Raw genomic sequence first — 51,955 nt, forward strand, 5'->3', positions numbered from 1 at the left:
CGAATAATAGCCTCCATATCTAGCTTTAAAACAAAATACCAGCTCAACTACAGCCTCTCAGCGGTATAGCATATTAACAAACGCGATTCAATTTTAAAACATAAAAAAAGAGGATGCCGTAATTTTGGACACCCTCTTTTAATATATCGAATTAAAATTCTTATAGTTTACGACTTACTTCAACCTCTTCGTAAGCTTCTACAATATCGCCTACTTTAATGTCGTTGTATTTCTCAATGTTCAAACCACACTCGTAACCATTTGCTACTTCTTTCACATCGTCTTTAAAGCGCTTTAAAGAACCAAGTAAACCAGTGTAAACAACAATGCCTTCGCGAATCAAACGTATTTTATTCGTTCTCTTAATCTTACCTTCTCTAACCATACAACCTGCAATCGTTCCAACTTTAGAGATTTTAAAGGTTTCGCGAATTTCAATAGTTGCAGTGATTTCCTCTTTAATTTCAGGAGATAACATACCTTCCATCGCCGATTTAAGTTCTTCAATGGCATCGTATATAATTGAGTAAAGACGAATATCAATTTCTTCTTTCTCAGCAATTCTACGCGCTGTTATTGATGGACGAACCTGGAATCCGATGACAATCGCATTTGAAGCGGTTGCTAACATGATATCCGACTCTGAAATCTGACCAACAGCTTTGTGAATTACATTCACTTGAATTTCTTCTGTTGATAGTTTAATTAAGGAATCAGATAATGCTTCAATAGAACCATCCACATCACCTTTCACAATCACATTCAACTCCTGGAAATTACCAATTGCTATACGACGACCAATTTCATCAAGCGTAATATGCTTTTTGGTACGCATACCCTGCTCACGCTGTAACTGCTCACGTTTAGTAGCAATATCTTTCGCTTCACGCTCATCTTCCATTATATTGAAACGCTCACCAGCTTGTGGTGCACCATTTAAACCAAGCACTAATGCTGGTTCTGATGGACCTACTTCTTCAACCTTTTGGTTACGCTCGTTAAACATGGCCTTAACGTGACCATAATGCGAACCTGATAGAATCATATCTCCAACACGCATTGTTCCGCTCTGAACCAATAATGTAGTTACGTAACCACGACCTTTGTCAAGTGATGATTCAATAACACTACCTACAGCTCGTTTGTTAGGATTAGCTTTTGCTTCTAGTAAGTCAGCTTCTAATAATACTTTCTCAAGAAGCTCTTCTATATTAACTCCATTCTTAGCTGATATTTCCTGACACTGGTATTTACCACCCCAGTCCTCAACTAAGTAATTCATTTGTGCAAGTTCTTCCTTAATACGATCTGGATTAGCACCTGGCTTATCGATCTTATTAATTGCAAATACAATAGGTACACCTGCCGCTGCAGCGTGATTAATCGCCTCTTTCGTCTGAGGCATCACGTTATCATCAGCTGCCACAATAATAATAGCAATATCGGTAACCTGTGCACCACGAGCACGCATGGCCGTAAAGGCTTCGTGACCTGGTGTATCAAGGAAAGTGATCTGACGACCATCTTCGCGAGTTACGTTGTAAGCCCCAATGTGCTGGGTAATACCCCCTGCCTCACCAGCAATTACGTTCGCACTACGAATGTGGTCAAGTAATGAAGTTTTACCGTGGTCAACGTGTCCCATTACAGTCACAATTGGTGGACGATCAATTAAATCTTCCTCACTATCTACTTCCTCTTGAATTGACTCAACAACTTCGGCACTTACGAATTCAATCGTATAACCAAACTCTTCGGCAACTAATGCAAGTGTCTCAGCATCTAATCGCTGGTTGATTGACACAAACATACCTAAGCTCATACAGGTAGCAATAATCTGGTTTACCTGCACCTCCATCATGTTTGCCAATTCATTTGCCGTAACAAATTCTGTTACTTTCAAAATTGACTTTTCCTGATCTGCTTTTTCAATCTCAGCTTGTTGACGCTGTGATTGAGCTTCACGTTTTTCACGACGGTGTTTAGCACCTTTGTTTTTACCTTTTGAGGTTAAGCGTGCTAAAGTATCTTTAATTTGCTTTTGTACATCTTCTTCGTTAACCTCTGCCTTAATCGGACGTTTTTTAACACGTGCAGGGCGCACTCTCTGACGAGTATCCTTACGGTCTCCTCCTGCTCCTGCTGGCTTCTTATCACCTCCTTGTTGTGGCTTCAAGGTTAAATCAACCTTCTCCTTATCTTTCTTAATACGCTTACGCTTACGCTTCTTGTTAGCGTTTTTGTTAGCATCTTTATTATCTGAAGATTTAACAGGGGCTTTAGGTAATTCGATTTTTCCAATTACTGTGGGGCCAGACAACTTTTTAACCTGAGTAGGTCTAAAGGCATCAGTTCCTTCGGTTTTCACCTCTGGTTTTTCGCTAGCTTCTGTTTTTTCTGGCGCTGCAGATTTTACAGGAGCTTCTGGTGCTTTGGGAGCTTTTGGTTTCTCAACTTTCGTTGGTTTCTTTTCACTCGCCGGTTTATTGGCTTCCACGGGCTTTGGTGCTTCTTGTTTTTTTGGCTTTTCAGCAACCTTTTTAGGCTTGCTTTCCAAATCAATCTTACCAACCACTTTCATATCCTCAACAGGCTGAACCTTTGTTGGTATATGTTCTGGTTTTTTAGCAGGTTTCTTTTCTACCTTTTTCTCTTCCGCCACCGTTGCTGGAGCGGCTTTAGGTGGAGCAACAACCTTCTCTTCTTTCTTTTCGACTTTTGGCTCTACCTTTTTCTCGGCAGGCTTAGCGACTTCCTCTTTCTTTTTAGGCTTAAGGGCTTCTAAATCCACTTTACCTACAACTTTAGGGCCACTCTCGTCCTTGGCAGTCGGCACATCTGCCGCCTTCTCTTTTTCTTTTTCTGGCTCGATATCATCTCTAATATCTGATAATGAAATCGACTCTTTCTTCGATTTCTCTTTCAGTTTAGCCAGTTTTTCCGATTCCTTTTTAACATGCGAATCGCCACGATACTCCTGAGAAAGAAGTGAATACATCTCTTCAGAGATTTTTGTATTCGGATTGGTTTCTAGGGAGAAACCTTTCTTTTGCAAGAATTCCACAATGGTGTGGTGTCCAACATTGAACTCTCGTGCTACTTTACTAAGTCTTTTTCCAACTGCCATATAACAGGACTCTTCTTATCGTTTTATTTTGTTCGGATTCAATTCTTTGCGGGCAAATATAGCGAATTATTCAAATTCAGCATTTAATACACCCCTAACTTCGCGAATTGTTTCCTCTTCTAAATCAGTTCTTTTAACCAGATCCTCTACCGATAGATCTAGTACAGATTTTGCTGTATCACAACCGATTGCTTTAAGTTCATCTAACACCCAGCTTTCGATTTCATCAGAGAATTCATCCAAGGTAACATCTTCATCATCCTCATCTGCCTCGCGATAAACATCCAATTCGTAACCTGTTAACTGACCGGCTAGCCTGATGTTTAAACCACCTTTACCAATTGCTAAAGAAACCTCTTCAGGGCGAAGATAAACTTCTGCTCTTCCTGTTTCTTCAACCAATTTAATATTAGTGATTTTGGCTGGATTCAACGCTCTTTGAATAAATAATTGCGTATTGGCTGTGAAATTAATCACATCAATATTTTCATTTTTAAGCTCACGTACAATTCCGTGGATACGTGATCCTTTCATACCAACACAAGCTCCAACAGGATCAATGCGCTCGTCATAAGATTCAACAGCTACTTTAGCTCTTTCACCTGGAACACGTACTATCTTTTTAATTGTAATTAATCCATCAAAAATTTCAGGAACTTCCAATTCGAATAGTCGTTCTAAGAATACTGGAGATGTTCTTGATAAAATGATTAGTGGATTATTGTTGCGAATTTCAACTTTCACAACAACAGCTCTTACATTATCACCCTTTCTAAAGAAATCAGATGGAATCTGCTCGGTTTTAGGTAAGATTAGTTCATTACCCTCGTCATCAATAATTAGAATCTCACGCTTCCAAATTTGATAAACTTCGCCTGTAACAATATCTCCAACCCTATCTTTATATGCGTGGTAAATATTATCTTTTTCAAGTTCTAAAATACGTGCAGAAAGGTTTTGGCGAAGGCTTAGAATAGCTCTACGTCCAAAGTCAAGAAACTTAACTTCGTCGGTCACTTCTTCTCCTAGCTCATAATCTTCGTCAATTTTCTTCGCTTCTTTAAGTGAAATCTGAAGATTCTCATCTTCTAAGTCTTCTTCTTTCACCACTTCGCGATTACGCCAAATTTCAAAGTCTCCCTTATCATCATTAATGATGACATCGAAATTCTCATCTGTACCAAAACGCTTAATTAATACGCTTCGAAATGAGTCTTCCAACACACTGATCATGGTTGCACGATCAATATTTTTGAGTTCTTTAAACTCTGAAAACGTATCTATCAGATTAATATTTTCCATACTCTAAGGAATATTTAAAAAGATATAATGTCTTTTACCTGTTTTACTTCTTCAAATTTACAATTTACCTTGCGCACCTGCAATTCCTTGCGTTTCTTCCCCTCAACTTTCACTTTCTCTTCAACTTCAACGCTAAAATCGTGCTCTTTAACTTCAACAAGTTTACCTTTGAATTTAATGCCTTCAGTTGTTAAAACTTCAACTTCACGATTCAAATTCTTGATGTATTGCTGCTTCACTTTAAAAGGCTGTCCTATTCCTGCAGAAGCTACTTCTAATTCAAAATCTTCAGCTTCGCGATCTAAACCAGCTTCTATCGACTTGCTTAGCTCAATGCAATAACTAATAGGTACTCCATTAAAATGATCAATAATGACTTGTATTTTATTACCGAGTTCCACTTTTAGTTCGACAAGATACATCTCATCGGCCTGAAGCTTATCGTTAATTAATTCTTTTATTATTGATTCTGTAATCATATTTTAGTCTAATAAAATAGGGGACTAATGTGCCCCCTAAGTCATTCCCTTCGGTAAATCAAGCGCAAAGATAGTTATTCAGGTGCATTATTCCAAATAATATAAGCGAATGCTACACTAGCAAAAAACACCAATTTCCTATAGCTTATCAAACACTTATCCAGCAAATTATTGAGTAAATAGCTGTATTTAAACTTCTCTAAGTAAATGTATTTTGTATATTGCCTGTGACTAATACTGTACAATTTTGAATAAAAGAAAAATAATAAACGATCCCGTTCATGGATTTATTAAAGTACCCTTCGACTTACTCTACGACTTAAGCGAACACCCTTATTTCCAGCGATTACGAAGGATCAAACAATTAGGTTTAACTCACTTAGTATATCCTGGAGCCATGCACACGCGTTTTCAACACGCCTTGGGTGCAATGCACTTAATGAGTTCGGCCGTTGAAACATTACAGTCGAAAGGACACGAAATAACTAAAGAGGAATCTTTAGCAGTACATGCGGCAATTTTACTTCACGACATTGGACATGGCCCCTTCAGTCATGTGCTTGAACACTCCCTTGTGGAAGTTTCGCACGAAGAAATATCACAAATTTTTATGCAGAAGTTGAATGAAGAATACAATGGTCAACTTACGATGGCTATTTCCATTTTCAACAATTCATATCCAAAAAAATTCTTGCATCAACTTGTATCTAGTCAATTAGACATGGATCGTTTGGATTATTTAAAACGTGACAGCTTTTTTTCAGGTGTTTCTGAAGGCGTAATTGGTTCTGATCGCATTATTAAAATGCTAAATGTAGTAGATGACAAATTAGTGATAGAATCGAAAGGCATTTACTCAATTGAAAAATTTCTAGTCGCAAGACGATTAATGTATTGGCAAGTATACTTGCACAAAACTGCAATGGCAGCTGAACAAATGCTGGTACATCTTTTAAAACGTGCAAAATTTTTAATCTCTAAAGGAATTGATGTATTCGCACCTCCACATTTAGCATTTTTTATTGAGCGCAAACTAAGCATTGCAGATTTCGACAATAACATTGAAATACTAAATAACTTTGCTCTTCTGGATGATGATGACATTATGTGCTCCATTAAAGTATGGACTAATCACAGTGATCCTATATTATCGGCTCTTTCGAAAGGATTTATCAACCGACAACTATGGCGAATGAGAATTGAGAACAAACCATTCAAACCAGAAACATTAAAGAAAATTAAAACATATACGAAAGATGAATACCAACTAAAAACCGCCAAAGAGCTTGATTACATGGTATATTCCAACACAATTACCAACAACGCTTATAGTATTAAAGATGATAAAATAGAAATCTTATTTAATAACAATGTTTTGAAAGATATCTCACAAGCATCAGACATGCTTAACCTATCGGTTTTAGGAAAAACAGTTAGAAAACATTACGTATGCTATCCAAAGTGCATCGATGACAAATTACAAAGCGACGAGTCACTTTTCTAAAGCAAAATATATTTACTAGATTTGCACCAAATTTTTTGACGTATAGCTCGTTAATCATCTAAATTACTTAATACATTATTATTAAGCAGATGCATTCACAAAGAGCTGACTAACAAAGCAATGTAATAAATGGAATTTACTGCCAGTCAGATTGCCGAATTATTAAACGGCAAAGTAGAAGGAAACGAGGATGCGATTGTTAAAAATGTATCTAAAATTGAAGAAGGTAAACCTGAGACGCTTACCTTTTTAGCCAACCCTAAATACAATCATTATATATATACTACAAAAGCAGATGTAGTAATTGTTAATGAGTCCTTTGAAGCCGAACAAGAAATTAACACAACACTTATACGTGTACCAAATGCCTATGAGGCGCTAGCTCAATTACTTGAGATGTACGAGCAAAGTCAGCCACAAAAAACAGGCATTGAACAACCATCGTTTATTGATAAAACAGCCAAAGTTGGAGATTTTATTTACGTTGGTGCTTTCGCTTACATTGGTGAAAATGTAACTATTGGCGATAATGTAAAAATATACCCACAGACCTACATTGGAGACAATGTGAAAATTGGGGACAATACAACGATACATCCTGGTGTAAAGGTTTATAAAAACTGTAGTATTGGACAGTCCTGCACAATCCATTCAGGCGCTGTTATTGGAAGTGATGGCTTTGGCTTTGCCCCAAGTGCGAGTAATGAATATAAAAAAGTTGCACAAATTGGTAACGTAATCCTGAAAGACTACGTAGAGATTGGCGCTAACACCACTGTCGACAGAGCAACAATGGGCTCTACAATAATACAAAAAGGAGTTAAGTTAGATAACCTCATACAAGTTGCGCATAATGTTGAAATTGGTGAGAATACAGTTATTGCAGCCCAAACCGGCATAGCCGGATCTGCCAAACTTGGTAAAGACTGTATGATTGGTGGCCAGGTTGGAGTTGCAGGCCATATTACACTAGCCAATGGCACAAAGGCTGGAGCGCAAACAGGCATAAGTAAAACAATAAAACAAGAGGGAGCAGTATTATTTGGCTCGCCGCATATGGAAATGGGAGATTTCCACCGTTCGTATGTTGTATTTAGACGCTTACCTGCGTTGAAAAAGCAAATAGACGAACTAAATAAGCGAATTGAGCAATAAGGTATATTTGCTCATAAACGATTGATTGAAGAAGCACAAGAGAATGACTGAAAAACAAAGAACCATAAAGGATTCGGTTACCTTATCAGGAACCGGTTTACACACAGGAGTAAAAGTAAATTTTACATTAATGCCAGCTCCTGTTAATCACGGTTATAAATTCAAACGAATTGACCTAGAAGGGCAGCCAGTAATTGATGCATTAGCCGATAATGTAGCCTTTACACAAAGAGGAACAGTACTTCAAAAAGGTGATGCTAAAGTAAGTACCATTGAACATTGCTTAGCTGCTCTTACCGCTCTTAAGGTTGACAACTGCTTAATTGAGGTAGATGGACCTGAAGCGCCAATACTTGATGGTAGTTCAAAATTCTTTTTAGAAGCCATTAAAAAAGTAGGAACAGAGGAACAAGATGCCGAGCGCAAATACTTTGTTGTCAAAGAAAAAATGGTATTTGAGGATAAAGAACGAGGCATTAAAATCATGGCTTTGCCTGATGATGAGTTTAGTGCTGATGTTAAGATATCATTCGACAAATCGCTGATCTTATCAAATCAGTTTGCTACACTCGACAATTTAGATGATTTTGAGAGTGAAATATCGGCATGTCGTACTTTTGTATTTTTACATGAGTTAGAGCCCTTATTAAAAAACAACTTGATTAAGGGTGGTGATTTAGACAATGCCATTATCATTATTGATAAAGAAATTAGTCAGGAAGATCTAAACAAACTAGCTGACTTATTTAACAAACCTCACGTAGAGGTACAGCCAACTGGCATCTTAAATAATGTTGAGTTAGTTTATCCTAATGAACCAGCCCGACACAAATTATTGGATGTTATTGGCGACTTAGCGCTTTGTGGTCTCCCCATTAAAGGGCGCATTATAGCGAATAGACCTGGACACATGGCTAACGTTGAGTTTGCCAAATTAGTACGAAAAGAAATTAAAAAACGTGCTTCAAAACCAGAAGCACCGGTTTACGACCCGAACATACCACCAGTATGTGACATTAACGACATCAAAAAGATGTTACCGCACCGTCCTCCTTTTTTGTTAATTGACAAAATTATTGACTTAAAAGAAAAGTCAATTGTAGGTGTAAAAAATGTAACCATGAACGAACCATTTTTCGTGGGTCACTTTCCAGATGAGCCAGTTATGCCAGCGGTACTGCAACTTGAAGCCATGGCACAAGCAGGTGGCATCTATATTTTGAATCAACTTGAAGATCCTTCTGCATACAGTACTTATTTCTTAAAAATAGACAATGTTAAACTACGCAAAAAAGTAGTTCCTGGCGATACAATTCTTTTTAAGGTTGAGCTTTTAACTGAATTCAGACGAGGTATGGCTAACATGAAGGGCACAGCTTTTGTAGGTGACACCGTTGTGTCTGAAGGAGAGTTTATGGCACAAGTGATTAAAAACAAATAATATACACCAAATAGATATATTCTCTTTTGGACAGGAAAGAATATAGAATTAAAACAACTGTAAAATGAAACAACCATTGGCATATATCCATCCGGACGCTAAAATTGCTCCCAATGTTGTTATTGAACCTTTTGTAACAATTGACAAAAACGTTGTTATTGAAGAGGGAACCCGAATTGGTTCAAACGTAACAATACTCGAAGGAACGCACATTGGTAAAAACTGTAATATCTTCCCAGGTGCTGTAATTGGTGCTGTACCACAGGATTTAAAGTTCGTTGGGGAAGACACCACTGTTGAAATTGGAGACAATACAACAATACGTGAATTTGTAACAATTAACCGTGGGACAAAAGCTAAAGGAAAAACAGTAGTTGGTAACAACTGCCTTTTAATGGCTTATGTGCATGTTGCCCACGATGCCATTATTGGTAATAATGTTATTCTGGTAAATGCAGTTCAGGTAGCAGGTGAAGTAGTTATTGATGACTTTGCTATCATTGGCGGCATGTCAGCCATTCACCAGTTTGTACACATCGGTGCCCATGTAATGGTTGCTGGCGGTACTTTAATTGGTAAAGATGTTCCTCCATATGTAAAAGCTGGACGCGAGCGTATTTCTTATGTTGGTGTTAATTCAATTGGTTTGCGCCGTCGTACATTTAGCAATGATCAGATTCGCGATATTCAGAACATCTACCGCTACTTATTCCAAATGGGTCTGAATAACTCAGAAGCGATTGAACGCATTGAAGCGGAAATGCCTGCATCGAAAGAGCGTGATGAAATTATCCTGTTTGTTCGTAATTCTCAGCGAGGTATAATCAAAGGGTACTATCCGGATAAAGCATAAAGAAACTTGATTAATAATAGAAAACCGGCCTTGTGCCGGTTTTTTTTGTGCTATTCTAAAAATTTCAAATTCCGCCTTAGTCCAGCAAACTTTGTTCGTTTAAGGGCTGATTTTCGAAACACTTCCACAAATCGTTCTTCACTCAAACCATTCCACTCCTCTTTTGATAATGATAAGAAGTCAGGGTGTGGTGCAAACTCCATTTCTTTTGTTGGCCTGGCTTTCCAATTCCACGGACAAGCCTCTTGACAGATATCACAGCCAAATGCCCAGTTTTCAAACTGCCCTTCAAACTCTTCGGGAATGGCCTCGCGATGCTCTATAGTGAGGTAGGAAATGCATTTATTACTATCCAATTTATAGGGTGCAACCAATGCACCAGTTGGGCAAGCATCGATACAACGCTGGCAACCGCCGCAGGCTTCCTTTATTTCTTCAGCGGGTTGTACTTCAAGGTTACTTATTAGCTCCCCTATAAAAAAATAACTGCCTAATTTTTTATGAATCAGGTTTGTGTTTTTTCCAACCCAACCTAAGCCAGCTTTTTTTGCCCAGGCACGATCCAGCACTGGAGCAGAATCGGTAAAAACACGACCTTCAAGGGAAGTATAAATCTCTTCTTTTATAAAATTGTAAAGTTGTTGCAGCTTATCCTTAATAACAAAATGATAATCTTTTCCATAGGCATAGCGAGCTATCTTAGGAGCATTTTCATCTTGTTGTAATTCTTTAGGGGCATAATTAAGCAATACAGAAATAACACTTTTAGCACCTTCAACCAATAAACCTGGATTAACACGCTTATCAAAGTGATTATTCATGTAATTCATGCCTGCTTGATGACCATTACTGAGCCATTGTTGCAACTTTAGCTCATCATCAGCCAAATGATCAACAACTGAAAAACCAATATCAGAAAACCCCAAGTCAAAGGCTTTTTCTTTTATTTGTTGCTGATATGCCAGATTGATGATGCTCATTAAACAATTGTAATTTGATGAGTCTTCGCCTGATGCACCAACGATGTTTTTAAGTCGTAAACTACTTCCTCATCAAGAAATTGGTATTCAAATTGAAATTCGGAATCAATAAGCTTAATTCTGATGGCTGTGATATTAATTTGCAATTCCTTAACATCACTCCATTTAACTTCTTTCTTTTTGGCAAACATGCTAGTTTTTGAACGAAAACCTTCATCATCAACTAATATAAAAGAACGAGACATAAAACTCATGAGGTTTAACCCCGCTCCCATAATGGCATAATAAACCCCAAACAAAAACAATAAAATCAACTGATAAGGATGAAAACGTGTGATAGCTGAGAAGAATTGAATATACACAGTGGCACCCATCATAACAATACCTAACAATAAACGGAGGTAGTTGACTGATGTCTTTTTATTCAGATTAATATATAATGGTTTCATTTATATAAATATGATTTTCAAAAGAATTGATTGACTAAAAAAAGCTCCCCACAGGAGAGCTTTCTATATATTTTTTGAGTAAAACTTTACAAAAGCCCTAATTCTAACAAGGCTTCTTCAGATAACATATCCTTTGTCCATGGTGGATCAAAAGTCAGATTCAAATCTACACTTGAAATGCCATCAATCTCAGCTACCTTATCATGTACTTCCTCAGGCAATGACTCTGCCACGGGGCAGTTGGGCGATGTTAATGTCATAACAATACGTGCCTTACCAGCCTCATCAATATCAATCTCGTATATTAATCCTAAATCGTAAACATTCACAGGAATTTCGGGGTCAAAAATTGTTTTTATAACATTAATTACCTCACCTTCCAATTGTAAAAACTCGTTTCCCATTTTTTGAATATAGTGCTCCATGCCATAGGCACAGTACAATGTTTTACATTAATTTCTCTTATTCAAAACAAGTTTATTAACCTTGCTTTGCTTTAAAAGCAACAGCATACAAACGCATTTGTTTCATCATTGATAACAAACCATTTGAACGCGTTGGCGATAAGTGATCTTTAAGACCTACTTTCTCGACGAATGATAGTTCAGTATTTAAAATTTCATCAGGCGTACGACCCGATAAAACACGGATTAACAAAGCAATAATACCCTTTGTAATAATCGCATCACTATCAGCTGAATAATTAATCTTTCCATCGACAAGTTCGGCATAAACCCACACTTTAGACTGGCACCCTTCTATCAGGTTTTGCTCTAAGCGCCATTCATCCTTAAAGCCTTCCAAGTCATTACCAATCTCAATTAAATAAGCGTATTTATCCATCCACTCATCAAAAGAAGCAAATTCTTCAACGATTTCTTCTTGTACCTCGTTTATTGTCATGATGTCGTTCATCTTTATAAATGCTGTGCAAAATTGATAATTATAACTGAATCAACCAAACAGCTGAGCCACTCTACTAATACCATCTACCAATTTATCAACCTCATCTTTGGTATTATAAATTGCAAAAGAAGCACGAATAGTTCCTGGAATATTAAAAAATTGCATAAGTGGCTGAGCACAATGATGACCCGTACGCACAGCTATCCCCATTTTATCAAGCATGGTACCTAAATCAAAGGGATGAATGTCTCCCACGAGGAAAGAGATCACACTTGCCTTTTGCTTTGCTGTACCAAAAAATCGAATATTAGGAATCGTTGAAAGCCTTTCCGTTGCATAATCTAATAATTCTTGCTCATATTGCGCAATATTATCCAATCCTATGGCATTCACATAATCAATGGCTGCACCCAAACCTACGGAGCCACTAAAATCAGGCGTCCCTGCTTCAAATTTAAATGGCAATTCGTTATAACTCGTCCCCTCAAAAGATACGGTTTTGATCATCTCGCCACCTCCCTGATAGGGCTCCATTTTATTTAGCCATTCCTCTTTTCCGTATAAAGCACCAATACCCGTTGGTCCATAAAGCTTGTGACCACTAAAAACGTAAAAATCGCAATCCAATGCTTGTACGTCTACCTCAACATGCTGTACTGCCTGCGCTCCATCAACCATCACAGGAATACCCAAAGTATGTGCCTTGCTAATAATTTCCTTAATCGGATTAATGGTTCCCAATGCATTGGAAATATGAGCAAGAGATACCAACTTAGTTTTAGCATTGATTAGCTCATCAACATTATCCAAAATTAATTCTCCAGACTCATTAATTGGAATATACTTTAGCACGATGCCTTTTCGCTTCTCAAGCAACTGCCAAGGCACAATATTAGAGTGATGTTCCAGCTGAGTGACTAAAACTTCATCGCCTTGGTTTAAAAAAGTTTCGCCAAAAGAATGAGCCACCAAATTAATAGCCTCGGTTGTGCCACGTGTAAAAACTACTTCATGGGAATGTTTAGCATTAAGAAATTGCTGTACTTTACCACGAGCATCTTCATGCGCTTGAGTGCAAACATTACTTAAGTGATGAACACCCCTATGAATATTACTATTGTATTTTTCGTACACCTCCGAAACAGCATCAATCACAACTTGCGGTTTGTGAGTTGTTGCTGCGTTATCCAAATAAACCAATGGTTTTCCGTGAACTGTTTCCTTTAATATGGGGAAATCACTGCGAATTTGTTCAATATTTATACTCATCTGGATAAGAATTAAATTTACGACAAAGACACAAAGAGCAACAAGCATATTTCACTTGAGATCTTAGTGTCTTCGATATTTTATAGCTTCAGATTGCTTGAAGCAAGACCTACAATTTGTTTACAAGCAACTCACGCTACTACCTTGCTGACCACATACTACACATGAATCACACTTATCAAACTCTCCTCTGAAACGCTTTTCAACCAAGCTTCTGATATTCTCTTTCAAAGGTTCTACCCGAATTTTTTCGATGACCTCGTAAGCAAATGCAAACATCAATAAAATGCGCCCTTCCGTTTGGTTGATTCCACGTGCTCTCAAATAGAACATGGCCTCATCGTCCAACTGACCAACTGTGGCACCATGACTACATTTAACATCATCAGCATAAATTTCGAGCTGTGGCTTACTATTAATCTTTGCATTATCGGTTAACAACAAGTTATTGTTACTCTGATACGCATTGGTTTGTTGCGCATCAGGACGTACCAATACGCGTCCCGTAAAAGCTCCAGAAGCTGAATCATCCATCACTCCTTTAAACAGCTCAAAGCTTTGGCAATTAGGCTTTGCGTGGTCGATAAATGTGAAGTTATCCACATGCTGGTTTTTATCACTTAGATACAATCCATACACATGACTCTCGCAATGCTCATCATCCATGGTTACACGAATATTATTACGTGTAACACCAGAATGTAAAGTCAAGTTGTTTGTCAGAATATTAGAATGTTTCTTTTGATGCACATACATACCAGAAACCTGCGTGGTCAAGTTATGCTGATTCTGCACATTGTAAATATCAAACACGCTATTCTCTTTAACAAACACCTCAGTTAAGTTATTAATCACAAACTTTTGAGGAGAGATGGTATGGTCACACAGCATCACCTTTACTTGTGCATTTTCTTCCACAACAATTAAGTTTCGTTGAAACACCAAGCGGTCGTTATCACCTGACATGATATTTACCAACTGAATAGGCTTCTCAACAACTACACCCTTTGGCACATAAATAAATGCACCATCTTGCGCAAAAGCAGTATTCATTGCTGCCATGGCATCCAGGTTGTTGGGAGTATTTTCGTTGTAATATTTTTCAAACACCTCAGGATATTGCTCAGCTTTCTCGCGAATACTGCCTACGACAACACCTTTTGGCAATTGATTACAATCATCCTGATTAGCGAACCACCCATTTATTAAAAAAACATTGTGTGTATCCAATTCAGGTACGCCACAATTAAAATTCTCTGCGGCACCTTCCAAAGCCGCATCAGATGAAAGAGCGATATCAAACGATCCTTTAAAAAACGGCTGTAAATTGGTGTATTTATATTCTTCTACCTTGTTCGAAGGAATTCCTTTTTCAACAAACAAATCAAAAGCCTTAGCCCTTGAAGCATTCATTTTTTCAGGTGCCCCATTTTCCAAAAGAGAAAGATTCTCTTTGTACAACTGGCTATATTCTTCTTGCAGATTAACAATTCGGCAAGTTTTATTCATAATCTCAAAATTTAGTATTGAGTATCAAGTACAAAGTCTCAAGCTTTTTTTGCCTGATAAATATAGAGTAAGTCCAAACTCTGTACTCACTACTCTGCACTCATTACTAAAATATTAATCTTCAAACTCCTTTTTAATCCAATCATAACCCTTTTCTTCCAACTCATGGGCTAACTCTTTACCTGCTGATTTTACAATGCGACCTTTATAAAGAACATGTACAAAATCAGGCACAATGTGATCAAGCAAACGTTGGTAATGCGTAATAACAATGGTAGATGTTTCTGGCGATTTCAACTTATTAACACCATTTGCCACAACGCGCAAAGCATCAATATCCAAACCTGAATCGGTTTCATCAAGTATGGCTAGTTTTGGCTCTAACATGGCCATCTGAAAAATTTCATTCTTCTTTTTCTCACCTCCAGAGAATCCTTCGTTAACTGAGCGATTAGTTAAATTTGAGTCTATCTCAACTAACTTTTTCTTCTCACGCATCAACTTCAAAAACTCACTTGCTGTATACGGATCTTTTTCGGCATACTTACGATGTTCATTAACAGCTGTACGCATGAAGTTAACCATGCTAACACCAGGTATTTCTACCGGATATTGAAAACTCAAAAACAAACCTTCGCGAGCACGATCTTCAGGTGCTAAATCAAGTAAGTCCTTATCGTTAAAAGAGACCTCACCTTCTACAACTTCAAATTTCTCATTTCCTGCCAATACAGATGACAAAGTACTTTTACCCGAGCCATTTGGCCCCATAATGGCATGTACTTCGCCTGGTTTAACTTCAAGGTTAATACCTCGTAATATTTCCTTGTCGTCTATTTTGGCGTGTAAATCTTTTATGACTAACATATATTGTTACTATAATGAGTTTCTACTTTATTTAACTAATTGGTGGATTAACCCACACTACCTTCTAGGCTAATTTGCAATAACTTTTGCGCTTCAACAGCAAATTCCATCGGCAATTGATTGATGACTTCTTTTACATAGCCATTAACAATTAAGCCAACAGCATCTTCTGTACTCATTCCACGCTGATTACAATAGAATATTTGGTCTTCTCCAATTTTAGAAGTTGTTGCTTCATGCTCTACTTTGGCCGAATTATTGGCAATTTCCAGGTAAGGGAATGTGTGAGCTCCACACTTATCACCCATCAACAATGAGTCACACTGACTAAAGTTACGGGCATTTTCAGCTTTTTTAGAAACCTTAACCAAACCACGATAACTATTCTGACTCTTACCCGCTGAGACACCTTTTGAAACAATGAGGCTTCGGGTATTTTTACCCAAGTGAATCATTTTGGTTCCTGTATCGGCCTGCTGATGATTATTAGTAACAGCAACACTGTAAAATTCACCTACAGAATGATCTCCTTGCAACACACAACTCGGATATTTCCAGGTTATTGCAGATCCAGTTTCAACCTGTGTCCACATTACTTTTGAGTAGTCACCTTTACAAAGAGCTCGCTTAGTTACGAAATTATAAATACCTCCTACCCCATTTTTATCACCAGGATACCAGTTTTGAACGGTTGAATATTTTACTTCTGCACGATCCAAGGTCACAATTTCCACAATGGCAGCATGCAATTGATTTTCATCGCGCTGAGGAGCTGTACAACCTTCAAGGTAACTTACGTAGCTATCTTCATCGGCTACAATTAAGGTACGTTCAAACTGTCCTGTGTTGATAGCATTAATCCGGAAATATGTTGACAACTCCATTGGGCATCGAACGCCTTTTGGAATGTAAACAAATGAGCCATCGCTAAATACAGCAGCGTTTAAAGCTCCGAAATAATTATCTTGATGAGGCACAACCGAACCAAGGTATTTCTTGATCAAGTCAGGGTACTCCTGAACCGCTTCACTAATGGAACAAAAAATAATGCCCTTCTCTGCTAAGGTTTCTTTAAAAGTTGTTTTAACCGAAACACTATCTATTACGGCATCAACCGCTACGCCTGCTAACACTTTTTGCTCATCTAATGGAATACCTAATTTATCAAAAGTCGCTTTTAAGTCAGGATCTACTTCATCCATACTTTCAAGCTCAGGTTTCTTTTTAGGCACCGCATAATAAATAATATCCTGAAAGTCGATTTCTGGGATATTCAGTTGCGCCCAATCAGGTTTTTTCATGGTTAACCAATGACGAAAAGCCTTTAATCGGAACTCAAGCATAAACTCAGGCTCCTTCTTTTTCGCCGAAATCAAACGCACGATGTTCTCGTTCAATCCTGTTGGGAACTCCTCCATCTCGATATCGGTGTAAAACCCATATTTATATTCCCCACCGGTTACTTCTTCTAATATTTTATCTTGATCTTCAGCCATATTTAACTTTAACTCTCGTTCGTCAATCTAACAACAAAGCATATTTTAAGTTCATTGTTGATTTATCATTCAGTTATAAGTGGATTATTTGCTTATTAAGTCGCAAAAATAAGTAATTATTAAGATTAAATAAAAATATTAAATAGCGAATCGAATGCTATATAACATCCTTTATTAATAAACAATTGCCACAATCAAGGTCGCGCTCAAATAAAGCACACCTGCAATACAGTAATAGTCATTATTTCAAACTCTCAACCTCTTATTCAGTACTTCAATTACTTTATTTAACCAAACTTAATATCTGAAGGATTACCCGGTAAAATAAAACCACCAGGACGTTGCTCCAGGATCTTTTTATACATACCCTTGGCCATATTTTGAGCTCGCATTTTTGCCTTATCAGCCATTTCACCCTCGAATAAACTATCTAAAGTTTCGCTCCACAGGCTCACCCACCTATCAAAATGTTTGGTTGTTATTGCTTGTTTAAAAACCTTATCTACTCCGTGGTGTGCCTTGGCCGGATTACCATCAAATCCTCTTTTCTCCATCAGGTTAAGCTCCCAAAAAGCAGTTAAAAGTTCATAATGCTTCTCCCACTCTTCATCACCTTTAATCATGGCATTAAAAAAAGGACCCAGCAAATCATCTTTTTGAACTTTACTATAAAATGTACGCACTAATTTTTCAATATCGCTGCGTGTTTGTAATTTTGATTTTGTCATTGGAGTATCATTATTGATCATACTAGAAACAGGACTCCTTACCTTTTGTTTAAGTAGATCTTTAGTTATGTTTTTTTTGATAGAAGAACCATGCAAAACAAAAGAAACAATTTATCGTGGAGTTAAACAAGCATCCATTAAAAGAGCTTACACAAAAGATCAAAGGTCGGGTAAGCATTGATGAAACATCAAAAATAATATACAGTACAGATGCTTCAGCCTATTTTGAAAAACCTTACGGCGTGGTTACTCCCAAGGACAATTTAGACATACAGGAAATTATTCTATTTGCACAAAAACATAAGCTACCAATAATCCCACGAGCTGCAGGCACATCACTGGCAGGACAAGTAGTTGGTTCTGGCTTAATTGTTGACATTGGCAAATACCTGAATAAGATACTAGAAGTTAATATTGGGGAAAAATGGGTGCGCGTTCAACCAGGTGTAGTACTCGACGAACTAAATAAACACCTGGAACCTTTGGGTTTATTCTTTGGCCCAGAAACGTCAACTGCCAATAGATGCATGATTGGCGGCATGGTGGGCAACAACTCATGCGGTGCGCATTCTTTAATTTATGGAAGTACTCGTGACCACACACTTGAATTAAAAGGCTATTTAAGTAATGGTGATGAAGTAGCACTTAATGCTCTCAATAAATGGGAGTTTGAACAAAAGTGCCATCTCGACAATTTTGAGGGACACATTTATTCAACTATCAGATCAATCATAAGTAATAAAGAAAATCGACGTGAAATAAGAAATGAATTTCCTCATCCCGATATCCATCGAAGAAATACGGGCTATGCTTTGGATTACTTAATCAACAGCTATCCGTTTATTAAAGAAGATGACTCCTTTAACATGTGTAAGCTACTAGCAGGTTCAGAAGGCACTCTAATGTTTACAACTGAAATTAAACTTAAGCTTATAGATCTTCCTCCTAAAAATAAAGGCCTAGTTTGTGTTCATCTCAATTCACTTGAAGAAGCATTGCATGCCAACCTAACCGCACTTGTATACAAACCGGGTGCCGTTGAATTAATGGATAAAGCCATTATGGACTTGACAAAAAAGAATGTACTTCAGAACAAGAATCGATTTTTTGTTGAAGGAGATCCTGAAGCACTATTACTTGTTGAGTTCGTACGAGAAACAAAAGAGGAAATTATTGACCTGGCCGAACAATTGACACAAGCGCTAAAGCGTCAAAATTTTGGATATGCTTACCCAGTGCTTTTTGGCGATGACATTAATAAAGTCTGGAATCTACGAAAAGCTGGACTTGGAGTTTTAGCCAACATGCCAGGCGATGATTTGCCAACTCCAGTAATAGAAGACACAGCCGTTCGTCCTGAGGATTTACCAGCTTTTATTGCCGACATCAAAACCATGCTCAAAAGGCACCAAAAGGAATGTGTGTATTATGCTCACATTGGCACTGGCGAATTACATCTGCGCCCAATCCTCAATATGAAAAACCCTAAAGACATTGATACCTTTTATAAGCTTGCTAAAGAAACGGCACAAATAGTAAAAAAATACAAAGGCTCGCTTAGTGGCGAACATGGGGATGGACGCTTGAGGGGAGAATTTATTCCAATTATGGTAGGCAACCATAATTACAAGTTATTTAAAGACATTAAACTACTTTTTGATCCCAACAACATTTTTAACCCAGGTAAAATAACCGACACACCGAACATGAATACCTCTCTGAGGTACAAGAAAACAGAACCTAACTTCTACAAAACGGTTAAATTCGATTGGGCATCAACACAAGGGTTTGTTAGAGCCGCTGAAAAATGTAATGGATCGGGCGATTGTAGGAAAAGCCACATTATAGGTGGAACGATGTGCCCAAGTTACATGGGCTCTTTAGATGAAAGCCAAACCACGCGTGCTAGAGCGAATATGCTTAGAGAGTTTTTTGCAGGTACAATTCCAAATAACAAACTTGGCTATGATGAAGTTAAAAACATCCTCGACCTATGCTTATCCTGTAAAGCATGCAAGTCCGAATGTCCGAGTAATGTTGACATGACTAAATTAAAAGCAGAGTTTTTAAATAGCTACCATAATGAGTTCGGCATTCCTCTACGTTCTCGCATTATTGCCAACCATAGTAAAATAAACGAAGCCATAGTTCCACTTGCTTACCTATATAATATAGCTACAAAATCAAAACTTGTTAAAAATATCAATGAGAAAATCCTTGGTTTCTCATCAAAACGAAGGTTGCCTGCATTAGCCAAGCAAACACTTGCCAAATGGCATAAACAACAAAAACCTAACACTTCTGTCGATACTGTTTATTTATTTGCTGATGAATTTACAAACTACCACGATACGAATGAAGGGATAGCAAGCATATTATTATTGGAGAAAATCGGTTATCGGGTGATTATCCCTAAACACAAGGAGAGTGGACGAACCTATTTATCGAAAGGCCTGTTAAAAGAGGCCGCTGAAATAGCCAATCACAATGTTAGCGCCCTCTCATCTAAAATCAATAAAAAAAATGTATTGATTGGCATTGAGCCATCGGCTATTCTAACATTTAGAGATGAATACCCTGAACTTGTTTCACAAAACCTACAACCACAAGCAAAGGAACTGGCAAAACACTGCTATACTTTTGAGGAATTTATTGACAGGGAATTCTCACAAGGAAAAATTAACAAAGACGTATTTACAAGTGAAAGTAAACACATCAAGTTTCACGCCCATTGCTACCAAAAAGCTCTTTCGAACACATCTTTAACCAAAAACATACTTGAAATACCACGCAATTATACGGCCGAAGAAATTCCTTCAGGTTGTTGCGGCATGGCTGGCTCCATTGGTTATGAAAAAGAACACTATAATTTATCGATGAAAATTGGTGAGTTAATTTTATTTCCTGAGATAAGAAAAACAAAATCAGTAATTGCAGCAAGTGGCACCTCGTGTCGTCACCAAATAAAAGATGGAACTAATGTTGCTGCTTTGCACCCTGCTACTATTTTATACAAAGCGCTCAAAAAGTAATTGAATAAGTTATTCCCCTTTCTTATCTTTATTTGATTTTTAAAAAATACATCAAATAGAAAGTAGAGATTTTCACAGTTAAGCAAAGGCGTTCTTGCATCGTTTAAAACATGACAAATTACACTTGCTTACAATTTTTGACTATTTCAAGCCCTCTGATTTGGTGACATATGTCATGAAGTGCTAAAAAACATGTTTTTGCGTTTTGTATTAGATTGACTATGTGTGCTTTATGTAAATTTGAAAAAATTTAATTTTTCCTTACAAATTATAATGCTGTTATCGAAAAATATCTATTTTTGAAACCATAATTATTACAAACAACAAGATCCAACATTTAAATACCTTTTCATTATGGACACTAAGATGAAGGAATTCATGGACAGCGTTAGGGTTAAAAATCCTGGCGAAGACGAGTTTTTGCAAGCAGTACAAGAAGTAGTTGAAACAGTTTGGGATTTCTATCAGGAAAATCCTCACTATAAGAAAGCGAAGATACTAGAACGCATGTGTGAGCCTGAAAGGGTGATCATGTTCCGTGTACCTTGGGTTGATGATAGTGGCGAGGTTCAGGTAAACCGTGGATACCGTGTTGAGTTCAACTCAGCTATCGGACCTTATAAAGGTGGCTTACGTTTTCACCCAAGTGTAACCTTAAGTGGTCTTAAATTTTTAGGATTCGAGCAGACATTTAAAAACAGCTTAACTACTCTTCCAATGGGGGGTGGTAAAGGTGGTTCTGACTTTAACCCTAAAGGAAAGTCTGACAATGAAATCATGCGATTCTGCCAGGCATTTATGAGCGAATTATTCCGTCATATTGGCCCTAACACAGATGTACCTGCTGGTGACATTGGAGTTGGTGGTCGTGAAATTGGATACCTATTCGGACAATACAAAAAATTACGCAACGAATTTACTGGTGTATTAACTGGTAAAGGTGCTGAGTTTGGTGGTAGCCTTATCCGTCCTGAAGCAACAGGTTTCGGTGCAATCTATTTCGTTCGCGAAATGTTAGCTACTAAAGGTGAAACAATGAAAGGTAAAACTGTATCTGTTTCAGGTTTTGGTAACGTTGCATGGGGTGCTGCTCTAAAGGCAGTTGAGTACGGTGCTAAAGTAGTTACTATCTCTGGTCCTGACGGATATGTATACGATCCAGAAGGTATCTCAGGCGAAAAAATCGATTACTTATTAGAGCTTCGTGCTTCTAACCAAGATATCGTTTCTCCTTACGTTGAGCGTTTTGGTGGCGAATTCTTCGCTGGTAAAAAGCCATGGGAACAAAAAGTAGACATCGCTATTCCTTGTGCTATTCAGAACGAATTGAACGAAGAAGATGCTAAAATGTTAATTGCGAATGGTTGTCAAATCATTGCTGAAGCATCTAACATGGGATGTACAGCTGAAGCAGCTTTCTTAGCAACTGAGAAAATCGGTTTTGCACCAGGTAAAGCAGTAAATGCTGGTGGTGTAGCTGTTTCTGGTTTAGAAATGACTCAAAACAGCATGCGTTTGAACTGGTCAGAAAAAGAAGTTGATGATCGTTTAGATCAGATTATGACTAGCATCCACAATGCTTGTGTTAAATATGGAACTGAGCCAAATGGTAAAGTAAATTACATCAAAGGAGCTAACGTAGGCGGTTTCGTGAAAGTGGCCGATGCGATGATTGCTCAAGGTGTTGTTTAAATTTTTCTAGATGCAACAAATAAAGGCCGTCTCCTCCCCGAGACGGCTTTCTTGTAACTAATAAGAAAGAAAGTCATCTTTCATTTGTGCCATAAATCAATTAACAATGGTATTTTTGCGCCATAACAAATAGGATAACCGTGATAGATACTCACTCACACATATACCTTCCTGAATTTGATGACGATCGGGATGATGTTATTGCAAGAGCAAAAAACGATGGCATAGAGCACATCCTTCTCCCCAATGTTGATGGAGAAACAATTGACTCCATGTTATTATTGGAAAAACAACACAAGAATTTCTGTATTCCAATGATGGGTGTGCATCCGACTTCAATCAAAGCCGATTACCAAAAAGCTTTAGATTTAGTTAAGATGCATCTTGACAAAAGACCTTACATTGCGGTCGGTGAAATAGGTATTGATTTATATTGGGATAAAACATATTACCAAGAACAAATGCTAGCTTTTGAGCAACAAATCATTTGGGCCAAGGAACTAAATATCCCTATTGTCATTCATTGCAGGGATGCTTTTAACGAGGTCTTTGAAGTGGTTGAAAAGCAACTTGACGATAAGCTTAAAGGTGTCTTTCACAGTTTTACTGGTAGCCAAAAGGATGCTGATCGTATTTTAAGATATAAAAACTTTATGCTTGGAATCAATGGTGTTGCAACATTCAAAAACACACATTTGCGTGAGGTCATTAAAGAGGTACCGCTCAATAAAATGGTATTAGAAACGGACGCTCCCTATTTGGCACCAGTACCACACAGAGGTAAAAGAAATGAACCAGCATACATTACCAAGGTGGCGGCAACAATTGCAATGGCAAAAGAACGAGATATTAAAGATGTTAAACAGCAAACAACAGCGAATGCAAAATCGCTTTTTGCTCTTTAAAAACAATTGAGATGGAAGAAAGAAAAATACTAATTATATACACTGGCGGTACCATCGGTATGGTAATCGATCCCGAAACAAACTCCTTAGTACCATTCGATTTTGAGAGTATCTCTAAACAAGTACCTGAGCTGCGCCGCTTCGACTTTCAGGTAAAAAGTATTTCTTTCGAACCATTAATCGATTCATCGGACATGCATCCTGATATATGGGTTAAATTAGTTGAAATAATTGAGGAAAATTATTCAAACTACGACGGCTTTGTCATTCTACACGGGACAGACACTATGGCTTACACAGCCAGTGCTCTAAGTTTCATGTTGCAAAACCTCAGAAAACCTGTTGTATTAACAGGTAGTCAATTACCGTTAGGAACAATCCGTACTGATGGTAAGGAAAACTTGATTACTGCATTGGAAATTGCTGCGGCTCAAAAAAATCGCCAGGCATTAGTTCCAGAGGTATGTATCTATTTTAAGGACAAGCTTTTTAGAGGCAATCGCACAACAAAATATAATGCGGAGCATTTCCACGCATTTCGGGCAGATAATTACCCTCCTTTGGCAGATGCAGGTATTCATTTAAAATACAACTATCCCTACATTAGGTACACCACATTAAATGGCACATTTCGTGTTTCAAAAAAAATGGATACTAATGTAGCTCTATTACGCATATTCCCAGGTATCAATAAAGATGTAGTGGAGGCCGTACTGAACGCACCCAACATCAAAGCTGTTGTGCTGGAAACTTATGGATCGGGCAATGCTCCTACAAAACAATGGTTTTTAGATGCTATCAAAAGTGCTGTTGATCGAGGATTAATCATTCTCAATGTAACGCAATGCCTGGCTGGTAGCGTGGAGATGTGGCGCTATGAAACAGGAGTTCACCTACTCGACATTGGTGTCATTGGAGGATACGACATGACCACCGAAGCGGCTGTAACAAAGATGATGTTCCTGCTAGCCAATTGTTCATCGGTTGATGAAGTGAAAATAAAATTGAATAAATCGCTTCAAGGAGAGATGCATATTTAGGTAGTAAATCATAGCCCTATACAGTGTATCATTCGCTTTAAAAACGATTATAATATTACAATCATATTATTGCATCGAACACATTTCAATGCAAGCCTCAATAACAAGTTTAAGCCTTTATGGATGCTATAACGAAAATTAACAGTTCAAACTTTGTAATTGACTTTTTTTTTGTAATTTGCAACCCTGAAAAATTAAAGGGTTTGGACCTTTTTAAACATTAAATAAACAGGTTTAGAAAGGAAAGAACATTAAACTATTTTGAGTATTAACAATACTAATACAAATCAAAATTTTTAGCAGACTATGAAAAAGCTATTTGCGTTTTTAGCAGTAATTGGAATGCTGAGCACCGGTGCCAATGCCGTTTATGCTCAGGAAGAAGAAAATGTAGCGGGCGAAGCTACTGAACAGGTGGCTGAAGAAACAGCACCGAGTGAAGAACCAGCAGCAGTTGTTGAGGAACCAGCAGCAGAAGCTCCAAAAGGTATTCACAAACAAATTAAAGCGAAATTTATCGAAGGTGGAGCCATCTTTATGAGTTTCGTATTGTTATGTCTAATCTTCGGTTTAGCATTAGCAATTGAAAGAATCATTTATTTGAACCTTGCTTCTACAAACACTAAGAAGTTGCTTCAAAACATCGAGAATGCATTGAATGACGGTGGAATTGAGGCTGCTAAAGAAGTTTGTCGTAACACAAGAGGTCCTGTAGCATCTATTTTCTACCAGGGTCTTGATCGTTTTGATGAAGGTGTTGAAGTAGTTGAGAAATCAGTTATTTCTTACGGTTCAGTTCAAATGGGTCTTTTAGAAAAAGGATTAACTTGGATTTCATTGTTTATCTCACTTGCTCCTATGCTTGGTTTCATGGGTACTGTAATTGGTATGATTGAAGCATTTGACAACATTCAGGCAATGGGTACTATTTCTGCAACAGCTGTAGCAGGTGGTATTAAAGTGGCGTTAATTACCACTGTATCTGGTTTGATCGTAGCTATCATCCTACAAGTATTTTACAACTACATCGTTTCTAAAATTGACGGTATTGTAAATACAATGGAAGATGCTTCTATCTCTCTACTAGATATCTTGGTAAAATATAACATGAAAAAATAATTGTCATTATGACGAAGCTTTCAAAGATTTTAAGTATTGTATTATACCTGTTGTTAGCAATAACACTTGTGTTCGCTGGGATGTTCTTCTTTGGTGGTGAAGTAGTAGGTGAGACTTACTACACGCCATTGTACACAGAGTCATTCTTGAACTGGGCTAAGTTATTGATCTATATCACGGCAGGTGTATCAGTATTATTTGAAGTGTTTCACCTTGTTGCTAATCCAAAGAACGCTATGCGCTCTTTGATTTCGATGGCTATTTTAGGTGTTATTGTGTTGGTAGCTTATAGCTTGTCTGATGCAACGCCACTTCAATTAATAGGATATAATGGTCCTGATAACGTTCCAAGCATGTTAACCTTAGCGGGTACTATGTTGTACGGAACTTACCTTTTGTTCGGAATAGTTGTTTCAGCTATTCTTTACACGGAATTATCGCGTCTGTTTAAATAATGGCCCGGCTCCTACTTAGTTGGGAGCCTTAAATTTAATTATCTATGGGTAAAAGAGAAGTACAAGAAGTTAATGCAGGGTCAATGGCAGATATTGCTTTCTTGTTACTTATCTTCTTCTTGGTAACCACTACCATGGATACTGATACTGGTTTAGCAACTCTTCTTCCGCCTCCGGTAGAGGAAGAACCAGAAGACACACCTCCTGTAAAGGAGCGTAATGTCTTTACGGTGCTAATCAACAGTAATAATCAGTTACTGGTAGAGGGAAAACCAATGGAGATAAGGGACTTAACAGAAGCAGTTAAAGAATTCATTGTCAATCCAATGGATGACGAGAATTTACCTGAAAAAAATGTGAAAGAAGTTGAATTCTTCGGCACAGTTGAAATAGGTAAAGGTATTATTTCGTTGCAAAATGACCGTGATACAGAATATCAAACTTATTTGATGGTTCAGAATGAACTTTCAAGAGCAATCAATGAGTTAAGAGATGATGCGTCCAAAAGAAAATTTGGTAAAGAATACGGGGAATTAGAAAAAGAAGAGCAGAAAGCTATTCGCACACTATATCCACGTAAAATATCAGAGGCAGAACCTAAAAACATAGGAAAATAGATTATGGCAAAGTTCAGAAAAAAGAAGAGCGGAGGCCAACAAGCTATTAACACGGCCTCATTACCAGATATTGTTTTCATGTTGCTTTTCTTCTTTATGGTATCTACCACAATGAAGGAGGTTGACTTAAACGTTGTTGTTAAGCCAGCACTCGCAACAGAACTAGTAAAGCTTGAGAAAAAAGAGTTGGTTACGTTTATTTACGTAGGTGTACCAGCTAAAAAATATCAATCTTTATACGGAAGCGAACCTCGTATACAGTTGAATGATCAATTTTCATCTGTAACCGACATTCAATCTTATATTGCGCAATCGCGTGATGCGATGACGGAATCTACGCAATCAAAAATGATTGTGTCTATCAAAGCAGATAAAGAATGTCCGATGGGTATTATTACAGATATCAAGCAAGCTCTACGTAAAGCTGCAGCGTTGAAGTTAAATTATTCAGCCGCAGAAATGGTAGCAGACAGATAATCGTATATACTATTACAAAAAAAAGGGAAGTCGTTAGGCTTCCCTTTTTTTATGCTGCTTAAAGCGATAAGTAATTTCGTATTCGATAATCATTAACTAATAACTAAAACCTCCATCAGATATTACAATGGCTATTGGTTTCAGTCGTAGCAATCAAACTAAATGACACCCGATTCTAATAGCTCCTTTAAATCTTCTGGTGTATCAATGGCAAAAGCTTGTTCATTGGTTTCTTCTACACGAATGGAGTAGCCATTTTCCAGCCACCTCAATTGCTCCAACGACTCTGCTTTTTCGAGCTGTCCAATGGGTAGCTTTGTAATTTTTAGTAGTACATCACTTCTGTATGCGTACAAACCGATATGGTTAAAATACTTATGCTTTAAATGCCACTTGCTCTCATCTTCTCCCCTTAGAAAAGGAATAGGAGAGCGACTAAAATACATGGCATTATTCTCTGCCCCAACAACCACCTTTGGCTTATTGGGGTTAAAAAGATCTTCTGTCTTTTTAATGGGCTTTACCAGTGTGGCTAATTGTGTATTCTCATCCTCAAAGCACGAAGCAACAGCCTTAATTTGACTTGGACTAATAAATGGCTCATCGCCTTGAATGTTAATGACTGCATAAAACGGCATGCCCTCAATGTCAACAACTTTTGTTAAGGCTTCAGCACAGCGATCTGTCCCACTCTGATGCTCTGTTGACGTCATCACTACTTTGCCACCAAATGCTTTCACTGCAGCTTCAATTCGCTCATCGTCAGTTGCCACGTACACAAAGTCTAACTCACGAACGGCTTGTTCATAAACACGCTGTATCATTGGTTTACCACCAATATCGGCCAATGGCTTACCTGGAAACCGGGTGGATCCGTAACGAGCAGGAATCAGCCCTAGTATATTCTTCGATTTTATCATGTCTCTCAATTATCTCACAAATGTAAATAGATCAATCTACTTTTAATAATAACCTGCACTTTAACAAAAAATTGTATTCTTAAATAGAATGAAAAAAGATTGAGAATTGTAACTTTGTCAGGTTAATCTGCAAAAATTACAGGTTTTGTTAAAATTGCATTGATAATTAAGATATCTGAATCAAAAATGGATGTACAACAAATCAAACAACGTTTTGGAATTATTGGTAATTCATTTGGCTTAAACCGAGCCATTGATGTGGCTGTTCAGGTAGCTCCTACCGACTTATCCGTTTTAATTACAGGTGAAAGCGGCACTGGAAAAGAGTCCTTTCCACAAATAATTCATCAGTCAAGTGCGCGAAAGCATGGCTCTTACATAGCCGTTAACTGCGGAGCAATTCCTGAAGGCACAATAGATTCTGAACTTTTTGGCCACGAAAAAGGAGCATTTACTGGTGCTCTATCAGACAGAAAAGGATATTTTGAAGAAGCTAATGGTGGCACCATTTTCTTAGATGAAATTGGCGAGTTGCCATTAAATACTCAAGTACGCCTACTTCGTGTACTTGAAGCAGGCGAGTTTATTAAGGTAGGTTCATCAAAAGTACTGAAAACGGATGTTAGAGTTGTTGCGGCTACGAATGTAAAGATGGAACAGGCCATTAAAGACGGTAAATTTCGGGAAGATCTATTTTATCGCCTCAACAGTGTACCCATTATCATACCGCCACTACGCGACCGTTCTGATGACATCTATTTACTTTTCAGAAAGTTCGCTAACGATTTTGCAACTCGATACCGAATGCCAGCCATCCGCCTATCGGAAGATGCTAAGGAATTGCTTTTACGGTATCGTTGGCCAGGTAACATTCGACAACTAAAAAATATTACGGAGCAAATATCTGTTATTGAGCAACAGCGTGAAATTAACGGCGAAGCGATTACCAAATATTTACCCTACCATTCAGGCGATAACCTGCCAGCAATCATTAGAGACAAAAGTCAGGCAGAAAGTGACTTTACCAATGAAAGAGAAATTCTGTATAAAGTGTTGTTTGATATGAAAAATGACATGAATGATCTTAAAAAATTGGTACTGGATATGATGGAGACTGGAGGCGTGAATTCACATGAGGAACATGCTCAAATCATACAGAAGCTATATCAGAGTGAGGATGGAGCCTTTGTACCAACAGACAGCAACATACAGCCTGTCAATTATCAAGCACCTGTTACAAAAGAGAATCACGAACCTATTCAAGACACGGAAGAATTTGTTGAGGAGTCATTGTCTTTGGCAGATAAAGAAATTGAATTAATTAAAAAAGCATTGGAAAAATACAATGGCCGACGTAAACAGGCAGCTGTGGAATTAGGAATTTCCGAGCGCACCTTATATCGTAAGATAAAAGAATATCAAATTGAAAGGTAATACACTACTTAAGGATAAAGCATTAAATAAACGCAAATAAAATGCACCATTAATAATGCTCACAAAAGGGCAAGGTTAATTTTGGTGAGTTCCATATGGCAAATGAAATAAATTGAAACAGATGAAAACATGCAATATAATCTTCATAGCACTTTTGTCACTTATTGTAAGTGCCTGCTCCATTAACATGACCATGAGTGGAGCTTCAATACCAGAAGATCTTAACACTTTTTCGGTGCAATATTTCAACAACCGTGCACCATTGATCAACCCGGTTTTAAGTCAAAACTTTACCGAAGGTTTAAAAGACCGTATTTCTAATGAATCGCGACTTTCACTTGTTGACGGTACTGGTGATGTGGATTTTTCTGGTGAAATAACAGGATATAGCGTTCGCCCTATGGCCATTCAAGCAGATGCAGTTTCTGCCGAAACACGCTTATCCATGGCGGTTAAAGTGCGCTATAAAAACTATAAGGATCCTAAAAAGAATTGGGAAAGCTCGTTTACAGCCTTTCGCGATTTTGAATCATCGCAAAATATTAATGCCATTGAAAACGATTTGGTAACAGAAATGATCGAAGAAATTACCGAGAATATATTCAACAAAGCATTTGCTGACTGGTAATAGCACTGAGTTTGACCTATGAAAAAAACAGATTTTTTTGATTTAGTAGCGCAGCCACATCTTTTAAACGAAGATACCTTACCAGCTTTAAATGAAATTGTAGCTGAATTCCCTTGGTTTCAGACTGCACGTATGCTGCTTATTAAAAATCTTCACTGCGTTGAACATGTAAAATATAACGGAGAATTAAAGCAATCGGCTACTTATATTGCCGATCGAAAAAGGCTGTTCGAACTCATTAATCAAAGTACGGTACCAAAACAGGAAGAACAGGCTAATAAAGTTGATTCCAAGGAAGAATCAGATCACATTAGAGAAGTCGAATCGCAAATTAAGGAGCAGAAAACCAGCTCTGTTGGAATGACCACAAAGGTGAGTTCAATAGAAGACTATTTTCAGACAGCTGATACATTTGAAACGAGCGATGGTGATCAAATCGATTTTTCACTGCCTCCAAAAGAGCAAAAAAACCAAGAAGAAACTTCTTCAATAGTTATGCCTAGTGCCGACTTTTTAGGCTACGAGTCAGCTGAAATTGTGGGTTATGAACTTAAAGAAGCCATTGATCCTGAAGAAACAAAAGACGAAAGCCACTCATTCTCTGATTGGTTAAACATGATGCGTCATACTTCGTCATCAACAACAAAGCAACCCGTTAAAAAGAAATCGCAACAAATTATCGATAACTTTTTACAAATTGATGTACCAAAGATTGTTAACAAACCTGGCGAGACAAAATCATCGACTAGCTTACAAACAAAAAAAGAGATAAAAACAGACACTACGGATGATTTAATGTCCGAAACATTGGCCGACATTTACATCAAGCAAAAGCACTACGACAAAGCAATTTCAATATATGAAAAGCTAAGCTTGAAATATCCCGAAAAAAATGTTTACTTTGCACGTCGAATTAGCGACTTAGAAAAATTAACAAATTAAATAACAGAGCGAAATATGTATACTTTTGTTTCGATATTAGTCATTTTAGTAAGTATCTTTTTAATCCTTATTGTTTTAGTTCAAAACTCTAAGGGTGGTGGATTAGCATCAAACTTCTCATCTTCTAACCAAGTTATGGGAGTTCGTAAAACAACCGATTTTTTGGAGAAGGCAACATGGACTTTGTCAGCTGCACTATTGGTTTTATCATTTGTTGCAGTAATGGTACTGCCTAAAGCACAAATGGGAGCTGCTGAAATTGATGAAAAATTAAACACATTGCCAGCACAGCAGCAAGAAGTACCTGCATTTCCAACTCCTGCTCAGGGAGAGGAAGCGACAGCTACTGAAACGCCAGCCGAAGATGCTCAGTAAAGAATAAAAAAGAACAATATAGAAAAGTGTCAGGTACTCGCCTGACACTTTTTTTATGCCTGCAATTTTGACTTTTAACACTGTAATATTTGGCAGTAAACTGCTAAAAAGTCAGTGCTACTATAAAAAATATGTCATAAATTACTTTGGCATACTTTGTGAGAAACAAGCAGGCGTAATAAAACAGTTTAAACATTAAAAATTAATAGATATGTCAGAATTAAAAGGAAGAATCTTAGCCGGGAAAATTTTGGTTAAGCCTCAGGCAGCTGAAACAAAAACAGCAAGCGGAATTATCATTCCTGATTCAGCCAAAGAAAAGCCATTACAAGGCGTTGTTGCATTAGTTGGTGAAGCTAAGGCAGACGAAGCAATGGAAGTAAAGGTTGGCGATGTAGTATTATATGGTAAGTATGGTGGTACTGAATTGGCGATTGATGGCGACGACTACTTGTTGATTTCTCAATCAGATGTATTGTACATTCTTTAATTAATAACTGAATATTTTAATAAGCATATAAAATGGCTAAAGAGATAAAATTTAATATTGAGGCACGCGACCTACTTAAAGAAGGAGTTGACGCCTTAGCTGACGCAGTAAAAGTAACACTTGGACCAAAAGGTCGTAATGTAGTTATCGATCGTAAATTTGGTGCTCCATCTATTACTAAAGATGGTGTATCGGTAGCTAAAGAAGTTGAGCTAGCTGATCCGTATGCAAACATGGGTGCTCAGATGGTGAAAGAGGTAGCTTCTAAAACTGGTGATGACGCTGGTGACGGAACAACTACTGCAACTGTATTGGCTCAGTCAATTATTAACGTTGGCTTGAAAAACGTAACAGCAGGTGCTAACCCAATGGAGTTGAAAAAAGGTATTGACAAAGCTGTTGAAGCCATTGTTGCCAATATCAAAGCTCAAGCTAAAGAAGTTGGTGAGCACAGTGAAAAAATTGAGCAAGTAGCTACTATCTCTGCTAACAACGATAGCAAAATTGGTAAACTAATTGCGGAAGCAATGGAGCGCGTAAGCAAAGAAGGTGTTATCACTGTTGAAGAGGCTAAAGGTACTGACACAACTGTTGAAGTAGTTGAAGGTATGCAGTTCGACCGTGGATATATCTCTCCTTACTTCGTGACCAACACTGAAAAAATGGATGCTGACCTTGAGAATCCATTCATTTTAATCCACGATAAAAAGATTTCAACAATTCAGGACATTATCCCAGTATTAGAGCAAACTGCTAAGAGTGGTCGTCCATTGGTAATTGTTGCCGAAGATGTTGACGGAACTGCATTAAGCGGATTGGTTGTTAACAAACTACAGGGATCATTAAAAGTGGCAGCTGTTAAAGCTCCTGGTTTTGGCGATCGTCGTAAAGAAATGTTACAAGACCTTGCTGTTTTAACTGGCGGTACTGTAATTTCTGACGAAACTGGTTTAACATTAGAGAATACAACCATCGATATGTTAGGTCAGGCTGAGAAAGTAAACATCGATAAGGAAAATACAACTATCGTAAACGGAACGGGTGCTAAAGAAGCTATTGATGCACGCGTTAACCAAATCAAAGCTCAAATTGCTAACACTACTTCTGATTACGATCGTGAGAAGCTACAAGAGCGTTTAGCTAAGTTAGCTGGTGGTGTAGCTGTATTGTACGTAGGTGCTGCATCTGAGGTTGAAATGAAAGAGAAGAAAGACCGTGTTGATGATGCATTAAGCGCAACTCGTGCTGCTGTTGAAGAAGGTATTGTTCCTGGTGGTGGTGTAACTTACATCCGCTCAGTAGCTGCCTTAGCTGATGTTACAGGTGAAACTGAAGATGAGCAAACTGGTGTTGAAATCATCAAACGTGCTATCGAAGAGCCATTGCGTCAGATTGTATTCAACGCAGGTAAAGAAGGTGCTGTTGTTGTTCAGAAAGTAGCAGAAGGAGAAGGTGACTTTGGTTACAACGCTCGTTTTGACCGTTACGAGAACCTATTGGAAAGTGGTGTTATTGACCCGGCTAAAGTAACTCGTATTGCTCTTGAGAACGCTGCTTCTATCGCAGGTATGTTCTTAACTACCGAGTGTGTATTGGTTGAGGAAAAAGAAGATGCTCCTGCAATGCGAATGGGTGGCGCTCCAGGAATGGGTGGCGGCATGCCAGGTATGATGTAAGAGTCATCACAAACAAACTATATATAAGAAGGGAAGTCGACAAGGCTTCCCTTTTTTTGATTGTAACACAGAGGCGCAAAGACACAGAGTATTTTAAAATAAGGATACCACTAGTCTGATGCATCGCAACAAGTAATTCGGCTAGCCCGCCATCATACCCATTATTCTCATCAGCTAAGGTTATTAACCACTCTGTATTGCATGCTCACTTGGCAAACTATCCATTAACAGATGCCAACAAGAACATAGCTTAAATGCAACAAAAAAACTCTGCAGCTCAGAGTCTCTGTGTTTATCTTTTATCCCTCCTATTCCCAGAATTTAATTAATTGAGTATCTTTGCAATCCTTATCTTTTAACAGGTAAGCTAATTGATTGAAAGTAATTATAGATGAAGAATATACGTAATTTTTGCATTATTGCTCACATCGACCACGGTAAGAGTACTTTGGCCGATAGACTTTTAGGTTATACCGGAACCGTAACAGGAAAGGATGCCCAGGCTCAGGTGCTGGATGATATGGATTTGGAACGCGAGCGCGGTATTACCATTAAGAGTCATGCCATTCAGATGGATTATGAGTTTGAAGGTGAAAAATATGTTTTGAACCTGATTGACACACCGGGACACGTTGACTTCTCATACGAAGTATCGCGTTCGATAGCGGCATGCGAGGGAGCACTTCTGATTGTGGATGCCACACAAGGCATACAAGCTCAAACAATATCCAATTTATACCAGGCTATTGAGAATGATTTGCACATTATTCCGGTATTAAATAAAATGGATTTACCCAATGCCATGCCCGAAGAGGTAGAAGATCAGATTATTGATTTGATTGGCTGCGATCGTGAAGAAATTATTCGTGCCAGTGGTAAAACAGGCGAAGGTGTTGACAATATTTTAGAGGGAATTGTTAACCGCGTACCAGCCCCACAAGGCGATAAAGATGCACCTGCACAGTGTTTGATTTTCGACTCAGTATTCAACTCTTTCCGAGGCATTATCGCTTACTTCAAAGTGGTTAACGGCTCAATTAAAAAGGGTGATCACGTTAAGTTCTTCAATACTGAAAAACAATATTACGCCGATGAAATTGGTGTCTTGCGCTTGGACATGGAGCCACGCAAAGAACTAAAAACTGGTGACGTAGGATATATTATCTCTGGTATTAAAACCAGTAAAGAGGTAAAAGTGGGTGATACCATTACCACGGTTAAAGACGGATGTACCGAAGCCATTGGTGGTTTTGAAGAAGTTAAACCGATGGTATTTGCAGGTGTTTACCCTATTGATGCCGAAGATTATGAAGACTTACGTGCTGCTATGGAGAAGCTTCAGTTGAATGATGCTTCACTAACCTATGAGCCTGAGTCATCAGCTGCCTTAGGTTTTGGTTTCCGATGCGGATTCTTAGGCCTCTTGCACATGGAAATTATTCAGGAGCGTTTAGATCGTGAGTTTGACATGGCGGTGATTACCACAGTACCTAACGTACCGTACATTGCCCATACTAAAAAAGGCGAACGATTAGACGTACACACGCCATCTGAATTACCTGAGCCAACCGTATTAGAGGTAGTTGAAGAGCCATACATTAGGGCGTCGGTTATTACAAAATCAGAATTTATTGGTCAGATTATGTCACTTTGCCTTGGCAAGCGTGGCGTATTAATGAAACAGCATTACCTAACTTCAGACAGGGTTGACCTTGAATTTGAAATGCCTTTGGCCGAGATTGTTTTTGATTTTTACGATAAACTGAAGAGTATCTCGAAAGGATATGCTTCGTTTGACTACCATCCGATTGAGTTTAGAGCAGCAAAACTAGTTCGCTTAGACATCTTACTTAATGGTGAGCCGGTGGATGCATTATCTTCGTTGATTCACTTTGATAATGCACAAGCCTTTGGTAGACGCATGTGTGAGAAGTTAAAGGAACTGATACCACGTCAGCAATTTGACATTGCTATACAGGCTGCTGTAGGTGCTAAAGTTATCGCCCGCGAAACGGTTAAAGCCGTTCGTAAAGATGTAACTGCCAAATGTTATGGTGGTGATATTTCGCGTAAACGTAAGCTACTGGAGAAGCAGAAGAAAGGTAAGAAACGTATGAAGCAAGTGGGTAATGTAGAGGTACCACAAAAAGCGTTCTTGGCAGTTCTTAAATTAGACTAGCATAACATTGATCCCTGTTGGGATTTGGAAAATAATTCAGGCTCGTTAAACAATAGTTTAGCGAGCTTTTTTTTTGCCAAGCTCACTTCATGTGACCTAGCATACTTGCTTGCATTGATTAATCATCATGTATTACAGCCCTGCTACCACGGCAATCGCATTTAAAAGTTGAATCCCTTTAGGATTCTATAATTGAGAATTTTAATTTGCCCCAGATTTCATCTGGGGTTATTCGTATTCAACCACGCTGCTGTTGTTGGTGATAAATCCTGAAAAGGATTTAATATTAATAACCCTGCATGAAATGCAGGGGGGTATAATATATACCTTCATAACAACCACAAAGTGGTTGAATCTTAAATGCGATTGCCGTGGGCCTGCTACACCATAATACAAGTTGTTAATTGCCTTTACGTGCCTACAAGAGCTCATTACAAACCTGCCATTAGCTTTACGCGCCTGTAATGGACAAATGCATGCTTGCAATTAGGTTTACGTGCTTACAATCCTTAATTACTAGTTTGCAATTGAAGGTTGCATCCAACTTTGGCCAAAAACAAAGTTGCAGAAGCCCAAAGCAAAATGCATGGAACTTCTGCAACAACAATATCTGGAATAAACGAGGTTAGTAGTGTTTAATTAATTTAGTTAAGTGATTTGAGTAATACCTCAAGTTCCATTAAAGCATTGCTAATAGCTGGGCTGGTACCAATGCGAGCATGGGCAAACATTAAGCTATACAGCCCGTTTAGGCTCTCGGCCAGTAAAGGAGCCATATCGGTAGCTGATTTGGTATCGCTCAGCTGTGCATTGCTTTCGATATAGCTATCGCTGGCTGCTTTAAAATCATTGTTGGCTTGCTCTACTAAGTTCAACCAATCGTTGATGTCTTTAAAATCTTCATCTTGCAAATCAACATTTCGCATCTCATCAATCATGTTATCCACTGCTGCGGTTTGTTCGTTATACCTGAATCGATTGATGCCGTTATATTTGGTAGTAATACTAAGTAAGGATTCTATGGCTTGGGATTTCTCGCCAGTAAACGGATAGTGACTATCTGATTTTATCCGCAGCACCAGTCCGTAAATTAATTTATCACGTTTTTTATCTAACTCTGACTTTGTAGCAGCAGGAACTTTTTCCTTTTGCATACTGGCTTTAAAATCGGCAATGGCCTCCTTTACCTTTTTAACAGCAGGCTGTACCTCAGGTATGGCGTCGCATATCCGCACCGAATTTTCACTCACGGTCTGAAGCTCCTTCAGCCGCAAGCGGGGTAGATTCAATAATTCCATTCGTTGTGTTTAAACGTTTAGTCCAGATAATGTGTGATTGAAAATAAAGGTAAAAAGAATAAACGAACACACAATAGTGCAGGAATTCGCTTAAAAGAATTTTAACCACCTCCCCACTTCGTGGTACTCTTCCTTGGCAAGGAGGAGAAGGATGAAAAACCGTCCCCTCCTGAATTTTAGGAGGGGTGCCGACAGGCGGGGTGGTATAATTGGTTCTATCAGCAATTTACCCGCCCAATAGTAAAGCAGCATAGATTACATAAAATTACCTTCTTCGGATAGCTACACGCAAAACCACGGATCATGTTAAGCCGTGCAGATACCTTTTTTTTATCTCATTTCAGCAAAGCGAGTACAAAAAAAGCGGCTGCTATTTCTAACATCCGCTTTCTCAATTAACTAATCAATATATTACTGGCATGTTCGTTTGGCCGGGCCAATCATATTCTCCGGCTTCAAAATTTCTTTTAATTGCTCTTCAGAAAGAATACCTTCTTCAAGCACAATTTCATACACCCCTTTACCCGTTTTAAGAGCTTCCTTAGCAATGCGCGTGCTGTTTTTATAACCAATGTGCGGATTAAGCGCTGTTACAATTCCAATGCTTTTCAGCACCATGTTTTCACACACATCCTCATTGGCTGTAATACCATCAATACATTTGGTACGAAGCGTATCCATTCCATGCATTAAAAATTGCATCGACTCTAAAATACTATGGGCCAACACAGGCTCCATCACATTTAGCTGTAACTGACCGGCCTCGGCAGCAAACGTTACTGTTAAATCATTACCAATAACCTTAAAACAAATCTGATTCATTACCTCAGGAATCACTGGATTTACTTTACCTGGCATAATAGAAGAACCCGGTTGCATTGGTGGTAGATTAATCTCATTCAATCCGGCACGTGGACCAGAAGCCAATAAACGTAAATCGTTACATATTTTCGACACTTTAACAGCCATGCGCTTTAATGCCGATGAATAGATAACGTAAGAACCGGTATCAGGCGTTGCTTCTACCAAGTCAGACGCCAATACAATAGGGAATCCTGTAATATCACATAAGTGTTTTACACAAGCATCGGAATAACCATCAACCGAGTTGATTCCCGTACCAATGGCAGTGGCTCCCATGTTCACTTCGCGAAAAAGGTTCGCATTCTGTGTTAAACGCTCTATTTCTTCACTTAAAGTAATCGCATAGGCACAAAACTCCTGTCCTAAAGTCATAGGAACAGCATCTTGCAACTGGGTACGTCCCATTTTTATAATATCAGAAAACTCATTCCCTTTGTTCTTAAAGGCATTTACCAACTGCTGCAAATGCTCAATTAAGATGGAATTCATTCGGATAAGTGACAACTTAATAGCCGTTGGGTAGGCATCATTAGTTGATTGCGACAAGTTAACAATGTCGTTAGGTGAGCAATGCTCATATTGCCCTTTTTGGTAACCTAATAATTCCAAAGCGCGGTTGGAGATTACCTCATTGGCATTCATGTTCGTACTAGTGCCGGCACCTCCCTGAATCATATCAATGGGAAACTCCTCGTCGAACTTACCATCCATTACTTCTTGACAGGCCTGTACAACAGCTTCTGTTACTTTTTCATCCACCAAACCCATTTCATGATTGGCTTTAATGGCAGCCATTTTAACAACTCCAAGAGCCCAAATAAAATGACGATATTGACTCAAACGAGCCGTAGATATATTAAAATTCTCAACGGCACGTTGTGTTTGCACACCATAATAGGCATCAATGGGTACTTGCAATTCTCCTAATAAATCGCTCTCAATGCGTGTTGACATAATTGATAGTTTTTAGTTATGTATCGCGCAAATGTTGATGTTTTTAAATTAAGGAAACATGTCAATTGTCATTCTTATTATTAGGGGTTACTTGAATTAAAACTAGTTTATTATCACATGCCCCCTCCTATTTGAAAACTAATTAATATGATTTACATGTAATGTTGAAAACTACACATTATGCATTTTTTGGTTACAAATTAAAAGTTATTGTTTTTTAAGAGTCTACTGTTATTTAGAAAGATTATATGTAGTTGATTCCAGATCGTCTTAATTACACAGCACAACAACAGGCAACAAAAACAAAAAAAGGCCATCCTTTGCGGACAGCCTCTATTTCCAGCATCGTATCACTTAAGAGATTAGATGCAATATTTTGTAAATCACATTAGTCAATTACGCGTTCATATTCTGATGTAAAACTCACACTAAAAGTTTCACCCATGAACTCTTCACTCTCAGAAGCACTGATTGTAAAACTGTTGTCTGAAAAGTGAGTTATAGTCATTACGCCTTGCTCCATTTCATCACCCTCTCCGATTGTTAGAGTCAGTTTGTTTCCAGAGATAGAGTATTGCCCTTCTTCCTCAAGAAAACCATCATATGACATAGAGTAAGTATCATCTTCATTAAATGTAATTGTTTCATTCAAATCAGTTTCACTTTCAGTTACACCATTAACAGTGTAAGTAGCTGAAACAAGAGCCCATTTACCAATTAACTCATCCTTTGATACACTAATACCATCATCATCTTTATCGCAACTACTAAATAATACAGCTACAATAAAAAGTGTACTTAATAAAAATCTAAATTTCATTTTAATATGTTTTAAAATTACCTTGTTTACCAAACCTAGCTATAAACTCATTAGCTAACTATAATCAAATAACAAATCGGTACTAATTCTTATAAAAACAACCCAAAAGGGTTGTTGAAGCACTACTAAAAAAGATTGTTATTTGGTATAATATCACCAAGTAAAAAAACATCCACACAATTTACATTTGCCTTAGTTAATGGACGAATTAAACAAAATTAAAAAGGCCATCCTTTACGGACGGCCTCTTTTCGATTCAATTATATTCGAAATTGCTAATATTAATCTCTCTGCTCTAATTCATTAATATCATAGCTTTTAAGCGGATCTTTCGATAGTTCAATATTCATCTTACGGTTTCGACAAATATCAACACCCAAGTAAATAGCTTCTTTAAACGAGGTGGCATTAGCCTTATCCTGTCCTGCTATTTCAAAGGCTGTTCCATGGTCGGGAGATGTACGGATGAAAGACAGTCCTGCTGTGAAATTAACACCTTTTGAAAAGGTCAATGTTTTAAACGGTGCCAAACCTTGATCGTGATACATCGCTAGTATAGCATCAAAGTTTCTGAACTGATCACTACCAAACAAACCATCAGCCGGATAGGGACCTAAAGCCATAATACCTTCTTCCTTGGCTTTGTTTAAAGCCGGTATAATTATTTCCTGCTCCTCGCTACCCAATACGCCACCATCGCCGGCATGTGGATTAAGACCTAATACAGCAATACGCGGTTTTCGCACCGAAAAATCCTGTTGCAGCGTATGGTTTAAAGTTCGCAACTTACTTAAAATACTTTCTTCAGTAATTTTCGAAGCCACATCTTTAATAGGCACATGACCAGCCACAACACCTACTTTCATATGCTCCGACACCATCAGCATCAATGCTTCTCCATCGCCAGCAACCTGATGTAAATATTCGGTATGACCTGGGAAGTTAAACGCTTCGGATTGAATATTTTCTTTGTTGATAGGCGCCGTAACCAGCACATCAATCTTACCTTCTTTCAAATCCTGAGCAGCTGCTTCGAGCGCTTTAAATGCCGAATCTCCGCCAATAGTGGTTGACTTACCCAATTCAACACGTATATTATCATCTAAACAGTTAATAATATTTACGCGTTTACTATGCGCGTCTGAAACATCATTAATACTATTAAGACTAAAACTAGGAATATTTAAGGCCTTACGGTGGTATGCTGCAACTTTTGAAGAACCATAGATAATTGGCACAAACGACTCAAATATTCTGGCATCGGCCAGGGTTTTAAAAATCACTTCGTAACCAATTCCATTAATATCTCCGTGGGTGATACCCACTTTTATTTTTCCTTCACTCATATCTTCTAATTTTACCCCTCACAATAGCTGTGAAAGTGATACTAAGCATTAAAAGTAATATAAATTGACAAACTAGCTTCTATTTTTCAGAAACTCATAAAGCATGCGTACTCCAACACCGGTACCTCCTGATCCACGATAGCTATCGGGCTTTTTAACATAGGCTGGCCCAGCAATATCAAGGTGGATCCATGGTGCTTCAACAAAATGGCTTAAAAACTTGCCTGCCGTAATAGCCCCTGCTTCGCGTATTCCGAGGTTTTTAATATCAGCAATGTCTGATTTTATTAACTCACCATATTCATCCCAGAAAGGAAAACGCACCACACGTTCGTATACCCGATTACCCGCTTCTTCCAATTGTTTAAAAACACTGTCGTTGGCTGTTCCCATACCAACAGTGGCATACTGACCCAAAGCCATAACTGCGCTACCTGTTAGCGTTGCCAAATCAATGACTAATTCGGGATCATATTTTTTAGCATAGGATAATGCATCAGCCATAATCAAACGCCCTTCTGCATCGGTATTAAGCACCTCCACGGTTTTGCCATTGTGCATCGTTAATACATCTCCAGGGACAATTGCATTACCACCAGGGCGATTATCTGTTGCAGGAATTAATCCCACTACGTGAACAGGTAATTTGTTAGAAGCAATGGCCACAAAAGCACCAACAACAGAAGCTGCTCCTCCCATGTCTGCTTTCATATCGTCTAAACTTCCTGGAGGCGTTTTAAGGTTAATACCACCCGTATCGAACACCACTCCCTTGCCAACCAATACAACAGGTTGTTCGTTACTGGCATTCTCAGGTTTCCACTCTAGTATATGAAATGCGGGCGGATCAACGCTACCCTTATTAACACCCAGCAGGCCACCAAATTTCAGAGCCTCAATCTTGGCTTTATCAAATATTTCAACATCAAAACCATGTATAGCACCCAACTCACTAATGGTATCCGATAATTCTTCCACATTAAGGGTTGAAACAGGTTCGTTAACCAAGTTACGTGTTACATAAACAGCATTGCTTAGTAAACGTACTTCATCCAAATCACCTTGATTCAATTCCGATGAGGCCACCCAAATGGTAACAGTCTCCGCCTCATCAGTTTTATCTGTTTTATATTTGTCGAAACGGTAAGCCGACAAAGCTAAGCCTTCGGTTAAAGCCAGTGTAGCAGCTTTATCTCCAAGCAAATCATAAATGCATACCGACGATTGCTTATCACTTTTTAGTCCGGCATAAATGGTGCTGCCATCTTTACGCAAAGCTTCGTATCCTTTATTGTTATCCTCATCATCAGCCACAATACGTACATAATATACGATGTTGTAATTCTGAATGGTAATCAACTTTTCTTTGGCTTCAATTTTATTTTCAACATAAGCCAAGGCCTCACTATTAAAGCCAAAATCCTTAAGTATAGCAGCGTTTTTTACAAGGAATATATTCCTTACATTCTCGGGACGCTCACCCGTATGTTTAATTTGTAATTGCATAGTAAATAATATTATTCAGAAATCTCTGTCCAGTCATTTTCCTGGCTCGGTCCCTGAGATTTAAAATATTCTCTGATCATTACTTTTTTCATCTCGCGATGAATAATTAATTCAGTTAGTGCATCTTCATAACTGGCATCGCCCATTTCGCTCTGATAAACAGACACCTGCCCCTCTGTAACATCGATACGGTACAAAAAGTTGAGAAATTGCGAATAATGCTCTCCCATAATCTGTACGATGTGCACTTTCATCTGCTTGAAAACTTCATCGTAAAAACCCTCAACATTGCCCGAGAAACTGACTTCAAAACCAAACTCTGCAAAATCTTTGATGATTTGTGCTGCAGCTTTCCTAATTAATTCATCTCGTCCACATGCTTCGCGTAAGGCATTGCTATTGAGTTGAGGCATCATAACTATTGTAGTTTTAAAGTGTACATCAAAGCTTCTAACTGACGAATTTTATCGCGCTTATCAGGCTTTTCAGGCGAATACACCACTCCGTCTGTTACAATTACGCGGTTGTTTTTCTTGTCGTAATGCGCCTGTAAAACAAAAGGACCACCCATCATATCATTTTGCACCTTCCATAAGCCACGCAATTCAACTACTTCGTTTTTGTTGATGGTCGCTTTTTTATAAATAACGGGGTATTGATGTTCGGTAGTCATGTACGAACCATCGGATGGGCCTGGTACGTTTTTATTAAGAATTGAATCTCTTTTGTTTAATAAATACTCTTTGGAAAATGTTCCCTCTCCAATGTAGGGGAACTCATACACAAACATGGCTTGAAAGCCCCAGCTAGCCGCTTCGTTCATCCATAAAAACGATTCATTTGATAATTTAATAACCATACTATTAGGCACCGATAAGCGCATGTTAAAGCTGGCGTTTAATTGTTTTACCAACTCATCGCTTGGAAATTTTTCATACGAAGCAATGTAGCGCTCACGTTCGGCCTTATTAAAGAAGCTTAGCAATTTTAGTTGATGTTCATCAACCAATACCTTAAGTGCCGCCGTATCTTTAGCTGTGATATTGACAAATGCCTGAGGCAGAGCCCAACGGTCACGGTAATATTTCACATCATTTTCTTTTACCTCGGATCCAACAGTTACAACAACCAGGTTACGCAATGTTTTCATAAACGATGAGAATGAACGATGTGGTGCAACATTCATTTTAAAATGAGGCTCTGCCTGAGGCAGGCCAAGGTAAGTCTCGCGCAATAAATTCTGCAACTCGGTTCCTCCTGGCGATTGCTTAATTTTATCATCCATGATTACCAACATCTCACCGGCTTTACCAGCTACATTGGGTTTATATCCAGCTCCTTTATCCTTGCACGAATAACTTGAAAATACAAGGAGTGCAATTAGTAAATATTTATAGATGCTCATAAGAATATGTATTAGTGATGGTTTATAGTTATTTGCTGGTATGAGTATAACTGATTAATCTGTATAACCGGTTTATCAGATTCAATTACCTCGGTTACAAAAAAAACTTTCGGTGCTTTCTTTGGTCGCCAAACAATTAATTTCTGATCGATTAACAGCCTTCTTGATTTTAAGTTATTCCAATGCATTATGTCGCTTATGCGGCAATTATTATCAATGGCAATTTTATGAAAGAACTCCCCTTTTTGAACAATGTGTACAGTACTTTCCTTACCTGTAACATCTCCAACAGGTACAATTTTACTGGTTGGCTTTTGTGCCTCACTTAAGTCATTAACAGCTCTAACAAAATGTAACATCCCTTTTTTGGGTAGAAACACACAAACCGCCTGATCATTAACAGGAATAAACGATTTTGTATACGATGGATTTAACCACTCTACAACTTCAATGGGTGTTTTTGAAGCTTTGGCAATCTGATCAAAACTAAGCGATTTATGAATGAACACAGTATCTACTTCGTTAAAATTCAGAATAGCTGGTTTCTTTTCAACATCGTGCTTTTCGTAATTATTCATTACGTAATTAACCGCAATAAAAGCCGGCACATAACTTTGAACAGCCTTGGGCAAATAAGGTTGTAACTCCCAAAAATTGGTTTTCCCACCCGAGCGTTCAATGGCCTTTTGTACAACACCAATACCTCCATTGTATGCCGCCAATGCCAATTGCCAATCATTCAGATTTCGATGCAGATATTTCAAATAACGACAAGCCGCTTCGGTGCTTTTTACAGGATCACAGCGCTCATCTACATAGTTATCAACCTTAAGATCAAACATGCGCGAGGCGTGGTAAAGAAACTGCCACAAACCCATGGCGCCCGATGTGGATTTGGCTTTGGGATCTAAAGCCGACTCGACAATGGCGAGATATTTTAGTTCCATCGGCAAATCATATTTGGCCAGATACTCTTCAAAAAGCGGAAAATAAAATTCTGATTGCCCAATTATATTAGACAGGTGTTCGCGTCGTTTAATGGTATAAACATCAATATAGGCTTGTACCTTTGAGTTATAATCGAGCTTTACCACGGTCTCCTTATCGAGCTCACTCAAGCGATTCTCATACATCCATTGCGGATAATGTGGATACTCATAATTAATCGCATCAACGAATTTGAACATCATCAGTAAGATAATGCACATGACCAATCGCGGCATACAGAATAGTTTAATAATGGATACAAATATATGCCAAAGGCCAATCCTCAATGAGGGTCGGCCTTGGTATACTGAGTTTTATCAAGTGTTTACTTACTTCGATGAATCGTCGCTGGCCTCTCCATTGGTATCACCATCCGACTTTTTTCCATCATCATTGCGTGCTTTTTTAAATTCTTTCATGCCTTGACCAAGTCCTTTCATTAACTCCGGAATTTTACGGCCTCCGAACAAAAGTAATAATGCCAATACAATAAGGATTATCTCTGGTCCACCTGGCATAGCCCACAATAGTACGTAACTGTTCATATCTTAATGTTTTATATTATACAAATTTAATAAACTCTCTTATTTAAAGAAAGCTTTAAAGATATCATTTCCATTGGCAAATAAGAGAAGTCCCAATAAAAGAATCATTCCCGTAATTTGCGCATACTCCATAAATTTATCACCCGGCTTACGCCCTGTTACTATCTCGTAAAGTAAGAACAACACATGGCCACCGTCAAGAGCTGGGATTGGTAAAATATTCATAAAAGCCAATATCATCGATATCAATGCTGTGTTGGACCAAAATACATACCAGTTCCAAGTCGATGGGAACAATTTCCCCATGGCTCCAAAACCACCTACTTGCTTAGCTCCTTCTTTGGTAAAGATTAAACGTAATTGCTTCACGTAACCAACCAATATATCAACTCCTTTGGCAATACCCTTAGGGCAAGCTTCCCAAAAGCCGTATGCATGGCGCTGAATCTCTACATAATTATCAGGTGTTACCAAGTAAAAACCTATTTTACCCGATTTTGGAACCGTCAAATTCAGTGTTAATAATTCATCACCCCTATAAACACCCAGATCAATTTCTTTTTCCACATTATTGAACAAGGCAGCAGAAAACTCATTGAAAAAGGCTGTTGATTCACCATTAATACTCACAATACTATCGCCAGTCAATAAACCAGCTTCATCCGCTTTTGATCCACTCATTAAATCATGCACCACAACTGGATAACGTACATCGGCGAACCCACGTACTTCTTCCGAAATCATACGTTGGTCGTAATCCTCAGGAATGGATAAGTTAAACGTTTCATTACCTCTTTTTACAGTCAAAGACTTTGCATCTTCAAGCAAAATTAGACGGGCAATATCACTACTTTCTTCAACGGTAAAATCATCTACCTTAAGTACCACATCTCCATCTTGCAAACCAATTTCTTTGGCTACTTCGTGATAATACAAACCATGTTTGGCTGATGACACAGGTATGTATTGCTCACCCCAGGTGTACAACACCATCCAGTAAATAAAAAAGGCTGTGATAAAGTTAACGACTACACCACCAACCATTATCAGCAAGCGCTGCCATGCTGGTTTAGCTCTAAATTCCCACGGTTGAGCAGGCTGAGCCATGGCCTCTTTATCCATCGACTCATCTATCATACCAGATATTTTTACATACCCTCCAAGAGGCAACCAACCAACACCGTACTCTGTATCTCCCTTTTTATATTTAAATAAGGTAAACCAAGGGTTGAAGAATAAATAAAACTTCTCAACCCGAGTATTAAATAGTCGAGCAAAAAAGAAGTGACCAAATTCGTGCAAAATCACTAGTAATGATAAGCTAAGCAACAGTTGCACCGTTTTTATAAAAATTTCCATTAATTATCTTTTTTCTTATTCGGCACAAATATATTCTTTTCGCGCCAATAAGCGATTCATATTTATAGTAAGGGGTATTTCTTCACAGTTTTTAATTATTCTTTAACACCGCAAAGCCAAAAAAGGTCAATACCTATGTTACTTTTTTATTATTTGTTCTGCTATGGTTCTTGCTTCTGAGTTACTTTGGAAATAATCATCTAAAGCAGGATGCTCTATCACTGTAGCCTTCATCATTGTTTGCTCAATTACATCAGACATTTCAACAAATCCTATCTTTTGCTTTAAGAAACCATCTACTGCTATTTCATTAGCAGCATTTAAAATACAGGGCATGTTGCCTCCTTTTTTCATGGCCTGATAAGCTAAATCTAAATTACGAAAAACTCTTACGTCAACTTTTTCAAATGTTAACTGCGGATAATCCATAAAATTAAATCGTGGAAAATCAGATTTAAAACGCTCAGGAAAAGTCATGGCGTATTGTATGGGCAGCCGCATATCAGGCAAACCCAATTGTGCTTTAATGGAGCCATCTTCGAACTGCACCAACGAATGAACAATGGATTGCGGATGAACAACTATTTCAATATCGTCGGGTTTCACATTGAATAACCACTTTGCTTCGATGGCCTCCAATCCTTTATTCATCATTGATGCACTATCAATGGTAATTTTATCACCCATGCTCCAATTCGGATGGTTCAAAGCCTGACATCGGGTCACCTTACGTAAGAAGTCAACTTTCTTACCTCTAAACGGACCTCCGGAAGCTGTAAGAATAATCTTCTCAATTGGATTATGAAACTCACCTGCTAAACATTGAAAAATAGCCGAATGCTCAGAGTCTACAGGTAAAATACTGACTTTGTTCTCAAGCGCCAATTGTGTTATTATTTCGCCAGCAACAACTAGTGTTTCCTTATTCGCTAAAGCAATTTGCTTACCAGCCTTTATGGCATTAACTGTTGGCTGCAAACCAGAAAACCCAACCATGGCTGTAAGAACCACGTCGATACTACTAATTTGCACAACCTGAGCTATGGCTTCTTCTCCTGCATAAACCTTTACATCGGTATGAGCTAATGCATCGCTCAATTGGGTGTACTTATCTTTATTCCCGATCACAACAGTGTTGGGATCATACTTTAAGGCTTGCTCAATTAATAAATCAACACTGTTATTCGCCGTTATCACTTCAACATCGAAATGCTCTGGATGTGCATCAATTACTTCAAGGGCTTGAGTTCCAATAGAACCTGTAGAGCCTAGTATTGCTATTTTCTTTGACATTAATTTTTACGCTTGTTTGTTGATGCCATTATTCGAACGACATATATTGTTCTGCATCTAAAGGAACTCCATTATACCATAACTCAAAATGCAAATGCGGACCGGTTGTTAGTTCGCCTGAATTACCAACACTTGCAATCGCCTCTCCGGCCTGAACTTTATCGCCCATGCTTTTCAAAAGACTCTCGTTATGCTTATATAAGGATATTAAGTTATTAGAATGTTGTAGTTGAATAACGTAACCTGTTTCTACAGTCCATCCTGTAAAAACAACGGTGCCATCAAGAACAGCACTTACACGTGCACCTGGCGTTGCAACTATATCAACACCGTAGTGATCTTGTGACTCACCAAATTTATTTACCACAACACCTTTTAAAGGAGTAAATAAGAAGCTGTGCTCTAATTCAAACTTAGTACTGTTATTATCAAACACTGCTAGATTAAACTTCTCTTCCTTTTCAACTTGTTCTCTAAATATCGAATCCTCTTCAGACTTCTTAAACACGACACTGTTATTCTCATCGCCTCCTACAGCATCTTTAACATCCTCAGGCATGGATCCCTCAGGCACTCCTCCCGACATAATCGAGCGAATATCTCTGAAAAACTTATCACGCCTTTCGACCTCCATAATCAGGCTATCAACACGCTGTGAATTTTGAACGATTAAACGCCTTTGCTGACCATCGGGATATCCTGGAATGTATTCGCGCAAACCGGTAAATGCAATTAAAAATATAACTGCTACAATTAGGACTGTAAGGCTAACTCCCAGAATTGTAAACACATTTAGGCGAGAAAAACGCATCCCAAAAACCTCTTCAAATGTCTGCTCATTAAATATAGCTAACCTGTACTTATGCCTTAGTTTATCAACTATCTTCTTTCCTTTTTCTTCTCGTGCCATTCATCAAACATTGAGTTGAAGCAAAGGTAAAAAAACTCATCAGAATTCATGATAAAACACATAATAAGTCCTGCGATTACTCATGGTTGTAAGGCTTAAAAGTGTGATATAAATCAGAATTAATTTCACAAGGCTTTAAACACCCACAACAAACTAAGTACTGGGAAGTTACAAACACAAAAGTATCTTTCTATAAACATTCATCACCATTTTCATGCCGTTTACAGGGCTCTTTTTTATTAATCTTCAATTAAAAACGTTTTACCCCAATAATTCATCATCTTATGGAATAAGGCCGCTTTCCCTTGGCCAAACACCTCATCAAACATACTTTTATACCGGAAACAACACACCCGGACGGTACTAAACAAGGTAAAAGGAAAGAGTTATGGTTATTAAATTAATTACAGCACTTGGTGAGATTCGTATGCACCAGAAAGTGGCCGGCATTGAATTCCCAAAAACAAATGAACTACAAGTCGTATTCAAAGATACATTCGCCGATTTGTTAATTCCAATATCACCTGATATGGATCACCAACTATTGGTTGGCATCTTTTACGATTACCTAAATCACCCTGTGAGTAAGTTAGCAATAGCTTAATTTATAAGCATTAAAATATTTTAAAACTGTAGTTTGCTATACCAATAGTATTCTACAGTTTTTTTATACTTTTAAGTTCACTATTTACAATAATCTATCGCCATGAAAAATTTACTATTACTTATTGGTTTGCTATTACCGTGCGCACTATTCGCACAAGATAGAGTTACAGGCTTCAATCATGCTACTCGCAGCGAAGTACTTGCACAAAATGGAATGGCATGCACCAGCCAGCCCCTCGCCACTCAAGTTGCAGTTGACATATTAAAAAATGGAGGCAATGCCATTGATGCAGCTATAGCCGCTAATGCAACACTTGGTTTAATGGAACCAACAGGATCGGGCATTGGAGGGGATATATTTGCTATTGTTTGGGATGCAAAAACAAAACAATTATATGGACTAAATGGAAGTGGTCGATCGCCCAAAAACATAAGCCTTGAATACTTCAAGAATGAAAACATTGACAAGATACCAGCTTATGGACCTCTACCTGTAAGTGTTCCAGGATGTGTAGACGGTTGGTTTGAACTACATGAGCGTTTTGGGCAAATGAAAATGAAAGATATTTTAGCACCTGCTATTTCATATGCTGAAAATGGATTTCCTGTTAGTGAATTAATTGCTTATTACTGGGGACGATCTGTACAGTTCCATGCAAAATACCCTAATGTTACAAGCACATACACCACCAATGGTGTTGCACCTAAAAAAGGAGATGTTTTTAGAAACACCTACTTGGCTAACACTTATAAGCAGCTTGCCAAAAACGGTCGCGATTATTTTTACAAGGGTGAATTGGCTAAAACAACCACTCAATTTATACAAGAGCAAGGTGGTTTTCTGAGCATGGAAGACATGGCTGAACACCACTCACAATGGGTTGATCCTGTTTCGATCAATTACCGCGGTTACGACATTTGGGAATTACCTCCCAATGGACAAGGAATAACAGCGCTTCAAATGCTGAATATTTTAAAAGGTTATCAGTTCAGCAAATCAGAATATGGTAGTTCCCGTCATCTACACCTTGTTACCGAAGCAAAAAAACTGGCATTTGAAGATAGGGCAATGTATTATGCCGATATGGATATGCAAAATGTACCTGTTGAAGAATTATTATCAGAAACGTACGCCCAACAACGACGAAGCCAAATAAATAACCAAAAAGCTGGCTTATACAAAGCTGGAACCATAAGTAATGGTGAGACAGTGTATTTAACTGTAGCAGATAAATGGGGAAATATGGTTTCATTAATTCAAAGCAACTATCGAGGAATGGGATCTGGCATGGTACCACCTGAACAAGGGTTTATGCTTCAAAATAGGGGCGAACTATTCTCTCTTAATCAAGATGATGCCAATGTACTCGAACCAGGAAAAAGACCATTTCATACAATTATACCAGCTTTTGTTACGAAAGATGAAAAACCAATCATGAGTTTTGGTGTTATGGGTGGTGATTTTCAACCACAAGGACATGTGCAGATCATCATGAACATTATCGATTTTGGAATGAATATTCAGGAAGCTGGAGATGCACCGCGTTTCAGCCATTCGGGCTCTTCACAACCAACAGGCTATAGAGCAGAAAGCAAAGGGCAGATTAATCTAGAAACCGGATTTGATGACATGACCATCCTGGGACTAACAAAGAAAGGGCATAAAGTAGGCTTTAGTCCAGGAGACTACGGAGGATATCAGGCCATTTGGAGAGATCATGAAAGAGGCATTTACATTGGTGCATCTGAGAGTCGTAAAGATGGCATGGCAGCAGGTTATTAATCAAATAAAACGACCACACAAATTCAAACAATTAAATTACAGACATGGCAATGACTGAAATAATTTGGGAGTTCTATCTGACAAATGAAAGTAAAATTAAACAGATCGTTAGTTTGTGGAATACCTAAATATGAGAAAACCAATTAGGAGTCAAACGTGATTTTTAACTTAGGCAAAAAGCTCCATCTGCTGCATTAACTTTAATAAACAGATAGATAAAATCTAAGTTTCAT

General features: G+C 38.2%; 46 protein-coding genes. 21 read left to right on the forward strand and 25 right to left on the reverse strand.

The genetic code is table 11. The features are described from left to right. Positions 1-160: 160 nt before the first annotated feature. The 3 genes from infB to rimP all read right to left on the reverse strand — a co-directional run bounded on the left by infB (position 161) and on the right by rimP (position 4,908). Positions 161-3,127, reverse strand: a complete 2,967-nt coding sequence (infB, locus tag FNN09_RS17440; protein ID WP_143303766.1) for a translation initiation factor IF-2 — start codon at positions 3,125-3,127, stop codon at positions 161-163. Between the two features lie 66 nt (positions 3,128-3,193). Further along, the gene (gene nusA / locus FNN09_RS17445) at positions 3,194-4,429 is read right to left on the reverse strand and encodes a transcription termination factor NusA (RefSeq protein WP_143303767.1); all 1,236 of its coding nucleotides are present in this window, start codon (positions 4,427-4,429) and stop codon (positions 3,194-3,196) included. Between the two features lie 14 nt (positions 4,430-4,443). Continuing rightward, positions 4,444-4,908 carry a ribosome assembly cofactor RimP gene (gene rimP / locus FNN09_RS17450; RefSeq protein WP_143303768.1) on the reverse strand — a complete coding sequence of 155 codons (465 nt, stop codon included), beginning with the start codon at positions 4,906-4,908 and terminating at the stop codon, positions 4,444-4,446. Positions 4,909-5,155: 247 nt separating this feature from the next. On the opposite strand from rimP, the gene FNN09_RS17455 reads away from it, so the two are divergent. From FNN09_RS17455 to lpxA, 4 genes are all read left to right on the forward strand, one after another. After that, the gene (locus FNN09_RS17455; RefSeq protein ID WP_143303769.1) at positions 5,156-6,412 is read left to right on the forward strand and encodes an HD domain-containing protein; all 1,257 of its coding nucleotides are present in this window, start codon (positions 5,156-5,158) and stop codon (positions 6,410-6,412) included. A gap of 129 nt (positions 6,413-6,541) precedes the next feature. Beyond that, entirely contained in the window at positions 6,542-7,567 is a 1,026-nt protein-coding gene (gene lpxD / locus FNN09_RS17460) for a UDP-3-O-(3-hydroxymyristoyl)glucosamine N-acyltransferase (RefSeq protein WP_143303770.1), read from the forward strand. 43 nt (positions 7,568-7,610) lie between these two features. Further along, entirely contained in the window at positions 7,611-9,008 is a 1,398-nt protein-coding gene (locus FNN09_RS17465) for a bifunctional UDP-3-O-[3-hydroxymyristoyl] N-acetylglucosamine deacetylase/3-hydroxyacyl-ACP dehydratase (RefSeq protein WP_143303771.1), read from the forward strand. 64 nt (positions 9,009-9,072) lie between these two features. Then, positions 9,073-9,861, forward strand: a complete 789-nt coding sequence (gene lpxA, locus FNN09_RS17470) for an acyl-ACP--UDP-N-acetylglucosamine O-acyltransferase (RefSeq protein WP_143303772.1) — start codon at positions 9,073-9,075, stop codon at positions 9,859-9,861. Positions 9,862-9,911: 50 nt separating this feature from the next. On the opposite strand, the gene queG is transcribed toward lpxA, so the two are convergent. The 9 genes from queG to FNN09_RS17515 all read right to left on the reverse strand — a co-directional run bounded on the left by queG (position 9,912) and on the right by FNN09_RS17515 (position 18,065). Continuing rightward, positions 9,912-10,841: a tRNA epoxyqueuosine(34) reductase QueG gene (queG, locus tag FNN09_RS17475; protein WP_143303773.1), complete on the reverse strand. Its 930-nt coding sequence runs from the start codon at positions 10,839-10,841 to the stop codon at positions 9,912-9,914. Beyond that, the gene (locus FNN09_RS17480; protein WP_143303774.1) at positions 10,841-11,290 is read right to left on the reverse strand and encodes a hypothetical protein; all 450 of its coding nucleotides are present in this window, start codon (positions 11,288-11,290) and stop codon (positions 10,841-10,843) included. The genes queG and FNN09_RS17480 overlap by 1 nt, the downstream gene beginning before the upstream one ends. An 86-nt stretch (positions 11,291-11,376) precedes the next feature. Then, on the reverse strand, positions 11,377-11,694 hold the full coding sequence (locus FNN09_RS17485) for an iron-sulfur cluster assembly protein (protein ID WP_143303775.1): 318 nt from the start codon (positions 11,692-11,694) through the stop codon (positions 11,377-11,379). A 76-nt stretch (positions 11,695-11,770) separates the two neighbouring features. Further along, a complete protein-coding gene (locus tag FNN09_RS17490) occupies positions 11,771-12,193 on the reverse strand; it encodes a SufE family protein (RefSeq protein ID WP_143303776.1) in 423 nt (140 codons plus the stop codon). A 51-nt stretch (positions 12,194-12,244) separates the two neighbouring features. Next, positions 12,245-13,465 (reverse strand): aminotransferase class V-fold PLP-dependent enzyme, encoded by a 1,221-nt coding sequence (locus tag FNN09_RS17495; RefSeq protein ID WP_221932526.1) that lies wholly within the window; start codon positions 13,463-13,465, stop codon positions 12,245-12,247. A gap of 120 nt (positions 13,466-13,585) precedes the next feature. Beyond that, positions 13,586-14,974, reverse strand: a complete 1,389-nt coding sequence (sufD, locus tag FNN09_RS17500) for a Fe-S cluster assembly protein SufD (RefSeq protein WP_143303777.1) — start codon at positions 14,972-14,974, stop codon at positions 13,586-13,588. 114 nt (positions 14,975-15,088) lie between these two features. Then, complete coding sequence (gene sufC / locus FNN09_RS17505; protein ID WP_143303778.1) at positions 15,089-15,841, reverse strand: Fe-S cluster assembly ATPase SufC; 753 nt, start codon at positions 15,839-15,841, stop codon at positions 15,089-15,091. Positions 15,842-15,888: 47 nt separating this feature from the next. After that, a complete protein-coding gene (sufB, locus tag FNN09_RS17510; protein WP_143303779.1) occupies positions 15,889-17,337 on the reverse strand; it encodes a Fe-S cluster assembly protein SufB in 1,449 nt (482 codons plus the stop codon). Between the two features lie 287 nt (positions 17,338-17,624). Beyond that, the gene (locus FNN09_RS17515; protein WP_143303780.1) at positions 17,625-18,065 is read right to left on the reverse strand and encodes a group III truncated hemoglobin; all 441 of its coding nucleotides are present in this window, start codon (positions 18,063-18,065) and stop codon (positions 17,625-17,627) included. Positions 18,066-18,181: 116 nt separating this feature from the next. Here FNN09_RS17515 and FNN09_RS17520 point away from each other — a divergent pair, with 116 nt between their 5' ends. The 8 genes from FNN09_RS17520 (at position 18,182) to FNN09_RS17555 (ending at position 27,402) form a co-directional block, all read left to right on the forward strand. Then, on the forward strand, positions 18,182-21,097 hold the full coding sequence (locus FNN09_RS17520; RefSeq protein WP_143303781.1) for an FAD-binding and (Fe-S)-binding domain-containing protein: 2,916 nt from the start codon (positions 18,182-18,184) through the stop codon (positions 21,095-21,097). 354 nt (positions 21,098-21,451) lie between these two features. Next, the gene (gene gdhA / locus FNN09_RS17525; RefSeq protein WP_143303782.1) at positions 21,452-22,789 is read left to right on the forward strand and encodes an NADP-specific glutamate dehydrogenase; all 1,338 of its coding nucleotides are present in this window, start codon (positions 21,452-21,454) and stop codon (positions 22,787-22,789) included. 140 nt (positions 22,790-22,929) lie between these two features. Continuing rightward, positions 22,930-23,694, forward strand: coding sequence for a TatD family hydrolase (locus FNN09_RS17530; protein ID WP_255434161.1), 765 nt, complete (start codon positions 22,930-22,932; stop codon positions 23,692-23,694). 11 nt (positions 23,695-23,705) lie between these two features. Then, entirely contained in the window at positions 23,706-24,734 is a 1,029-nt protein-coding gene (locus FNN09_RS17535) for an asparaginase (protein WP_143303784.1), read from the forward strand. Between the two features lie 306 nt (positions 24,735-25,040). Further along, on the forward strand, positions 25,041-25,853 hold the full coding sequence (locus FNN09_RS17540) for a MotA/TolQ/ExbB proton channel family protein (RefSeq protein WP_143303785.1): 813 nt from the start codon (positions 25,041-25,043) through the stop codon (positions 25,851-25,853). Between the two features lie 8 nt (positions 25,854-25,861). After that, on the forward strand, positions 25,862-26,308 hold the full coding sequence (locus FNN09_RS17545; RefSeq protein ID WP_143303786.1) for a hypothetical protein: 447 nt from the start codon (positions 25,862-25,864) through the stop codon (positions 26,306-26,308). Positions 26,309-26,352: 44 nt separating this feature from the next. Continuing rightward, positions 26,353-26,925 (forward strand): biopolymer transporter ExbD, encoded by a 573-nt coding sequence (locus tag FNN09_RS17550; RefSeq protein ID WP_143303787.1) that lies wholly within the window; start codon positions 26,353-26,355, stop codon positions 26,923-26,925. 3 nt (positions 26,926-26,928) lie between these two features. After that, entirely contained in the window at positions 26,929-27,402 is a 474-nt protein-coding gene (locus FNN09_RS17555; RefSeq protein WP_143303788.1) for a biopolymer transporter ExbD, read from the forward strand. 158 nt (positions 27,403-27,560) lie between these two features. On the opposite strand, the gene kdsB is transcribed toward FNN09_RS17555, so the two are convergent. After that, complete coding sequence (gene kdsB, locus FNN09_RS17560) at positions 27,561-28,322, reverse strand: 3-deoxy-manno-octulosonate cytidylyltransferase (protein WP_143303789.1); 762 nt, start codon at positions 28,320-28,322, stop codon at positions 27,561-27,563. A 186-nt stretch (positions 28,323-28,508) separates the two neighbouring features. Between kdsB and FNN09_RS17565 the strand changes: the two genes are divergently transcribed. From FNN09_RS17565 to lepA, 7 genes are all read left to right on the forward strand, one after another. Next, positions 28,509-29,756, forward strand: coding sequence for a sigma-54-dependent Fis family transcriptional regulator (locus FNN09_RS17565; RefSeq protein ID WP_143303790.1), 1,248 nt, complete (start codon positions 28,509-28,511; stop codon positions 29,754-29,756). Between the two features lie 121 nt (positions 29,757-29,877). Beyond that, entirely contained in the window at positions 29,878-30,384 is a 507-nt protein-coding gene (locus FNN09_RS17570; protein ID WP_143303791.1) for an LptE family protein, read from the forward strand. An 18-nt stretch (positions 30,385-30,402) separates the two neighbouring features. Beyond that, complete coding sequence (locus FNN09_RS17575; RefSeq protein ID WP_143303792.1) at positions 30,403-31,326, forward strand: tetratricopeptide repeat protein; 924 nt, start codon at positions 30,403-30,405, stop codon at positions 31,324-31,326. 15 nt (positions 31,327-31,341) lie between these two features. After that, positions 31,342-31,701, forward strand: coding sequence for a preprotein translocase subunit SecG (gene secG / locus FNN09_RS17580; protein WP_143303793.1), 360 nt, complete (start codon positions 31,342-31,344; stop codon positions 31,699-31,701). Between the two features lie 211 nt (positions 31,702-31,912). Beyond that, positions 31,913-32,191, forward strand: a complete 279-nt coding sequence (gene groES, locus FNN09_RS17585; protein WP_143303794.1) for a co-chaperone GroES — start codon at positions 31,913-31,915, stop codon at positions 32,189-32,191. 32 nt (positions 32,192-32,223) lie between these two features. After that, positions 32,224-33,867 carry a chaperonin GroEL gene (gene groL, locus FNN09_RS17590; RefSeq protein ID WP_143303795.1) on the forward strand — a complete coding sequence of 548 codons (1,644 nt, stop codon included), beginning with the start codon at positions 32,224-32,226 and terminating at the stop codon, positions 33,865-33,867. A gap of 391 nt (positions 33,868-34,258) precedes the next feature. Beyond that, entirely contained in the window at positions 34,259-36,046 is a 1,788-nt protein-coding gene (lepA, locus tag FNN09_RS17595) for a translation elongation factor 4 (protein ID WP_143303796.1), read from the forward strand. 644 nt (positions 36,047-36,690) lie between these two features. Here the strand turns inward: lepA and FNN09_RS17600 are convergent. From FNN09_RS17600 to FNN09_RS17655, 12 genes are all read right to left on the reverse strand, one after another. Further along, the gene (locus FNN09_RS17600; RefSeq protein WP_143303797.1) at positions 36,691-37,344 is read right to left on the reverse strand and encodes a DUF6261 family protein; all 654 of its coding nucleotides are present in this window, start codon (positions 37,342-37,344) and stop codon (positions 36,691-36,693) included. A 411-nt stretch (positions 37,345-37,755) separates the two neighbouring features. Continuing rightward, entirely contained in the window at positions 37,756-39,162 is a 1,407-nt protein-coding gene (gene aspA, locus FNN09_RS17605) for an aspartate ammonia-lyase (protein ID WP_221932527.1), read from the reverse strand. Positions 39,163-39,550: 388 nt separating this feature from the next. Further along, positions 39,551-39,982 carry a lipocalin family protein gene (locus FNN09_RS17610; RefSeq protein WP_143303799.1) on the reverse strand — a complete coding sequence of 144 codons (432 nt, stop codon included), beginning with the start codon at positions 39,980-39,982 and terminating at the stop codon, positions 39,551-39,553. Between the two features lie 281 nt (positions 39,983-40,263). Continuing rightward, positions 40,264-41,328, reverse strand: coding sequence for a 4-hydroxythreonine-4-phosphate dehydrogenase PdxA (gene pdxA / locus FNN09_RS17615; RefSeq protein WP_143303800.1), 1,065 nt, complete (start codon positions 41,326-41,328; stop codon positions 40,264-40,266). 72 nt (positions 41,329-41,400) lie between these two features. Continuing rightward, entirely contained in the window at positions 41,401-42,834 is a 1,434-nt protein-coding gene (locus FNN09_RS17620) for a M17 family metallopeptidase (protein ID WP_143303801.1), read from the reverse strand. Positions 42,835-42,845: 11 nt separating this feature from the next. Further along, positions 42,846-43,250 carry a hypothetical protein gene (locus FNN09_RS17625; RefSeq protein ID WP_143303802.1) on the reverse strand — a complete coding sequence of 135 codons (405 nt, stop codon included), beginning with the start codon at positions 43,248-43,250 and terminating at the stop codon, positions 42,846-42,848. A gap of 2 nt (positions 43,251-43,252) precedes the next feature. Further along, positions 43,253-44,239, reverse strand: coding sequence for a DUF4837 family protein (locus FNN09_RS17630; protein WP_143303803.1), 987 nt, complete (start codon positions 44,237-44,239; stop codon positions 43,253-43,255). 11 nt (positions 44,240-44,250) lie between these two features. Next, positions 44,251-45,462: a lytic transglycosylase domain-containing protein gene (locus tag FNN09_RS17635; protein ID WP_143303804.1), complete on the reverse strand. Its 1,212-nt coding sequence runs from the start codon at positions 45,460-45,462 to the stop codon at positions 44,251-44,253. A gap of 93 nt (positions 45,463-45,555) precedes the next feature. Then, complete coding sequence (tatA, locus tag FNN09_RS17640; protein ID WP_143303805.1) at positions 45,556-45,771, reverse strand: twin-arginine translocase TatA/TatE family subunit; 216 nt, start codon at positions 45,769-45,771, stop codon at positions 45,556-45,558. A 39-nt stretch (positions 45,772-45,810) separates the two neighbouring features. Further along, entirely contained in the window at positions 45,811-47,130 is a 1,320-nt protein-coding gene (gene rseP / locus FNN09_RS17645) for an RIP metalloprotease RseP (protein WP_143303806.1), read from the reverse strand. A 138-nt stretch (positions 47,131-47,268) separates the two neighbouring features. Further along, complete coding sequence (locus FNN09_RS17650) at positions 47,269-48,423, reverse strand: 1-deoxy-D-xylulose-5-phosphate reductoisomerase (protein ID WP_143303807.1); 1,155 nt, start codon at positions 48,421-48,423, stop codon at positions 47,269-47,271. 28 nt (positions 48,424-48,451) lie between these two features. Continuing rightward, the gene (locus FNN09_RS17655; protein WP_143303808.1) at positions 48,452-49,333 is read right to left on the reverse strand and encodes a murein hydrolase activator EnvC; all 882 of its coding nucleotides are present in this window, start codon (positions 49,331-49,333) and stop codon (positions 48,452-48,454) included. A gap of 388 nt (positions 49,334-49,721) precedes the next feature. On the opposite strand from FNN09_RS17655, the gene FNN09_RS17660 reads away from it, so the two are divergent. Together FNN09_RS17660 and ggt are read left to right on the forward strand one after the other, a co-directional pair. After that, positions 49,722-49,937 carry a hypothetical protein gene (locus FNN09_RS17660; protein ID WP_143303809.1) on the forward strand — a complete coding sequence of 72 codons (216 nt, stop codon included), beginning with the start codon at positions 49,722-49,724 and terminating at the stop codon, positions 49,935-49,937. 102 nt (positions 49,938-50,039) lie between these two features. After that, complete coding sequence (gene ggt / locus FNN09_RS17665; RefSeq protein WP_143303810.1) at positions 50,040-51,722, forward strand: gamma-glutamyltransferase; 1,683 nt, start codon at positions 50,040-50,042, stop codon at positions 51,720-51,722. The last annotated feature ends 233 nt before the right edge of the window (positions 51,723-51,955 follow it).

This window comes from Carboxylicivirga sp. M1479 (genome assembly GCF_007097485.1).
Classification (GTDB): Bacteria; Bacteroidota; Bacteroidia; order Bacteroidales; family Marinilabiliaceae; genus Carboxylicivirga.

Excerpts from the sequence above, each read along its gene's own strand:
- FNN09_RS17635 (WP_143303804.1), bottom strand. The coding sequence starts at position 45,462 with ATGCCGCGATTGGTCATGTGCATTATCTTACTGATGATGTTCAAATTC.
- FNN09_RS17495 (WP_221932526.1), bottom strand. The coding sequence starts at position 13,465 with ATGAGTATAAATATTGAACAAATTCGCAGTGATTTCCCCATATTAAAG.
- pdxA (WP_143303800.1), bottom strand. The coding sequence starts at position 41,328 with ATGAGTGAAGGAAAAATAAAAGTGGGTATCACCCACGGAGATATTAAT.
- FNN09_RS17660 (WP_143303809.1), top strand. The coding sequence starts at position 49,722 with ATGGTTATTAAATTAATTACAGCACTTGGTGAGATTCGTATGCACCAG.
- queG (WP_143303773.1), bottom strand. The coding sequence starts at position 10,841 with ATGAGCATCATCAATCTGGCATATCAGCAACAAATAAAAGAAAAAGCC.
- FNN09_RS17535 (WP_143303784.1), top strand. The coding sequence starts at position 23,706 with ATGGAAGAAAGAAAAATACTAATTATATACACTGGCGGTACCATCGGT.
- gdhA (WP_143303782.1), top strand. The coding sequence starts at position 21,452 with ATGGACACTAAGATGAAGGAATTCATGGACAGCGTTAGGGTTAAAAAT.
- secG (WP_143303793.1), top strand. The coding sequence starts at position 31,342 with ATGTATACTTTTGTTTCGATATTAGTCATTTTAGTAAGTATCTTTTTA.
- groL (WP_143303795.1), top strand. The coding sequence starts at position 32,224 with ATGGCTAAAGAGATAAAATTTAATATTGAGGCACGCGACCTACTTAAA.
- kdsB (WP_143303789.1), bottom strand. The coding sequence starts at position 28,322 with ATGATAAAATCGAAGAATATACTAGGGCTGATTCCTGCTCGTTACGGA.
- FNN09_RS17545 (WP_143303786.1), top strand. The coding sequence starts at position 25,862 with ATGACGAAGCTTTCAAAGATTTTAAGTATTGTATTATACCTGTTGTTA.
- FNN09_RS17485 (WP_143303775.1), bottom strand. The coding sequence starts at position 11,694 with ATGGGAAACGAGTTTTTACAATTGGAAGGTGAGGTAATTAATGTTATA.
- FNN09_RS17655 (WP_143303808.1), bottom strand. The coding sequence starts at position 49,333 with ATGGCACGAGAAGAAAAAGGAAAGAAGATAGTTGATAAACTAAGGCAT.
- sufB (WP_143303779.1), bottom strand. The coding sequence starts at position 17,337 with ATGGCTGAAGATCAAGATAAAATATTAGAAGAAGTAACCGGTGGGGAA.
- FNN09_RS17620 (WP_143303801.1), bottom strand. The coding sequence starts at position 42,834 with ATGCAATTACAAATTAAACATACGGGTGAGCGTCCCGAGAATGTAAGG.
- FNN09_RS17625 (WP_143303802.1), bottom strand. The coding sequence starts at position 43,250 with ATGATGCCTCAACTCAATAGCAATGCCTTACGCGAAGCATGTGGACGA.
- FNN09_RS17570 (WP_143303791.1), top strand. The coding sequence starts at position 29,878 with ATGAAAACATGCAATATAATCTTCATAGCACTTTTGTCACTTATTGTA.
- rimP (WP_143303768.1), bottom strand. The coding sequence starts at position 4,908 with ATGATTACAGAATCAATAATAAAAGAATTAATTAACGATAAGCTTCAG.
- FNN09_RS17540 (WP_143303785.1), top strand. The coding sequence starts at position 25,041 with ATGAAAAAGCTATTTGCGTTTTTAGCAGTAATTGGAATGCTGAGCACC.
- FNN09_RS17610 (WP_143303799.1), bottom strand. The coding sequence starts at position 39,982 with ATGAAATTTAGATTTTTATTAAGTACACTTTTTATTGTAGCTGTATTA.
- groES (WP_143303794.1), top strand. The coding sequence starts at position 31,913 with ATGTCAGAATTAAAAGGAAGAATCTTAGCCGGGAAAATTTTGGTTAAG.
- FNN09_RS17575 (WP_143303792.1), top strand. The coding sequence starts at position 30,403 with ATGAAAAAAACAGATTTTTTTGATTTAGTAGCGCAGCCACATCTTTTA.
- FNN09_RS17465 (WP_143303771.1), top strand. The coding sequence starts at position 7,611 with ATGACTGAAAAACAAAGAACCATAAAGGATTCGGTTACCTTATCAGGA.
- FNN09_RS17515 (WP_143303780.1), bottom strand. The coding sequence starts at position 18,065 with ATGACAAAATCAAAATTACAAACACGCAGCGATATTGAAAAATTAGTG.
- FNN09_RS17650 (WP_143303807.1), bottom strand. The coding sequence starts at position 48,423 with ATGTCAAAGAAAATAGCAATACTAGGCTCTACAGGTTCTATTGGAACT.
- FNN09_RS17490 (WP_143303776.1), bottom strand. The coding sequence starts at position 12,193 with ATGACAATAAACGAGGTACAAGAAGAAATCGTTGAAGAATTTGCTTCT.
- FNN09_RS17565 (WP_143303790.1), top strand. The coding sequence starts at position 28,509 with ATGGATGTACAACAAATCAAACAACGTTTTGGAATTATTGGTAATTCA.
- ggt (WP_143303810.1), top strand. The coding sequence starts at position 50,040 with ATGAAAAATTTACTATTACTTATTGGTTTGCTATTACCGTGCGCACTA.
- FNN09_RS17630 (WP_143303803.1), bottom strand. The coding sequence starts at position 44,239 with ATGAGCATCTATAAATATTTACTAATTGCACTCCTTGTATTTTCAAGT.
- FNN09_RS17600 (WP_143303797.1), bottom strand. The coding sequence starts at position 37,344 with ATGGAATTATTGAATCTACCCCGCTTGCGGCTGAAGGAGCTTCAGACC.
- lpxA (WP_143303772.1), top strand. The coding sequence starts at position 9,073 with ATGAAACAACCATTGGCATATATCCATCCGGACGCTAAAATTGCTCCC.
- infB (WP_143303766.1), bottom strand. The coding sequence starts at position 3,127 with ATGGCAGTTGGAAAAAGACTTAGTAAAGTAGCACGAGAGTTCAATGTT.
- aspA (WP_221932527.1), bottom strand. The coding sequence starts at position 39,162 with ATGTCAACACGCATTGAGAGCGATTTATTAGGAGAATTGCAAGTACCC.
- lpxD (WP_143303770.1), top strand. The coding sequence starts at position 6,542 with ATGGAATTTACTGCCAGTCAGATTGCCGAATTATTAAACGGCAAAGTA.
- nusA (WP_143303767.1), bottom strand. The coding sequence starts at position 4,429 with ATGGAAAATATTAATCTGATAGATACGTTTTCAGAGTTTAAAGAACTC.
- FNN09_RS17480 (WP_143303774.1), bottom strand. The coding sequence starts at position 11,290 with ATGAAACCATTATATATTAATCTGAATAAAAAGACATCAGTCAACTAC.
- FNN09_RS17555 (WP_143303788.1), top strand. The coding sequence starts at position 26,929 with ATGGCAAAGTTCAGAAAAAAGAAGAGCGGAGGCCAACAAGCTATTAAC.
- FNN09_RS17550 (WP_143303787.1), top strand. The coding sequence starts at position 26,353 with ATGGGTAAAAGAGAAGTACAAGAAGTTAATGCAGGGTCAATGGCAGAT.
- tatA (WP_143303805.1), bottom strand. The coding sequence starts at position 45,771 with ATGAACAGTTACGTACTATTGTGGGCTATGCCAGGTGGACCAGAGATA.
- sufC (WP_143303778.1), bottom strand. The coding sequence starts at position 15,841 with ATGTTAGTCATAAAAGATTTACACGCCAAAATAGACGACAAGGAAATA.
- rseP (WP_143303806.1), bottom strand. The coding sequence starts at position 47,130 with ATGGAAATTTTTATAAAAACGGTGCAACTGTTGCTTAGCTTATCATTA.
- sufD (WP_143303777.1), bottom strand. The coding sequence starts at position 14,974 with ATGAATAAAACTTGCCGAATTGTTAATCTGCAAGAAGAATATAGCCAG.
- lepA (WP_143303796.1), top strand. The coding sequence starts at position 34,259 with ATGAAGAATATACGTAATTTTTGCATTATTGCTCACATCGACCACGGT.